Source organism: Specibacter sp. NPDC078709, from assembly GCF_040686795.1.
Taxonomy (GTDB): domain Bacteria; phylum Actinomycetota; class Actinomycetes; order Actinomycetales; family Micrococcaceae; genus Specibacter.
The window spans coordinates 56,743-100,432 of sequence record NZ_JBFBLU010000008.1 but is presented as its reverse complement, the minus strand read 5'-3'; the positions used below and the strand labels follow the sequence as shown (position 1 = coordinate 100,432).

At 60.9% G+C, this 43,690-nt stretch carries 39 protein-coding genes; 23 read left to right on the top strand and 16 right to left on the bottom strand.

The features are described from left to right. Positions 1–2,653 (top strand): HtaA domain-containing protein (locus AB0P14_RS14790; RefSeq protein WP_363843762.1); only part of this gene is annotated, 2,653 nt, incomplete at its 5' end. A 134-nt stretch (positions 2,654–2,787) separates the two neighbouring features. On the opposite strand, the gene AB0P14_RS14785 is transcribed toward AB0P14_RS14790, so the two are convergent. Continuing rightward, entirely contained in the window at positions 2,788–4,440 is a 1,653-nt protein-coding gene (locus AB0P14_RS14785) for a DUF222 domain-containing protein (RefSeq protein WP_363843983.1), read from the bottom strand. A 42-nt stretch (positions 4,441–4,482) separates the two neighbouring features. Then, positions 4,483–4,818, bottom strand: a complete 336-nt coding sequence (locus tag AB0P14_RS14780; protein ID WP_363843759.1) for a hypothetical protein — start codon at positions 4,816–4,818, stop codon at positions 4,483–4,485. 97 nt (positions 4,819–4,915) lie between these two features. Here AB0P14_RS14780 and AB0P14_RS14775 point away from each other — a divergent pair, with 97 nt between their 5' ends. After that, positions 4,916–5,416: a DUF456 domain-containing protein gene (locus AB0P14_RS14775; protein WP_363843757.1), complete on the top strand. Its 501-nt coding sequence runs from the start codon at positions 4,916–4,918 to the stop codon at positions 5,414–5,416. A 55-nt stretch (positions 5,417–5,471) separates the two neighbouring features. Here AB0P14_RS14775 and AB0P14_RS14770 read toward each other — a convergent pair whose 3' ends face one another. Continuing rightward, the gene (locus AB0P14_RS14770; RefSeq protein ID WP_363843754.1) at positions 5,472–5,930 is read right to left on the bottom strand and encodes a hypothetical protein; all 459 of its coding nucleotides are present in this window, start codon (positions 5,928–5,930) and stop codon (positions 5,472–5,474) included. A 117-nt stretch (positions 5,931–6,047) separates the two neighbouring features. Here AB0P14_RS14770 and AB0P14_RS14765 point away from each other — a divergent pair, with 117 nt between their 5' ends. The 3 genes from AB0P14_RS14765 to AB0P14_RS14755 all read left to right on the top strand — a co-directional run bounded on the left by AB0P14_RS14765 (position 6,048) and on the right by AB0P14_RS14755 (position 10,191). Then, positions 6,048–6,569 carry an acyl-CoA thioesterase gene (locus AB0P14_RS14765; RefSeq protein ID WP_363843751.1) on the top strand — a complete coding sequence of 174 codons (522 nt, stop codon included), beginning with the start codon at positions 6,048–6,050 and terminating at the stop codon, positions 6,567–6,569. A gap of 261 nt (positions 6,570–6,830) precedes the next feature. Continuing rightward, the gene (locus tag AB0P14_RS14760; RefSeq protein ID WP_363843980.1) at positions 6,831–9,653 is read left to right on the top strand and encodes an FAD-binding and (Fe-S)-binding domain-containing protein; all 2,823 of its coding nucleotides are present in this window, start codon (positions 6,831–6,833) and stop codon (positions 9,651–9,653) included. A 112-nt stretch (positions 9,654–9,765) separates the two neighbouring features. After that, complete coding sequence (locus AB0P14_RS14755) at positions 9,766–10,191, top strand: universal stress protein (RefSeq protein WP_363843748.1); 426 nt, start codon at positions 9,766–9,768, stop codon at positions 10,189–10,191. 101 nt (positions 10,192–10,292) lie between these two features. Here AB0P14_RS14755 and AB0P14_RS14750 read toward each other — a convergent pair whose 3' ends face one another. The 5 genes from AB0P14_RS14750 to AB0P14_RS14730 all read right to left on the bottom strand — a co-directional run bounded on the left by AB0P14_RS14750 (position 10,293) and on the right by AB0P14_RS14730 (position 16,103). Next, positions 10,293–10,661 carry a Fic family protein gene (locus AB0P14_RS14750; RefSeq protein ID WP_363843745.1) on the bottom strand — a complete coding sequence of 123 codons (369 nt, stop codon included), beginning with the start codon at positions 10,659–10,661 and terminating at the stop codon, positions 10,293–10,295. Beyond that, complete coding sequence (locus tag AB0P14_RS14745; protein WP_363843742.1) at positions 10,658–10,864, bottom strand: ribbon-helix-helix protein, CopG family; 207 nt, start codon at positions 10,862–10,864, stop codon at positions 10,658–10,660. The genes AB0P14_RS14750 and AB0P14_RS14745 overlap by 4 nt, the downstream gene beginning before the upstream one ends. A gap of 129 nt (positions 10,865–10,993) precedes the next feature. Next, the gene (locus tag AB0P14_RS14740; RefSeq protein WP_363843739.1) at positions 10,994–11,455 is read right to left on the bottom strand and encodes a DUF5956 family protein; all 462 of its coding nucleotides are present in this window, start codon (positions 11,453–11,455) and stop codon (positions 10,994–10,996) included. Between the two features lie 50 nt (positions 11,456–11,505). Then, complete coding sequence (locus AB0P14_RS14735; protein ID WP_363843736.1) at positions 11,506–12,789, bottom strand: glycosyl hydrolase; 1,284 nt, start codon at positions 12,787–12,789, stop codon at positions 11,506–11,508. After that, positions 12,789–16,103 (bottom strand): glycoside hydrolase family 38 C-terminal domain-containing protein, encoded by a 3,315-nt coding sequence (locus AB0P14_RS14730; protein ID WP_363843733.1) that lies wholly within the window; start codon positions 16,101–16,103, stop codon positions 12,789–12,791. The genes AB0P14_RS14735 and AB0P14_RS14730 overlap by 1 nt, the downstream gene beginning before the upstream one ends. Positions 16,104–16,292: 189 nt before the next feature. Here AB0P14_RS14730 and AB0P14_RS14725 point away from each other — a divergent pair, with 189 nt between their 5' ends. Beyond that, on the top strand, positions 16,293–17,411 hold the full coding sequence (locus tag AB0P14_RS14725) for a serine hydrolase domain-containing protein (protein WP_363843730.1): 1,119 nt from the start codon (positions 16,293–16,295) through the stop codon (positions 17,409–17,411). Positions 17,412–17,421: 10 nt separating this feature from the next. Here the strand turns inward: AB0P14_RS14725 and AB0P14_RS14720 are convergent, their stop codons facing one another. The 5 genes from AB0P14_RS14720 to AB0P14_RS14700 form a co-directional block, all read right to left on the bottom strand. After that, positions 17,422–18,939: an NAD(P)/FAD-dependent oxidoreductase gene (locus tag AB0P14_RS14720; protein ID WP_363843727.1), complete on the bottom strand. Its 1,518-nt coding sequence runs from the start codon at positions 18,937–18,939 to the stop codon at positions 17,422–17,424. Positions 18,940–18,949: 10 nt separating this feature from the next. Then, positions 18,950–19,900 (bottom strand): ABC transporter substrate-binding protein, encoded by a 951-nt coding sequence (locus AB0P14_RS14715; RefSeq protein WP_363843724.1) that lies wholly within the window; start codon positions 19,898–19,900, stop codon positions 18,950–18,952. Between the two features lie 44 nt (positions 19,901–19,944). Then, positions 19,945–20,592, bottom strand: a complete 648-nt coding sequence (locus AB0P14_RS14710; protein ID WP_363843977.1) for an ABC transporter permease — start codon at positions 20,590–20,592, stop codon at positions 19,945–19,947. A gap of 146 nt (positions 20,593–20,738) precedes the next feature. Continuing rightward, positions 20,739–21,455: an ABC transporter permease gene (locus tag AB0P14_RS14705; RefSeq protein WP_363843721.1), complete on the bottom strand. Its 717-nt coding sequence runs from the start codon at positions 21,453–21,455 to the stop codon at positions 20,739–20,741. Then, entirely contained in the window at positions 21,455–22,678 is a 1,224-nt protein-coding gene (locus AB0P14_RS14700; RefSeq protein ID WP_363843974.1) for an ABC transporter ATP-binding protein, read from the bottom strand. The genes AB0P14_RS14705 and AB0P14_RS14700 overlap by 1 nt, the downstream gene beginning before the upstream one ends. Positions 22,679–22,869: 191 nt before the next feature. Between AB0P14_RS14700 and AB0P14_RS14695 the strand changes: the two genes are divergently transcribed. Continuing rightward, entirely contained in the window at positions 22,870–23,874 is a 1,005-nt protein-coding gene (locus AB0P14_RS14695; protein WP_363843718.1) for a glutathione S-transferase family protein, read from the top strand. Between the two features lie 162 nt (positions 23,875–24,036). On the opposite strand, the gene AB0P14_RS14690 is transcribed toward AB0P14_RS14695, so the two are convergent. Continuing rightward, complete coding sequence (locus AB0P14_RS14690; protein WP_363843715.1) at positions 24,037–24,672, bottom strand: NAD(P)-binding domain-containing protein; 636 nt, start codon at positions 24,670–24,672, stop codon at positions 24,037–24,039. A 138-nt stretch (positions 24,673–24,810) separates the two neighbouring features. Here AB0P14_RS14690 and AB0P14_RS14685 point away from each other — a divergent pair, with 138 nt between their 5' ends. From AB0P14_RS14685 to AB0P14_RS14655, 7 genes are all read left to right on the top strand, one after another. After that, positions 24,811–25,305 carry a MarR family transcriptional regulator gene (locus tag AB0P14_RS14685; protein WP_363843712.1) on the top strand — a complete coding sequence of 165 codons (495 nt, stop codon included), beginning with the start codon at positions 24,811–24,813 and terminating at the stop codon, positions 25,303–25,305. A gap of 209 nt (positions 25,306–25,514) precedes the next feature. Further along, on the top strand, positions 25,515–26,570 hold the full coding sequence (locus tag AB0P14_RS14680; RefSeq protein ID WP_363843709.1) for an iron-siderophore ABC transporter substrate-binding protein: 1,056 nt from the start codon (positions 25,515–25,517) through the stop codon (positions 26,568–26,570). 119 nt (positions 26,571–26,689) lie between these two features. Next, positions 26,690–27,724: an iron chelate uptake ABC transporter family permease subunit gene (locus AB0P14_RS14675; protein WP_363843971.1), complete on the top strand. Its 1,035-nt coding sequence runs from the start codon at positions 26,690–26,692 to the stop codon at positions 27,722–27,724. A 119-nt stretch (positions 27,725–27,843) separates the two neighbouring features. Next, a complete protein-coding gene (locus tag AB0P14_RS14670; protein WP_363843968.1) occupies positions 27,844–28,803 on the top strand; it encodes an iron chelate uptake ABC transporter family permease subunit in 960 nt (319 codons plus the stop codon). Between the two features lies 1 nt (position 28,804). Further along, positions 28,805–29,779, top strand: coding sequence for an ABC transporter ATP-binding protein (locus tag AB0P14_RS14665; protein ID WP_363843706.1), 975 nt, complete (start codon positions 28,805–28,807; stop codon positions 29,777–29,779). Beyond that, on the top strand, positions 29,776–30,759 hold the full coding sequence (locus AB0P14_RS14660) for a siderophore-interacting protein (protein ID WP_363843703.1): 984 nt from the start codon (positions 29,776–29,778) through the stop codon (positions 30,757–30,759). The genes AB0P14_RS14665 and AB0P14_RS14660 overlap by 4 nt, the downstream gene beginning before the upstream one ends. A 145-nt stretch (positions 30,760–30,904) precedes the next feature. Further along, positions 30,905–31,318 (top strand): VOC family protein, encoded by a 414-nt coding sequence (locus tag AB0P14_RS14655; RefSeq protein ID WP_363843701.1) that lies wholly within the window; start codon positions 30,905–30,907, stop codon positions 31,316–31,318. A 101-nt stretch (positions 31,319–31,419) separates the two neighbouring features. On the opposite strand, the gene AB0P14_RS14650 is transcribed toward AB0P14_RS14655, so the two are convergent. Then, on the bottom strand, positions 31,420–31,989 hold the full coding sequence (locus AB0P14_RS14650; RefSeq protein WP_363843698.1) for a helix-turn-helix domain-containing protein: 570 nt from the start codon (positions 31,987–31,989) through the stop codon (positions 31,420–31,422). A 132-nt stretch (positions 31,990–32,121) separates the two neighbouring features. Here AB0P14_RS14650 and AB0P14_RS14645 point away from each other — a divergent pair, with 132 nt between their 5' ends. Next, the gene (locus tag AB0P14_RS14645) at positions 32,122–33,153 is read left to right on the top strand and encodes an NADP-dependent oxidoreductase (protein WP_363843695.1); all 1,032 of its coding nucleotides are present in this window, start codon (positions 32,122–32,124) and stop codon (positions 33,151–33,153) included. Between the two features lie 49 nt (positions 33,154–33,202). Here the strand turns inward: AB0P14_RS14645 and AB0P14_RS14640 are convergent, their stop codons facing one another. Continuing rightward, positions 33,203–33,715 (bottom strand): MarR family transcriptional regulator, encoded by a 513-nt coding sequence (locus AB0P14_RS14640; RefSeq protein WP_363843692.1) that lies wholly within the window; start codon positions 33,713–33,715, stop codon positions 33,203–33,205. Positions 33,716–33,817: 102 nt separating this feature from the next. Between AB0P14_RS14640 and AB0P14_RS14635 the strand changes: the two genes are divergently transcribed. The 8 genes from AB0P14_RS14635 to AB0P14_RS14600 all read left to right on the top strand — a co-directional run bounded on the left by AB0P14_RS14635 (position 33,818) and on the right by AB0P14_RS14600 (position 43,608). Further along, entirely contained in the window at positions 33,818–35,698 is a 1,881-nt protein-coding gene (locus AB0P14_RS14635) for an ABC transporter ATP-binding protein (RefSeq protein WP_363843689.1), read from the top strand. A 156-nt stretch (positions 35,699–35,854) separates the two neighbouring features. Beyond that, on the top strand, positions 35,855–36,628 hold the full coding sequence (locus AB0P14_RS14630) for an SGNH/GDSL hydrolase family protein (RefSeq protein WP_363843686.1): 774 nt from the start codon (positions 35,855–35,857) through the stop codon (positions 36,626–36,628). 949 nt (positions 36,629–37,577) lie between these two features. Beyond that, the gene (gene rpmB, locus AB0P14_RS14625) at positions 37,578–37,814 is read left to right on the top strand and encodes a 50S ribosomal protein L28 (RefSeq protein WP_038465685.1); all 237 of its coding nucleotides are present in this window, start codon (positions 37,578–37,580) and stop codon (positions 37,812–37,814) included. Next, positions 37,814–37,981, top strand: a complete 168-nt coding sequence (gene rpmG / locus AB0P14_RS14620) for a 50S ribosomal protein L33 (RefSeq protein ID WP_044574616.1) — start codon at positions 37,814–37,816, stop codon at positions 37,979–37,981. Before rpmB ends, rpmG begins: the two co-directional genes overlap by 1 nt. A 4-nt stretch (positions 37,982–37,985) precedes the next feature. Beyond that, entirely contained in the window at positions 37,986–38,291 is a 306-nt protein-coding gene (gene rpsN / locus AB0P14_RS14615) for a 30S ribosomal protein S14 (protein ID WP_062285947.1), read from the top strand. Positions 38,292–38,767: 476 nt separating this feature from the next. Next, entirely contained in the window at positions 38,768–39,049 is a 282-nt protein-coding gene (locus AB0P14_RS14610) for an HU family DNA-binding protein (protein ID WP_363843681.1), read from the top strand. Between the two features lie 393 nt (positions 39,050–39,442). Then, a complete protein-coding gene (locus tag AB0P14_RS14605) occupies positions 39,443–41,653 on the top strand; it encodes a cytochrome c oxidase assembly protein (protein ID WP_363843965.1) in 2,211 nt (736 codons plus the stop codon). Further along, positions 41,653–43,608 carry an NHL domain-containing thioredoxin family protein gene (locus AB0P14_RS14600; RefSeq protein ID WP_363843678.1) on the top strand — a complete coding sequence of 652 codons (1,956 nt, stop codon included), beginning with the start codon at positions 41,653–41,655 and terminating at the stop codon, positions 43,606–43,608. Before AB0P14_RS14605 ends, AB0P14_RS14600 begins: the two co-directional genes overlap by 1 nt. Positions 43,609–43,690 lie beyond the last annotated feature (82 nt).

Here is a 43,690-nt window from a genome sequence, read left to right as displayed (position 1 = left end):
TGAGGCCGGTAACTTTGGTGTTTACACTTACCCTGCTGCTGGCACGGTGAATGCTGAGCAGGAACTGTACGCTCCTGTCACCGTTGGTGAGCCTGTTGTGTTTACGCCTGCGTTGGAGGTGTTTGCTGCTGATGGGGTCACTGTTTTGAGTGGTCCTGTTGCTGAGGGTACGAAGATTGTTGTTCGTGGATCTGGTTTTGATCCGGCTGCGAATGTTGTTCCTGAGGGTGCGCGTCCGCCGATTTCTGCGGGTAGCCCGGCTGGTGTGTATGTGGTGTTTGGTAAGTTCGCTGATCAGTGGCGTCCTTCCGAGGGTGCTTCGTCTTCTGCTCGTGTGGTGGGGGATCAGGCGTGGGCTATGAGTCAGGCTGCGTTGGATGCTGTTCCTGCTGCTTACCAGGGTGCGATTCGTGGTCAGTGGGTTGAGGTTTCGCCTGAGGGTGATTTCACTGCTGAGTTGACGGTGCAGAAGAAGGTTGTGAAGGAAGCTGAGGTTGAGTGGCCTGAGGCCGGTAACTTTGGTGTTTACACTTACCCTGCTGCTGGCACGGTGAATGCTGAGCAGGAACTGTACGCTCCTGTCACCGTTGGTGAGCCTGTAGCCAAGCCTGTTCTGACCGTCGAGCCGGCTACCGGCCTGAAGCACAACAGTAAGGTCATGGTCTCCGGTTCCGGTTATGCGGCCAACCGCTGGATCTATGTTGCAGAGGTGGCACAAGGGCCAGGCGGTGAAACACGCCCTGCTGACTACGAGAATGCCGTGCGCGTGCAAACTGACGCCAACGGAACATTTGGTCCCCTGGAATTCTCCGTAACCACCATTTTCAAAAATGGCGGATTCACCGCCGTTGACAACACCCTCTATGTGTCCACGTTCAACTCACCTCTGGACATCGACAACGTTGAGGTTGACCGCGCGAATGATCGATCGCAGGACGCTTTTGTGGAACTTGCGTGGGCTGACGCGTCCGCACCGGTTGTCACCGATCCGGAGCCTGAAGTTCCCGCCGTCAAACCGGAACTGACTCTCGGAGCAGCCAAGGTTGAGGCAGGCAAGACCGTCACCCTCAACGGCAGTGGCTTTGCTCCGGACAGCAAACTGAGCTTTGACCTCGCTGGCGAAGCCATCGAGGTTGGAACTGCCACCTCGGCGACGGGAAGCCTGGACTGGGGAGTCAAGGAATCGTTCCGAAACTACCTAGGCAGTTCCATTGCGAAGGGCACGATCACCACAGATGGTGGTGCCACGGTTAACGATGACGGTAGTTACCACTTCCCTGCCGTCAGCTTCGACGCCACGAACAAGGTTGCAAGCTATTCCGGTTCGGTGTCCATGGTGGGTCATGAGGGGGCTCTTCAGGTGACCCTGAGCAACCTCCGCCTTGATGTCAAGGGTGGGAGGTTGTTGGCCGATGTCATCAGCAAATCACTTGATGGAAAAGCTGAGCTGGAAAGCTATCCCGGCGTTGCTTTGGTAGCAGTAGACACGAAGACAGTTAGCAGCGGTGCTGATGGCATCTCCGGCAAGAACCTAACGACAGCGTTGACGGCAGCAGGAGCTCCTGCTTTCGCCAGTTTCTACAATGAGGGCGATGCGTTTGACGCTCTCAGCTTTGAGGTGGTTGCAGCCTCGGTAGACGCTGTTGTTGATGAGGGCGGTGCCTTCTCCTTGGCATGGGCTGTTCCTGCCACTCAGAAGCCCGGCAGCTACACGGTCACCGCCACGGCAACTGCCCCGGCTGTTGCAGCAACTGCCGCGGCACAGGCGTTGGCAGCGGATGATTCAACGGCTGGTGTCTCTGCTGTGCAGAGCGCCTCAGCACAGCTGACAATCACTGCCCCTGCAGTTGTTGTGGAAACGCCGAAGCCAACCGCTCCGGTCTCCAATGCTCCAGACAACGACTTGGATGCTGGCGCCAAGTGCACCAATGGTACCGTCTTGGCGGGCAACTTGACCTGGGGCGTCAAGGAATCATTCCGCAAGTACATGACCGGCAACATTTCCCACGGCTCCATCACCTTCAACGGAATCCCCGCAAAGTGGGAGACACTCTTTACCTTCACGAAGGGCACCGGCACCATCGATGCTCAGAAGCGAACCGGTGAAGTGACGTTTGATGGTGTTGTTACCTTCCAAGGGCACGATTACGGCTCGGGTTCAGTTCTGTCCGTGACCATGCAGAATCTCACTTTGGTGATGGACGGCAACAGCGGCACGTTGAAGGCAGATGTGCAGAGCCGTGCGCTGGAGTCGGCAACTGTTGGCTCCAAGCCGGGTGCAGACACCACCTACAAGGCGGTTATCTTGGCAAACTTGGATCTTTCTAAGGGTGCCTTCAATGATGCACAAACCCTGTACTCCGGTACGGCAGTCCCGGTCACACTCGCTGCAAGTGGGGTTGCCCCCTTCGCGGACTTCTATGCAGCAGGAGAAAACATGGATCCGTTGAGCTTCAGCTTGGGCTGCGCAGAAGGTACCGTGACGAACAACGTGGACACAGGCGCAGGAAACACGGTGGTTGCGGCTTCAAGTGCCTTGGCCAAGACCGGAGCAATGGGATTGGATGCCTCTGTCATTGGAGCGCTGATGATCCTGATGCTGGGTTCCGGCGTTATTGTCAGCAACCGCTTGGTACGCCGTCGTCGGTACTAGCCGGTACTAAAAGGAGGCGGTGAGCAGCCGCAATCCTGAACGACGGCAACATTGAATAGTAGTAACTAAATATCGGGGCGGCTTCTGCATCTGCAGAAGCCGCCCCGATATTTAACATTGCAGTGTAGCTCTTCTCAGCAGTTGTGCTTCTTGATGTAGCTGACGAGCAGTTGTTCAAACGGGCTGTTTGAGGTGTCCGGGACCGCTGCATGCTTCGCGCGCTTCGCCGGATCTGATGGCTTCGCCGGCATCGAGGTGGATGTCGATTCGGTGGCGTGCGTAAACGTGGGCGGTGCTGGACTGGTGGCGGCGTCAACGCGCTTTTGGAGCCATGGGGGATAAGTCGGCGGACGGCTGTCCTTCCTAGGAGCGCGGTGTTTGGCTCCAGAGGGTGCGGTCCAACTAACCGTTCCATCGAGTTCCAGAACGGGAGTCCAGCCGCGTAGGCGAAGGCTGTGCCGGAGCGGATCTTGGCTGCTGCGATAGATTCCCTGCCGGTCCTTATCGTCCTTGAAATGCCTGAGTGCATGGTGGCGCTTGCAGGCCGGACGCAGGTTCTCCATAATGGTCTGCCCACCGGTGCCGTAGGCCTTGAGGTGGTCCGTTTCGGTATCCATGACCGGATTGGGGCAGCCCGGGAAATAACAACCACCGGTCAGAGCCCGCAGCACGGCCTTGTCTGAATCCCGTAATTGATATCGCTCAGGATGCAATCCCAGAGGTTCTCCGGTGATGGGGTCGGTGAGGACGCGTAGGAAGCTCCCCGCCGAGGCCATGAGCCTGCGGGCAATCTCCAGTGGGACCGGCCCCGAGCAAGTGGTGGAACCTGCCATTTCTGCGGGTTCGTCGGTGATCCCCAAGGCCCCCAGCAAAGGCACGGTGACCAAGATAGTTGCCTCGGGTAGTGGTGGATCAGCTACCGATTGGTTGGACTGGAGTGCTTCAAGCTGATCCATATATTCCTGACCCGGGTGCTCGGCGATTCCATCCACCAAACCCCTGGCGTATCCAGAGCCGTCCCCTTTCCACGCCGTGGATGGGCCACTGGCGCCTGACGAGATCCCTGCGCCTGAGCGGATTTCGGTTTCGGCTGGGGTCCTCGTGTCTGCTGGATCGGCGACACCGCCGACCGGGCCGCTGCTGCCAGTAGCGCTTTTGTCGCTGGAGGCGGAGCTGCTGCTGGCTGTCATATTGCCCCCGGGGTTCTCCGCAGTGAAGCCGGGCAGCGTTTGTTGTCCTAGTAAGAGGGCTGCTGCGACGTCCACCCGCAACTGGGTCAGGGTTCGGTTCTCGTTCTGTCCGTTCTGACCGCGGTGACCGTCAGGGTTGTCGCCGACGCGGGGTTGGTTCTTGATGGCGCGGGCCGTTCTAGTGCACTTGACCCAGATTCCTTCTGCCGCCACAGACGGCAGATGGAGGCTCAGCCAGGACATGCCATCCTTGCCCGGCCCCAAAGTCATGGCGCGCTGGGCATGGGCCGCCTTGGTACGGGTACTGATAGTTTCTGGATGCGTGGCTTCCCTGGCGCGCCTAGCTTTGGGGGCAAAACTGGTGGCACTAGTTCCTGGGGCGAGACGCAATAGACGTTGTTCAAAGGCTGCGATCTGAGCGGAGGTGACGCCCGGTGTTTCCAATAGGGTTTCTACCTCATCCACGATGGTCCACGCATGCCTCGCGGAAATGACGCCCGATTGCAGCTGCTGGAACGCCAGCGGGTGGCTGTTGACCAGTTCTGTAGAGTGATGCGCCAAGGCGGCGGCAGTGCGTTCGGGAATGCACAGGGTCAGCGCCAGTTCGCTGTGAGCACCGGATTCGTAGATGCCAGCCTGCTACGAGTCCAGGAACGAGGCCTGCGCCTCAACGGAGGCCGCTCCCATGAGCTGGGCAACCAAGGCTGCCTTGCACGCTGCGACGCCAGCTTCTAGTCGTTTTAGGACATTCAAGGCTGCTATCGCCGAATCATAATGTGCCCGGGCCACGCCCAGTTTTGATGGCGGTTCAGGGGAAGACAATGATGCTGGAACGGAACTCGGTAGCCCTTCAAGACGATGACTGTCAGTGCCAAAGGGTTCAATGGAAGGAAGAGTAATAGCGCTGAGGAGAGTAGCCACATCCTGTGTGGCTTCATCGCCCCGGTCTCCGGGGACAATCTCCGGATTACTCATACCTTCATATTACTACCATCGTTATATATATGATATAGATACTCAAAAATATATACGAACAAAATCTTGCGGTACTCAGAGATGGCAGAATTGCGGCATGGATACACAGATCGTATGGAGCATTATTTGCGGACTGGCCATTGCCGTGGGCGCAGTGGGTATTATCGTGCCGGTGCTGCCCGGCAGCATGCTCATCGCAGCGAGTCTGCTGACGTGGGCGATCGTGGTGGGCGGGCCCCTAGGTTGGATCGTATTCGGTGTGGGTCTGGTCTTCGTGGCGGCGGGAATGGCCTCGAGTGCAGTACTGACGGGGAAGGCCATGAAGGAACGCTCCATCCCCGGACGTTCTGTGGTCATTGGACTGATTCTGGGTGTGGTTGGTTTCTTCGTGGTTCCGGTGGTGGGGCTCCTGCTGGGTTTCGCCGTCGGACTTTTCCTTTCGGAATTTGCCCGCCAAAAAGAATTCAAACCGGCCGTGTCGTCCTCCGTCGCAGCCCTGAAGGCAACGGGCTTAGGAATCTTGGCAGAGTTTGGTTTCGCTTCACTCGCCGCCGGAACGTGGGTTGCGGGCGTTCTAATTTACTTTCTGAACAGGTAGCGCCGCGTCTGAATAGATAGCGCCGCGCCCAAGAAAGAGCACCCATGAAAAGGCTTTAGGGGACGTCAAGCACTACGTTGATGGGCGACATGCGTCCGCCGCATCGCTCATTGCCGGATACGCGGGTCCAGTTCAAGGCCGTTGACTGCGCGGCCACAATGTTCCAGTTCCGGTCGTACACCCGGAAGCTGACGGACTTGGGAGGGTTCGCGGCCACGTTGAAGAGCCACGAGCCATCCTCTTGGTGGGTCAGCAGCCCCGAGCTTTCCGTGGAATTCTTGGCAAAAGTGGGGGGTGCCGGAACGCAATCCGCCCCGGCGCATGCGGTCACGGCCGTGGCCTCGACCTTGCCCGTCAGGGACAGCGTGAGCTGGTTGTTCCAGTTGGGTGCGGGGCAGGGTCCGGCGTCGCGGTCCAGCACAATGGCACTAATGATGAAGGCCATGCAAAAGGCGGCCACGATGGGAACCAGAACAATTTCCACGCGGCGACGGCTGAAAGGGGCGACAGGCATGGCCACATGTTACCCAACCACTCTGACTGTTTGCCGCGAATGCCCTCGTGGTGGCTTCCCACTATTATCTGATCATGCGTGCGGACACGAGCGGACGCCCATCTAGGGACCAGGCGCATGGCCAAAATTTGGAAGGTGGCACCATCTGTGAAGGAGTCTGAGGGGAAGCACGACGCCGGACGGCGGCTTACGCTGCATGTTCCCATGCGCTGGGGAGACATGGATGCGTACGGGCACATCAACAATGTGGAAGTGCTGAGAATTCTGGAGGAGGCTCGGGTACACGCCTTTGGCCCGCCGGCTGGCACCGGGCTCCCTGGGGTTGAAGTAGCTCAGCCCATATTTTCCGATCTTCCAGAGAACACCCAGGCGCTCGTGGTGGAGCATCGAGTTAAATACTTGTCGCCCTTGAACTACCGCAACATTGCCGCGGTGGTGGAGGTGTGGGTGAGCGCCATAAAGGGGGCCAGTTTTACAGTTGCGTATGCCATTTTTGATCCTGTCACGGAGAAAAAGTGTGTCATTGCCGAGACCGTTTTGGCGTTCTTCCATGAGCCCAGTGGCACCTTGGTGCGTTTAGATGACGCTAAGAAGACCCAATTGGAGACACTGCAGGGCCCCAAGAACTTCAAGCCGTAGACCGTTCCCGAACCAAGCGATGCTGGCAAGCGTATGGTGGGATACTCATGGGCGTGAACGCGTGCGCCGTTACGGCCGGTGGAAATGCGGCGCGGAGACTTCAGACGCGGCCGGTTCAAGCGCAGCATGCAAGACGGCAAAACGGAATGCAAAACGGAATATAAAGGGGCAAAGATGGCGGCGCAGACAGGCGAAGTTGTCGGGGATACATCCGGTTTGGGCGGTTTGGGAGGAGCGCTGCTGCAGGAAGTGGGCGCAGCCATGGCCAGCCCACAGCAGACCAAGACCGGAGCGCTGGACCGCCACGCCAACGCGCACGACGCTTCCCACTTCCTGCTGATCCCGCAAGCAGTCGCGGTTCCGACCAATGCTGGCGAAGTGGCGAATCTGATGCGCATCAGTGCGGCCCGTGGACTGCCGCTCACGTTGCGATCCGGCGGTACCAGCCTCAGTGGCCAAGCCGTCAGCGATGGCCTACTAGTGGATGTGCGCAAGAATTTCCGTGGCATTGACGTGCTCGACGGCGGTGCCCGGGTCCGCGTGCAGCCGGGAGTTACGGTGCGGGACCTAAATGCGAGGCTGCTTCGCTTCGGCCGTAAGTTCGGCCCGGATCCAGCCAGCGAGGCTGCGTGCACGATTGGTGGCGTGGTGGCCAATAACTCCTCGGGCATGGCCTGTGGAACCACGGATAACGCCTACCGCACGCTTGAATCGCTGACCCTCGTGCTGCCCAGCGGCACGGTCATCGATACTGGTGCGCCGGATGCTTCGGCCCGCCTGCGCGAGCTCGAGCCAGTGCTCTTCAAGGGGCTAGGTGAGCTTGCCCAGAGGGTCCGCAGCAACCCGGCCTCGCGCGCCACCATTGAACGCCAATTCGCCATGAAAAACACCATGGGTTATGGGCTCAATTCACTCCTGGACTTCGATGATCCCGTAGACATCCTGGCGCACCTGGTGATCGGCAGCGAAGGCACGCTGGGGTTCGTAGCCGAAGCCGTTTTCCGCACCGTTCCGCGCCTTGCCCATGCCACTTCAGGGTTGCTGGTGTTCAAAAATCTTGAAGCGGCCAACACCGCCCTACCTGCACTAGTGGATAGTGGTGCCGCAACAGTAGAGCTAATGGACGCGCTATCGTTGAAGGTTGGCCAGGGTCTGACACAGGTTCCCGCCGTGGTGCGCGATCTGGCCGTAGATCAGCACGCCGCGCTGCTGGTGGAATACCAAAGCGGCAGCATTGCTGAACTCGCGGATCTCAATGCCAACGCCATGACCCTCGCCGGATCGCTGGGGCTGGATGAACCGGCCGAGTTCAGCCAGAACGCCAAAGTTCGGGCCGAACTGTGGCACCTGCGCAAGGGTCTATACACCTCGGTGGCTGGCGCGCGTCCACAAGGGACCACTGCACTCTTGGAAGACGTGGTGGTTCCAGTCCCCGCGCTGGCCCGCACTTGCCTCGAGCTGAACACTCTTTTTAATAAGTACAGTTATGCTAATTCCGTTATCTTTGGGCACGCCAAGGATGGCAATATTCACTTCATGTTGACGGATAAATTCGCCAGCAAGGATGAGCTTGACCGCTACTCCGCGTTCACTGAAGACATGGTGGACGTGGTGCTCGGCGAGGGTGGCTCACTCAAGGCCGAACACGGCACAGGCCGCGTGATGGCACCCTTTGTGCGCCGTCAATACGGCGATGAACTCTATGCGGTGATGCGCCGAATCAAGGAATTATTCGACCCGCCCGGCATGCTGAACCCTGGCGTCATTCTCGATCAAGACCCAAAAGCACACCTGCGCCATATAAAAGCTGCGCCACCCGAGGTGGATCCCGAAGTGGACCGCTGTGTCTCGTGTGGCTACTGCGAGCCAGTGTGCCCCAGCAAGAACCTGACGCTGACCCCGCGCCAACGCATTGTCACGCTGCGAGACATGGAAACGGCCCGCCGCGCAGGTAATACGGAGCTGGCCGACGCCCTCGCCAAGGACTATGAGTACTCGGGCGTGGACACCTGCGCCGTTGATGGCATGTGCCAAACCGCGTGCCCCGTGGACATCAACACCGGCACGCTGGTCAAACACCTGCGCACCAAGAACGCAGGAAAGGTGGAAAGTGCCGTGTGGGGTACGGCCGCCAAGCACTGGGGCGCCGTCACTCAAGGGGCCGGGCTGGCGCTGGGCGTCGCCGCGAAGGTGCCAGCCGTCGCAGTGCTGCCCGTCAATAGGCTGGGACGTAAGATCCTCGGCGAGGACACGCTGCCCCTCTACTCCTCCGATCTTCCCGCCGGAGGTAAGGCACGACGCCGACCCGCACCCGCCGGCGTTCCGACGGCTGTGTATTTTCCCGCCTGTGTTAACGTCATGTTCGGGCCGGCAGGGGAGGGCTCGGACGGTGTGCAGCTGAGTTTTGAGCAGTTGTGCGCTGCCGCCGGAGTTCACTTGCTGGTTCCGGAGGGCATTTCGGAGGCTTGTTGCGGGACACCGTGGTCTTCAAAGGGCATGGCCGCTGGATTGGCGGAGATGCACGCCAAGACGCTGACATTGCTGCGGGAGGCCACGCTTGAGGGTGACTTGGATGTCATCTGTGATGCTTCCAGTTGCACGGAGGGACTGTTGCACGCCATTGAAAGTGAAGTGCTGACGCCGGGACAGAAGCCGTTGCGCGTGGTGGATGCCGTGGCGTTTACAGCCGAGAAGCTGCTGCCATTGTTGCAGGAAAGCAGCCAGGGCGGGGAGTGGGAGCGTGTGGAATCCCTGGCGCTGCACCCCACCTGTTCATCGGCGCGCATGGGCCTAAATCCCGCGCTAGTTCAGGTGGCAGAAGCTGTGGCGGAATCGGTGCAGGTGCCCGATAACTGGGGTTGCTGCGGATTCGCCGGCGACCGCGGCATGCTGCACCCGGAACTCACGGAATCGGCCACGGCGGCGCAGGCTGCGGATGTAGTGGCGATGGACGCCGTCGCACATGCATCGTGTAACAGGACGTGTGAGTTGGGGATGACCCGGGCTACGGGGGAGGACTATCGGCATGTTTTGGAGCTGCTGGCCGATGCCGTTTTGGGCAAAGTTCCCGTAACAGGGGCGTAAGTTCGCCCACTTTTAGGCCTATTTATGCAGTTTTATGGCTAAAGTAGGGTTCAAGATTGGCGCCAGCGCGCAAGGTGCTGGTGTTTGGGTAACAACCATAAGGATGAAACAAATGGCTGGAATCATCATTGTCGGCGTCGACGGCAACGCAACGTCTATGAAGGCTGCACGCGTTGCTGCCGAGTTGGCCAAGGCTACGGGTCGCACCCTGCGCGTCGTCACCGCCTTCGGTGAAGACAAGACCGAAAAGGTTGCCATCGGAAACGACGAATGGTTCCTCTCCACGGCAGATGAGGCTGAGCGCGTTGCCCAGCGCGTTGCCGAAGAGCTGAAGATCTCCGGTGTGAAGACCGAATACTCCTCTGCTCTGGGCAAGCCGGCCGACGTTCTGCTGGAAGAAGCTGCCAAGCTCGAAGCTGAACTGATCGTTGTCGGTAACGTCCGCATGCAGGGCCTGGCCCGCGTCCTGGGCTCGGTTGCCAACGCCGTTTCACACAACGCTCCTTGCGATGTGTACATCGTCAAGACCGACAGCTAATTATTTTCTGTTCACAAAACCCCCGCAGCGCTTGATGCTGCGGGGTTTTGTGGTTAAAGCTGGGTGTTGTGGGTGGCGAGGCAGGACGGAGTGGGGCCGGGTTACCTGGCAACCATGTGAACGGAAACCAGCGCCGCGCTCTGTTTCAGAATAATTTCGCCTGAGGCGACGCCCAGGACCAAATCAAAGCCCTGATCCGCGGTGAAGTCGTGCTTATATCCGTTGATCCACAGCATCAACACCATCAGCGTCCAAGCGGTCCGTTTGTTGCCATCAATCAAGGGATGGAACCGTGCCACTGATTCCAGCACAGCTGCTGCCTTCATGGGCAACAACGGATAAACGTCTGCGCCCAAGACCGTGGTGGCCGGTCGGGCCAAGGCTGACGCCAACAATCCGATGTCTCGGACATGGAATCCCAAACGGTCAACTACTCGTAGTGCATCCTCGATCTCCAGGTAGGAAGTCAAGCATCCTCAAGACGCTTGAGCAGCTCTGCATCGTGGTTCATAACGAAGTCCAGGCCCGCCTCGATGTCCCGCTGGCGGCCATGGCGCTGCAGTATCAACTCGGCACCTTGGAGGAGCAGGGCGGACTTTGAGGTGTGCTGATCGGCTGCCAACTGTTCCAAGCGGCGGTCAAGGTCTTCAGGAACGCGCAGATTCATAGCCATATCCATATGGTACCAAATTAGTACCATTTGGTAGTCAGAGAGCACCAAATGGTGTCCATAGGATCCAAGAGGAAACTCCAGCGAGAACTCCGGTGACAAGCTACTTTGCTAGCGCTGTCGGTCTCAGTGCTATGCAGCGGCATAGAAACCGGTGACGATCCGCTCTACGTGAGGGCGGAGCTGGGCCGGTGATTGCTGGTCTTGTTGGGCCCCGAGCACGAGCGTTCCTATCGCGTGAACTACCGAAGAGCCCCGTTGGTCTTGAGTCTGGCTTTTACGTTGTCGCCAGCCAGACGGGACGCGCAGGTACCAGTCAAAGCCGCTTGGACGGGAGGGAATCCCAGCCGCTTGGAGGTATTCATTGATGTCATCCTCAACGTAGCGGCGATCAGCCGGTGTGAACGGGACCAAGGAAGTAGTCTCCACGCCGTCACTGATGTGCGTCACCCGGACGGTCCTGCCAACGTCCGACTGCTCGGTTTTGCGGACATTGTCCGGCCCGGCAGCCCAGGCCATCATGGCAAACCAACCATTGTCACCGAGCAGCTCCCAATCACCGTCGGCTGCCTTGAATACAACCTCATTCCACATGGCTATCCCATTCTCATTGGCTGTGTCTTCTAACCGACCACTAATCGACCCTAATTGACCACATCGGTGATGCCGCGGGCGGCGAGGTAATCGGCGTCGGACGTCTTGGACGCACGCACCAGGGCAGGCTTGGTGCCCGAGGCGGCCCGCGCCAACCACGATGTGAACAGCTCACCGGAGGGGTCTGCCACCGAGCGGCCCATGCCCGTGGCCTCATCTCCCGGGTCAAAGGACAGTGCCGTGCTGCGTTGGAGCGGGGCCGTGGGGCTGGCCTTCTCGGCGGCAATCATCTCCGCCAAACGCAGGCCAGCGGGCTTGGGGCGGCGCTCGGAATCCAGCAGTCCTAGGGTGTATTCCAGCTCGGGGAAGTCCGCCAATTTGCGGCTGACATCGTGCGAGCACCACCACGTGACGCCCCACAAATTTGGGGTGTCCAATACGGGGCGCAGGCTTTGCTCCAGGAAGTCAGCCGCGCCGTCGAACGGAACGGCCGGGTGCGGAGCGCCAATCTCCTGCAACCAAATGGGCCGGGCGGGATCATCCGAGTAGGCGTCGGCCAGCTGGACCAAATAGTCGGCAAAGAAGGTGCGGGCCGGGTGGCCTTCGGGGAACAAGTGCGCCACGGCAACAAATACCCACGAGTGCACCGTTGTGGCATCGCCCAGACTCGTGGCGTGTCCTGGCGTGACGGGGCAACTGTCCACAAACCAGGCGTTGTCATCAAAGCTGTGCTGGTGCATCCCTGTGGGCCAGGCCTTCCGGGCGGCGGCCAAAAGGGTGTTGAACCATTCGCCCATTTCCGCCGGGGTGGTCAGCTGCTGATCTGGATGCCGCTCCACCGCAAACTGGTTCGTCTCGTTGCCCAGCGTCATGCCCAGCACGTTGGGACGGGACGTGACCTCAGTGGCCAACGCCCTGATGAGTTGAACCTCCGCCTCCACCACCTGCGGGTCCGTATAAATATTCCGCCGGTGCCAGCTGGTCACCCACGAGGGTAAGAAGTCATAGCTGGAAAAGTGCCCCTGCAACCCGTCCACGGAAACATCCAAAGCAAACTCGGCAGCAGCATCCACCACCTTGCCCACATCGGCAATGCCCGCCGGGCGGATGAGTGAGCGGTTGGGCTGCAGTAAGGGCCACAGTGGAAAAATCCGCACATGGTCCAAACCTAGCGCCGCGATTGACTCAAAATCAGCCCGCACGGCGTCAACATCAAGGTCCTGCCACGAGTGGAACCATCCCTCACTCGGTGTGTAGTTCACGCCCCAGCGCAGCGGATTCCGTCGTGGCGGGGTGGTGGTGCCCGACGCGGAAGGAACTGGGTCAGGGAACATCACTTGCTGCCTTTCGCCAGGCGCAAGGTCAGGATTTGGAAGGGGCGCAGTTTCAGCGACATGGTCGGATTGCCGGTCGCATCCGAGGCACCCACGGTGAGGGATCCGGCGTCGTACGGCTGCTCGAGAAGGTTGTTTTCCACCACGCTTGCCACAGGGAACGACGCCGAGAGCGTCACCTTTGCCCGCGCCCCCAACGGTTCGTACAGGCGCACGATCACGTCGCCGCTGCGGTCATCGGCCAGCTTCACGGCCTCAATGATGGCGCCCTGCGAATCGGTGCTGACGAGGGGGGCGAGAATGGCTCCATCGGCCGGCACACCGCGCCACGGCAGGTTCAGCGCATACCCGGCGGCGACGGCATCCGCCACCTCCGCGCCCACCACCAGGCCATATGTGAAGGAATGGTGGCCCTGATCCGTGGTGGGATCGGGGAAACGCGGCCCGCGCAGCAGTGACAGCCGCACGGTAGTGAAGCTGGAACCGTTGGCCCCGGGGTGGCGGGAAACGTCGTGTCCGTACGTGGAATCGTTGATGACGGCGGCACCAAAACCGGGCTCGCCCACATGGACCCAACGATGTGCGCACACTTCAAAGCGGGCGTTGTCCCACGAGGTGTTTTCATGCGTGGCGCGCTGGATATGCCCATATTGCGTCTCAAAACGTGCATGATCCGCATGCACATCGAGCGGGAAGGCAGCCTTCAGTAGTGTTTCCTGCTCGCGCCAGTCGACGTCGGTGTAGACGGTGATGACCTTGGAATCCGGGGCAATGCGCACGCGCTGGGTGATGTGCGACTTTCGGAAACTGCGTTTGATGGTGATCTCGGGCTGGGTGCCCAGCATCGTGACGTCCATCGAGTCCAGCTCTCGGAGGTCGGTGACGGTGTTCTTGTAGAACTCGTCGATGTCCCACGCGTCCCACATGTTGGGGAAGTCCGCGTGCAGCTGCAGCAGGTTGGCGCCTTGACCTTCAGGGACGAGTTCGCGGTTGGCGGCCACGTCCACGATGGAGCTGATGACGCCGTCCGCTCCAAACCGCACGGTGATGAGCCCGTTATGGACGACTATTTCTCCGCTGTCGCTGTCTCGCTCCACCGTCACTTCCGTTGCGGCTGCCTCAGGAACACCTGCGCTGAGCGGGGCAATGCCGCGGCGAGGGTAAGGGGAGGCGTTAAAGTGCGTAGTGTTCGCGAAGTCCCCCTCCGACCCAGGATCAAACGGGTCGACCCATGGCGTCAGTGCGAGCAACGCCGGGCTGATGATCTCCTCGAGATCGCTGGCAATCCGGGCGTAGCTTTCTGCCGCTTCGCGGTGTACCCAGGCGATGGAGGAGCCGGGCAGGATGTCGTGGAACTGGTTCAGGAGGACCAGCTTCCAGATCCTGTCCAGTTCGTCGTAGGGGTAGTCGATGAGACCTCTCGCGGCGGCCGTGGCACTCCACAGTTCAGCCTCGCGGAGGAGGTGTTCGCTGCGTCGGTTGCCCTTCTTGGTCAACGCCTGTGAGGTGTAGGTGCCGCGGTGCAGCTCTAGGTAGAGCTCGCCCTTCCAGACAGGGGCGTTGGGATATTCGGCCTCTGCGGCTGTGAAGAACTCGGAAGGCGCGGCGATCGTGACCTGCGGCGAGCCTTCCAAATCACGGGTGCGCTTGGCCCGGGCCAGCATTTCGCGCGTGGGTCCGCCGCCGCCGTCGCCCCATCCAAAGGGGATCAGTGAATTCTTGGCCGCACCCTTGTCGCGGAAATTGCTGACCGTGTGGGCCAGCTCGGCACCGGAGAGCTGGGAGTTGTAGGTGTCGGCGGGCGGGAAGTGTGTGAAGACGCGGGTGCCGTCGATCCCCTCCCAGTTAAAGGTGTGGTGCGGGAACTTGTTGACGGTATTCCAGGAGATTTTCTGCGTCAGGAACCACTTGGCACCGGCCTGCTTGACGATCTGCGGCAGTGCGGCGGAGTAGCCGAAGGAATCCGGCAGCCAGACTTCCTTGCATTCGATTCCGAAGTTTTCGCGGAAGAAGCGCTGGCCGTACGTGAACTGGCGGGCCATGGCTTCCGAGCCCACCATATTGGTGTCGGACTCCACCCACATGCCGCCCACGGGGATGAAGCGTCCCTCGGCCACGGCCGCCTTGACCTTGGCGAAAACCTCGGGACGGTGCTCCTTGAGCCATTCGTACTGCTGGGCAGAGGACATGGCGAACTGGAACTCGGGGAATTCGTCCAGCAAATTCACCACATTGGAGGTAGTGCGGGCCACCTTGCGCACCGTTTCACGCACGGGCCAGAGCCATGCGGAATCAATGTGCGCGTGCCCAATCGCCGTGATTTGGTGGGCGCTGGCGTTGGCAGGCTGGGCCAAAACCTCAGCCAGGAGGGCGCGGGCTGCCCCGGCTGTGCCCACAATGTCTGAAAGCACGACGGCGTCCAGCGCACGTTCCAGCGCGTACAAGATGTCCCAGCGGCGCGGATTCCCTAGGTCCAGCTCGGCCTGTAGCTGGTCCAGCACCTCAAAGTCCTGGACGAGTTCCCACACCTCGGTATTGAAAATATTGATGTCGGCCCGGGCCATGGTGTAGCGCGGAGCATCCCCTGCCGTGAACTTTTCGCCCAGCTGCGTGGGAATGAAGGGGTTGTCGGTGAAGACAAACGGGTTAGCGGCGGCCTCAACATACAAGTCAATGGTCTCCCCGCCCTGCGCGGTGCTGATCTCCGCGGTACTGCCCTGCGCCGCGTCACCCGGCACGTCTGCTGATACGGGAATCCAGGTATTGAGCGGGTTCAAGGCCTTCACGGTCTGCCCGTCGGGCCGGTACACCAAGCCCTCGGCCTGGAAGCCAGGCCAGGATTGGCTGAAGCCCAGATCTACTACCAGCTCAACTTTGTGCCCACGAGTCTCCGGCGGAACAGTGCCGGTGATGTGAATCCAGCTGGTTCCCCAGGCCGGTCCCCACTGCTGACCCACGATGAAAGGCTGGTAGTCCGGGGCGGCGCTAGCCGAGAGCGGGTCCCCATCACTGGCGAGAGCTGGGATCAGCCCAACGTCGGTGAGAGGGGCACCTGCCGGTGTGCCGGCGTCGTCCGCGGTTGTGACAGGAGAGGCCGAGACAGGAGAGGTAGTCGCAGGAGCCGCTGCTACAGGAGAGCTTGCCCCATGAGCCAGACCAAGCGCCACGGCGGGGTCAACCGGCTCGCCCTGCCCGCCTTCCACATGCCACGCTGTCAGCTCCAGAGGCGCAACGGGGGTGTGAACGGCGGGGATGATCCGTTCCACCAAAACTCGTTTGAGACGGTTCTGAATCAGGCCGTGTTTGTCATGCATGTGCGTGGACCTTCCAATGGCGGACGGCGGGGGAGCTGAATTGTCAGTCTAGTAGGGCTGCCTAGATCCATGGGGCATAAGGAGCAGTGTCCCAGTTGACGGCTGGATAACAGGGGATCAGGTAGCAATTTTTGAGCCGTGGGCGAGCAAATACACGAGACCGCACCGGGCACTCCTTAGAGTGGAACCATGAATTCACCCGCCCAAGGCTTCGCCACGCCCCAGTTCGCCCCCGTCCGGGAGCTCTTCAACACCATGCTCGACGCCGATCCTCGCTATAGCGCGCAGCTCGCCGTCTACGTGGGCGGTGAGCGGGTGCTGGACTTATCGGGCGGGCCCGACTCCGCACCCGACTCGCTGACCGGCGTGTTTTCTTGCTCCAAGGGTGTTGCTGCCTTGGCGTTTAGCTTGTTGGTTCAGGATGGGCTGGTGGATTTGGACGCCACCGTGGCCAGCTATTGGCCTGAGTTTGCGCAGCTGGGCAAGGAAGCCGTGAGTGTTCGTCAGTTGCTTTCGCACCAAGCCGGATTGGTTGGGGTGCCGGCCGGTTTCGCCATGGAGGAATACAACGATCTGCCGACGGTGGCGGACCGACTGGCCGCGATGGCGCCGATGTGGCGCCCTGGCAGCGGTGTTTTCGGCTATCACGCGTTGACTATGGGCGTGTTTCTGGAAGAGCTGTGCCGCCGGATCACTGGTGAACGCCTGCAGGATGTGTACAACCGCCGCATCCGTGAGCCGTTTGCGGCTGATATGTATCTAGGGTTGCCCGAGTCTGAGGAGTCGCGCTTCCGCCCCGTGCTGTTTGACGAGCAGCCGGCGCCGGCGTTTTTTGATCCGTTCTCTATTGCTGGCATCTCCGGGAATGTCCAGGCCGGAAATCTACTGAGCATGCCCAACCTCCGCAGTGTGCGAGCCGGGGGCAGTACCAGTGGTGCCGGAGTGGGATCCGCCGACGGATTGGCCCGCGTTTACGCCGGTGCCATCACCGGGATCGGTGAGATGCCGGCCTACCTGACACCCGAGACCATTGCGTTGATGAGCGAAGAACAGGTGTGGGGGCTCGATCGAGTATTTTGCAACACGAGTGCTTTCGCCGTGACGTTCATGAAATCCCATCCGCGCATGGATTTTGGCAGCGCAGCGGCCTTTGGCCATGAGGGTGCGAACGCATCGCTGGGTTACGCTGACCCTCTGTACGGGATCGGATTCGGCTACGTACCAGCCCGCCAAGAAGAAGGAACCACCACGGGCCGCGCCATGGCGCTCAGCGCCGCCGTGCGAAATGTGATTCTGGCTGGGGGATAGTTGCTGGCGACTATTTGAGCGCTCGCAGGGCTTGCGGGATGGCCCGGTGGAACGTTGGGTACGCGTAAATCATGCTCTGCAGCGTGGCGACAGGGATGCGTGCATGCACGGCTAGAGCCAGCATGGACAGCACCTCCCCGCCCATGGGCCCCATGGATGTGGCGCCCACCAGAACACCGGAATCGGCGTCCTCCACGACCTTGATGAAGCCCTGATTGCCTGATTTATGGATCCAACCGCGGGTGGAATCGCCCAATGCAGTGAACCCGGTCCGCACCGAGAGCCCAGCGTCTCGAGCCTGCTTTTCCGTCATGCCGACCACACCGATTTCCGGGTCGGTAAACGTCACCCGAGGCACCGCGTGATTGTCCACAACGCCCCGCTCCGGGGCTCCGGAGTGCCGGGCAAGAATGTGCCCGGTCACAATATTTCCCTGATGCATGGACATGTGGGTGAAGGCGCCGGCCCCCACCGCGTCGCCGATCAAGTAGAGGCCATCGGCCAGCTGCAGGTGCTCGTCAACGGTGGGGGCGCCCTTTTTCTTGACCTTGATGCCTGCTTTAGGCAGCCCCAGTTCGGCCAGCGCCGGGGCGCGTCCTGTTGCCACCAAGAATTGTTCGGCGGACAGCCTGGGCCCGGCCGCTGCAGCTGCGGTGGATGTGGATGTGGATGCGGATGTGGTGGCGGAAGCGGCTGCGCTGGCAGAGTCCGGGCCAGAATCTGTCCCGGCACCTGGCTCACTCTCGGAATTTTCCAAGTGGACTCGGAAACGGCCGCGTGAATGCGAAACGGACGTGACCTCCTTGTTCCACAGAATCTTGATGCCCTCACTACGGAACACCGCAGCGAGCAGTTCGGCAGACTCCGGCTCCTCCTTGGAAATGAGTTGCGAGCCGCGCAGCACCATGGTCACCTTGGTCCCAAAACGCGTGAACGCCTGCGCCAGTTCCACCGCAATGGGCCCGCCGCCCCACACGATCAATGACTTTGGTGCGGTCTGCGCTTGCACGGCTTCCCGGTTGGTCCAGAACGGTGTCCCAGCCAGTCCCGGAACATCCGGCACAACAGGGTTGGAGCCTGGATTGAGCACCACGGCGAGGCGTGCACGGAAGGTGAGGGGGCCGCCGTCGGGCATGGAAACGGTGACCTCGCGGGGACCGGTGAGCCGGCCGGTGCCGCGCACCAGCCTCCCGCCCTTGTCGGTGAAGCGTTTGGCGGCGACGGTGTCATCCCAGTTGTCGGTCGCTTCGGAACGGATGCGCCCTGCCACGGTGGTGAAGTCCGGGGTGACCTCCACGGTGCCGGCGAGGCCCGGAATGCGCAGCGCCTCGGCCACCACATTGCCGCCTCGGATCATCATTTTGGAGGGAATGCAGCCGTAGTACGGGCACTCCCCGCCCACCAGTCTGGCCTCCACACCCACCACGGACAGGCCGGCGGCGGCCAGCTCGCCAGCTACCGATTCCCCACCCGGTCCCATGCCGAGCACCACAACATCAACAGTCTCCGGCTTGTTCGCGGCGGCCATAAAAAGCTCCTTACTTGGTGATGCCCTTGTCCTTGAGCCACGCGGCTGCAGCGGCCTTGGGGTCCATCTTTTGATCGCCTTCAACCTGTGTGCGCAAGGCGATCAGATCGTCCGTGGTGAGCTGCTTGGAGACGTTGTTCAAGGCAGTAGTGCCGGCCTCGTTGAGTTTGTCGGTCTTGATGATGGGCAGTACCTGCTGTGCGCCGATCAGACCCTTGGGATCCTCCAAAACCACCAACTTGTTGGCGGTGATTTCAGGGGAGGTGGTGAAAATATCGGCAATCTGGACTTCATTGTTGAGCAGGGCCTTGACGTTCAGAGCCTCCGTGCTGGCACTGAACGCCTTGAAATCCTTGGGGACACAGTCGTAGACCGATTTCAGGCCCGGCAAACCGTAAGGTCGGGTCTGGAATTCCGACGGCGCCGCGAGCGTCAGCTCACCGCACACCGGCGCCAGATCCGCGATGGAGGTCAGGTTGTACTTGGCAGCGATTTCAGGCGTCACCACAATGGCGTCCTTATCCTCTGCGGCGGCCGCATCCAAAATGCTCAGGCCAGCGGGCATTTTGCCCGGAAGCGCTGCCAGAATGCCGGGACCGTCAATAATAGTGTTGCTCGTGTCCAGGTATCCCAGCAGGTTTCCGGTGTATTCGGGGACCACATCGATGGAACCGTCTTCGAGTGCCTTCATGTAGACGTCGCGGGCGCCAATGTTCAACTTGGTGCTGGCCGTGACGCCGGCCGCGTTCAACGCGCCAGCATAAATTTCGGCCAGGATGGCGTTCTCGGGGAAGTTCGCCGAGCCCACCACCACGGATCCGGACCCGTCACCAGAGCCGGCTGCGGAGCTGTTTGTGCCCAGCGGATCGCCGCCGCCACACGCCGTGACAGCGAGGGCTACGGTGAGTCCTGCGGCTGCCCCAAGCAGTGAGCGGCGGGTCGGCATGGAATTCTTCTTCATGATGTTTCTCCTGTACCTCGGGGAATCTTAAAACTATGTGAAATTCAGGGCAGAGCAGCGGTGTTGTGCTCTGGGGCCGCCTTGACCGTCTGTAAACCTGGTGAGACCACGGTGCGCTGCAGCAGGGCTAGCACGCCGTCAATCGCAATGGCGAGGACCGCAATCACTACGGCGCCACCTAATACTTGACCGTAATCCTGCACTGCAAGGCCGTCAATGATGTAACGCCCCAGTCCGCCCAGGCTGATAAAGGCCACCACGGCCACCGTAGAGATGACCTGCAGCACGGCCGATCGGAGCCCGCCCAACATGACCGCGAGCCCATTGGGGACCTCCACGCTAAAAAGGATCTGCCGCTCGGTCATGCCCATGCTGCGTGCGGCATCAACTATTTGACGGTCGACGGCGGCGATCCCGGCATAGGTGCCTGTCAAAATTGGCGGCACCGCCAACAGTACTAGGGACCAAATAGCTGGCATGAGGGACAGTGCTGAGCTGGCCAGCAGCGCAAACAGCGTCATGATGCCCAGTGTTGGCAGCGCACGCAGCATGCCTGCCAGGGAAACAACCACACCGCGCCCCCGGCCCGTGTGCCCAACGTACAGTCCAATGGGCACGGCAATGGCCAGGGAAATCAGCAGGGTCAGCCCTGAGTAGCCGAGGTGTTCCATGACCCGGACGGGAACGCCCATCGGTCCCTGCCAATTTGTCGGGTCAGTGAGCCACTGCCAACCTTGGCTGAACGGGTCCTTGGTGGTGTAGGTGGTGAGGGGCTGCGCCGTGAGTGGCTGCGCAGCGAGGGGCAGGCTGGTGAGTGGAAGAGAAGCCGTGGAGAGGCTCATGCTGACACCTCCGACGTCGTGCTTGAGGTTTTTGAATCACTTGCAGTATGTGAGGAACCCCTAGAACGGGTGGCGGATTTACTGCTGCGGAGCCAGGGCGTCAACAGTCTTTGCAGCAGCACCAAGACCACGTCCATGAGTAGCGCCAGGGCGAGGGTGCCCACAATGCCCACCACAATCTCGGTGGGGAAGTTTCGCTGCAGGCCGTCGGTGAAGAGGAAGCCCAAGCTGGGGATGCCGAGCAGCGAACCCACGCTGACCAGCGAGATATTGCTGACCGAGATGACGCGTAATCCGGCAAAAAGAACGGGGATGGACAGGGGTAGATCCACGCTGAGGAAGCGCTGCACAGGGCGGTATCCCATGGCCGTGGCAGCCTGCCGGAGGTTGTCATCGACCGAGTTCAGGGCGTCGAGGGTGGAGCGAACCAGCAGCGCCACGGCGTAGATGGTCAGCGCCACAATGATGTTCGTGAAGTCGAGAATTCTGGTGCCCAGGATGCTCGGAAGAATGACGAACAGGGCCAGCGACGGCACCGTGTACAGCAGCGAGCCCACTGACAAAATGATGCCGCTAGCGACCTTGTTGACCCGTGCCAGCTGCGCCAACGGGACAGCGATGAGGACGCCGAGCACCAGCGGCACGATCGCCTGAATCAAGTGGTAACCGGCAAGGTTGAATACCTGCGGCCGATTGTCCAGAAACCACTCCATCAGCTTCGGCTTTCACGCGTGGACTCGATGGCTGCCAGGACCTCTTGGGCATGCACGACGCCGGTCACTCGCCCCTCGCTGTCCACGGCAACTCCCAGCCCGGACGGCGAGGATAACGCCGCGTCCAAGGCGTTGCGGAGAGGATCGCCGGCGTGGAAGAGGGACCCTCCGGGGATCAACTGCGGCTGGTCCGGAGCTTGGTCCGCAGCTTGGCTAGAGGTGGTGGCGGGGCTCGGCGCTGGGTTGGGGCCTAGGCCTTGGGCTGGGCTGGGGCCGGAGCTCAGTGGGGCGCCGGGGGCGAGCCAGCCCAGCGGCCGGCCGTCACTGTCCACAACCAGCGCCCAAGCCGTCGATGCGCTGCCAAAGTGGGTGTCGGCGTCGTGCTTCCCAGCGCCCGACTTCTCCGTGCAGGCCTTCTCCGTGCGGGCCAGAGGGGCCGGATGGATGGGCACGGACTCGCCGCCGCTGAAGGATAGGCGCCGGAAACCGCGGTCGCGGCCCACAAAGTTGGCCACGAAATCATCGACGGGGGCACGGAGGATTTCCTCCGGGGGAGCGTACTGGGCCACGCGCCCGCCCGTGGCGAAAACGGCGACCCGGTCTCCGAGGATGGTGGCCTCGTCGATGTCGTGGGTGACAAAAATGATGGTCTTGGCCAGCTCGCGCTGCAACCGCAACAACTCCTGCTGGAGCTCGGCACGGACCACCGGATCCACGGCGGAGAAGGGCTCATCCATGAGCAAAACGGGCGGATCGGCGGCCAGTGCGCGAGCAACTCCCACGCGCTGTTGCTGACCGCCGGAAAGCTGATTGGGGTAGCGATCTGCCATGGCGGCAGGCAGGCCCACGGTGGCGAGTAGCTCGAGGGAACGCTTCTTGGCCTGCGCGCGCGGCACCTTGTTCAGGCGCAGCACGGTGGCAATGTTCTCGATCACGGTGCGGTGCGGGAGCAGTCCAGCCTGTTGCATGACGTAGCCCATGGAACGGCGGAGTTCGTGAGCGGGGATGGTGCTGACGTCACGTCCGTCCACGGTGATGGTGCCGGCGGTGGGCTCCACCATGCGGTTGATCATGCGCAGAGATGTGGTTTTGCCGCAGCCCGAGGGGCCAACAAAGACGGTGATCTTGCCACGTTCAATGCTGAGATTGAGGTTTTCAACAGCTGCTTGGCCCGTTTGAAAAACCTTGCTGACACCTTGGAACTGGACCATGGCGTTGCCAATCTGGCCAGTCGATTCCTGGTCAGAACGGCTACTGTCCTGGCGTGTGACGGTAAGTCTTTGGTCCGTCATGTGTGGATCCTCACTGTTGGTGGCGTTCTTGTGAATCGTTCACCTGGTGCCTGTTGATCATAGTCAGGGTCTATTTGTCACGTAAAGCGGATAGCCGGCGGGCAGTGTCTTAGGCTAACCCTATGGACACTTCGAATTCGGAATTCAGCACCAAGGGCGCCTACGTTACCGGGGCCGAGTACACGCGGGACACCAACTACATTGAAACCCGTATTACGCGCGGCGGCGAGGATGGCTACCCCGTGGAGGCAGGGCGATACCGTTTGGTAGTTTCCCGGGCGTGCCCGTGGGCGCACCGCTCCACCATTGTTCGGCGTCTGCTGGGCCTTGAAGACGCAATCTCGATTGGCGTTTGTGGACCCACGCACGATGTCCGCTCCTGGACCTTTGACCTCGATGACGGCGGTGTTGACCCCGTTCTGGGGATTGAGCGTTTGCAGGACGCGTACTTCAAGCGCACCCCCAACTACCCGCGCGGCATCACGGTTCCGGCCATCGTTGATGTGCCCAGCGGCGCCGTCGTGACCAATAACTTCCCGCAGATCACGCTCGATTTCTCTACCGAGTGGACCGAATTCCATCGCGACGGCGCCCCGGACCTCTACCCGGAAGCCCTTCGCGAAGAAATGGCCGTGGTCAACAAGCGCATTTTCACCGAGGTCAACAACGGCGTGTATCGCTGTGGCTTTGCCGGCAGCCAGGAATCCTATGACGCCGCATATGAGCGCCTGTTCGTTGCCCTTGACTGGCTCGAGGAACGCCTGGCCACGCAGCGGTACCTCATGGGGGATTCCATCACCGAGGCCGATGTCCGCCTTTTCACCACCCTGGTCCGCTTCGATGCCGTCTACCATGGGCACTTCAAATGCAACCGGAACAAGCTCAGCGAGATGCCCGTACTGTGGGCCTACGCTCGCGATCTGTTCCAGACGCCCGGCTTCGGCGACACCGTGAACTTTGAGCAGATCAAGGCGCATTACTACATCGTCCACACCGATCTGAATCCCACTCAGATTGTCCCGCTTGGCCCGGACACTTCAGGATGGACGACGGCGCACGGCCGGCAGTCACTCGGTGGCTCACCTTTCGGAAACGGAAGCGCCCCCACACGTCCGGTGGACGCATAGGGGCTGCCGGCGGAACCGGAATTTTCTCGGCGACTATCCGCACCTCGGCGACTATCCGCACTGCGGCCGCGGGCGGCCTTTAGTTCTCCTTTACCTCGCCTACTACCTCGCCTACGGAAACTCCGGCTCCGCCACCCGGTTTTTACGCGGGATGGGTCGGTATTAGCCGACGATCTTCAGGCCGGTGTTCCAGTTGAAGGTTTCGAAGGCGGGGTTGGCCTGGAGGGTCATGACGACGAACTGGAAACCTTCCAATTCGCGTGAGCGCTTGAGTGCACCAACCACGATGGGGCGCATGCCGCCGTCGGTCATGAGTGAGGCTACGGCTGCAGTTGCATCGGCATTGTCTCCTGCGATGAAACCGTCCAGGATCTGGCCTTCGGTTTCGCCGGCAACCAAGGCACCAGCGAACGTGGTGTTGAAGGCCTTGACCACATTGCCGGGGGTCAGTGCGGCGATTTCTTCAGCGGCGGAGGTGCCGGGAGCAACAACCAGTGAATCGAAGGTCTCGAAGTTCACCGGGTTGGTGATGTCAACAACGGTCTTGCCGGCCAGTGTGGCGCCGTAGGAGGTAACAACTTCCTTGGCGGCGTCGAACGGCAGCGCCAAGACCACGATGTCCCCGGCGGGAGCCTGGCCAACGGTGCCCGAGGTGACGTTCGTACCCAGCTCTGCGGCCACTGCGGCTGCCTTGTCGGCGTCGCGGTTCAAAAGTTCAACGATACGTCCAGCCGCAAGGGCTCGGGTTGCAATGCCGCGTGCCATGTTTCCGGTACCGATGATGGTGATGGCGTTCATGATGGTCCTGCTTTCTAATGAATGGCTGGAAGTCGTTTACTTGAAGCTACAACTAAAGCGTAAGCGCATTTGGTTGAAGTGTCAAGTAAAAATATCCAAGTCCCTTAGTTCCGCTCGGATTCGTGAAAAGATGGCGCAATGACTGAGTTGGAACCGCGCTGGCTAAATGACGAAGAACGCTCCGCATGGTTGGCGGTGCTTGCCATCACCACCTTGCTGCCCGGAGCCTTGGAGGCCCCGCTCCAGCAAGCTGCCAAGTTGTCACTTTTTGAGTACAACGTGCTGGCCATGCTCTCCGAGGCGGAGGATGGCATCTTGCCGATGAGTGAGCTGGCCGCCCGAACCAGCGCCTCACTCTCGAGGCTTTCTCATGTTGCGAAGAAGCTGCACGCCCGCGGGCTGGTGGAACGCTCGGTCCATACTGGCGATGCGCGCGTTACGCAGACTGCCATTACTGGGGTCGGCCTGAAGTTGATCCGGGATCTGGCTCCTGCGCACGTGGAGTCGGTAAGGGAACTTATTTTTGATCAACTGGATCACAAGGACGTAGCTGACCTTGCGCGCGTGGGACGAAAGCTGGTTCGAGGCTTGGATGAGCAGCACTGGACGCTCCGCCCGCCAGTTCAGCCCTAAGTCGCCCCGGACGCTCCTTTGTAAAAAGTGATACTAGCCACATTCCACCTGTGGATTTCCTGATTCTTTCGGTGCCACTGCCTATGAATGTTGCTCCCAGCGTCAAATAGGGTAGTAAAATGTTCCCTAATGAGCCTCTAGTGCCGTAATGTAGCTAAGGCTTGCCTAACTAGGGTGAGTGTTCGCTGGGGTCACCGTTAGGAACTACATTGGAATTTTCACGTCGTCAGGGTCTGAAGTTGGGCCTGTTTGCTTCCGTTGCAGCGCTGGGAGTTGGCCTCGCGGGCTGCGCCACGGGCGCCACCGGGGGAACTGAAGCACAGAAGACGCAGGCCTCGACTGACACCTTCCCTGTCACCATCAAGCACATTTACGGCGAAACGGTCATCGACAAGGCCCCGCAGCGCGTCGCCACGGTGTCCTGGGTCAACGACGACGTTGCCATTGCCCTGGGTGTCATCCCCGTGGGAATGCCTCTGAATGACTGGGGCGGAAATGCTCAGGGCTCCACCCCGTGGAAGGACGCCGCTTTGGAAAAGGCTGGCGCAGGCCTTGGTACTGACAAGGCCCCGGTCCAGTACTCGGAGGTGGACGGCGTGAACTTCACCGAGATTGCCAAGACCACTCCTGACGTCATTCTGGCTGCCTACTCGGGTCTGACGCAGGAAGATTACGACAAGCTCAGCAAGATTGCCCCGGTCATCGCGTTCCCGGAGGCCGCTTATGGCACAGGGTGGCAGGATTCCACCACCATGATTGGCGCCGCGCTGGGCAAGTCTGCCGCCGCCAAGGAACTCATCACGGCCACCGAAAAGACCATTGCTGAGCAGGCCGCCAAGTACCCCTCCATCAAGGGCAAGACCTTCATTTACGGAAATCTGGAGCCGGCCAAGAGCGACGGCGTGAACGTCTACCTCTCCGGAGACAACCGCCCCAAGTTCCTCAGCAGCATCGGCATGGAGCTTGCCCCAGTTGTGGTTGAAGCGGAGAAGAAAGCCGAGGGGTTCTTCATGCCTTGGTCCGCCGAAAAGGCGAATGAGCTGGACTCGCAGGTGTTTGTCAGCTGGGTGCCCGATCAGAAGACCAAGGGAGCCATTGTGGCCGACCCGTTGCTGGGTCAGATCCCCGCCGTCAAGTCCGGGGCCTTCGTTGCAGACTCGGACAACACCCTCACGCTGTCCATCTCTGCCGCCTCACCGCTGAGCCTGCCCTGGGCTCTGGATAAGTTCCTGCCTCTGCTCGGCGCCGCAGCAGACAAGGTCTAGGTCCCGTTTCTGTGTTTAACGCACCAGCCGCTGCGAGGGAAGGTTCGACGCCGGTCACGGCCAAAGTGCCTTCTCTCGCTGCCGCCGGGGTAACTGCAGGCGGGGTAACGGCAGATGAGATGACTGCTGGCGGGGCAGTTGGAGGCAGGACAGCAGGTGGTGCCGTCCGCCGTCTTGCGTGGCTCGCGTTGCTCGTCGCTGCCCTTTGTGTAGCCGTGTTACTTTCTCTCGCGGTTGGTGCGCGAAGTATCCCGCTGCCTGCGGTGGTGGATGCACTTGTGAATTTTGACCCAGCCAATGGAGACCACGCAGTGGTTTCTGCACGCATCGTGCGGACCGTGGCGGGGCTTATTGTTGGCCTGTCTTTGGGTCTGGCGGGCACCTCCATGCAGGGCGTGGCCCGTAACCCGCTGGCAGATCCTGGCATTCTGGGTGTCAACGCTGGAGCGGCCCTGGCTGTGGTGGCTGGGATCTTCTTTTTTGGTGCCGCCGGAGTCTCCAGCTACCTGTGGTTCGCCTTCGCGGGCAGCGCCGTTGCCGCCGTTGTTGTGTATGCGGTGGCCAGTTTGGGCCGCAGCGGGGCAACTCCCGTGAAGCTGGCACTCGCCGGCGCCGCCGTGGCCGCTGGCATGGGATCGCTCATGAGCGCCATGCTGGTCACGAGCCAGGATTCCCTGGAGCTGTTCCGCAGCTGGCAGGTGGGTGCGCTGGCTGGGAAATCGTGGGAATCCATTATTTCCGTGCTGCCTTTTGTGGCCGTGGGTGCCGTCATTTTGCTCGGTACTGGCAAGCTCTTGAACACTTTGGCGCTCGGTAATGACATGGCCCGTGGGCTCGGTCAACGTCCGGGTTTGGGCCGTGCCATTTCAGCAATTGGCATTGTCCTGCTGTGCGGATCCGCCACAGCTCTGGCTGGACCCATCGGCTTTATCGGGCTGGTGGTTCCGCACCTACTGCGTGCTTTGGTGGGACCTGACTACCGCTGGCTGCTGCCGCTGTCTTTGCTGGCAGCACCCACCGTGCTGTTGCTGGCCGATGTGGTGGGCCGTGTGGTCCTGCTCCCCGGTGAGGTGCCGGCTGGCATTCTTGCCGCGCTGATTGGGGCTCCCGTCTTCATTGCCGTGGTGCGCCGTGGAAAGCAGGCAGAGCTATGAGCGCCATGGGAGACACTGCGCGTGAGACATGGCGCGGCACAGCCACCAATGCCTCGGCGGTGACCGGAGACTGGGTGCGCGATGCGCGCAAGGCGCCTCGCCGCCGTCGAACATTACTCATGGGGGCCATGAGCCTCCTGGTCGTCGTTTTGCTGGCCATCAACGTTCTGCTGGGCAGCTATACGGTCACTATCCCCGATTTCTTCGCCATGCTGGGTGGGAAAACCATTCCCGGGGCCAGCTTCATCGTGATGGAAAATAAGTTGCCGCAAGCGCTGCTTGGGCTGCTGGCTGGGGCGTCGTTCGGTGCGGCTGGCGCCATTTTCCAGACCATGCTGCGCAACCCGCTGGCCAGCCCCGACATCATTGGAATTAGTTACGGTGCCAGTGCCACGGCCGTTGCCGCGTTTGTCATTTTTGGACTGCGTGGAGCGGGACTCTCGGTAGCTGCCATCATTGGCGCGCTGCTCGTGGCCCTGCTGATCTCCGTTTTGGCTCGCGGGCGCGGCGGCACGGGGCTGATTCTGATTGGCATTGGTGCCGCCGCGTTCATGCAGGCCACCATCACGTTCCTGTTGTCCCGGGCGGATTTTACTAACGCTACGGAAATCATGGTGTGGCTGACGGGCTCACTGAATTCCGCGAACTGGGAGCGGGTGGGCCTCTTGACCGTGGTGCTGCTGGTACTGACACCATTGGTGGCCTTTGGATCCCGCGAACTGGGTGGCCTGGCTCTTGGCGACGATACCGCGGCCGGGCTCGGTTTTAACGTCCCGCGGGCTCGGCTTCTGCTCCTGATTCTCGGCGTCCTGCTGTCCGCCTTTCCCACTGCTGCTGCCGGCCCCATCGCCTTTGTGGCCTTCTTGTCCGGACCCATCGCCAAGCGGCTGAACGGGGGAGTGGCCAGCCTGCCGCTCGCCTCCCTGGTGGGTGCCGCCATTGTGCTGGCCGCTCACTTTATTGCCGTCAATGCCATCCCCGGAACGTCATTGCCCGCGGGGGTGGTGACCGGAGCGCTCGGTGCACCGTTCCTGCTGTGGCTGCTCATTTCCACCAACCGTGCCAACCAAGGAGGCTGAGATGCACCCCGCGAACAGTCACGAACGCGCTGCTTCACCGTCTGCCACTGAGCTATGCGCCAGTGAATTATCTGCCCGGGAGCTTTCTCTGGGATATGGCGACCGTTCCATTGTTGAGAACCTCAGCGTTGAATTGCCCGCCGGAAAGGTGACCATCATTGTGGGAGCCAACGCCTGCGGAAAATCCACCTTGCTGCGCGGCTTGGCCCGGCTGCTTAAGCCAAGTGCCGGCGTCGTCCATCTCAACGGTACAGATATACACAAAGTGCCCACCCGTGATCTGGCCCGCAAACTCGGCATTCTGCCGCAGACTCCCACGGCGCCGGACGGCATCAGCGTGGCCGATCTTGTGGGGCGCGGCCGCAGCCCGCATCAGGGCTGGTTCCGCCAGTGGACACCGGCCGACGACGACGCCGTGGCCGCCGCGCTGAACGTCACCGGCACGGCCGAGCTGGCCAATCGCAGCATCGATGAACTCTCTGGCGGGCAACGTCAACGGGTCTGGATTGCTGTGGCTTTAGCTCAGGAAACTGATGTGTTGCTGCTGGATGAGCCCACCACCTACCTGGATCTGGCACATCAGGTGGAGGTGCTCGATGTGGTCTCCGAGCTCAACGCCCGGCGCGGCATCACGGTGGCCATTGTGCTGCACGACCTGAATCTGGCCGCACGCTACGCCGACCATTTGATCGCCATGAAGAGCGGCGACATTGTGGCGCAAGGTGCCCCGGCAGAGGTACTGACCGCCGAAATGGTCCAAGAAGTGTTTGGACTCGAGTCCGTGGTGGTACCCGATCCCGTGGTGGGCACGCCCATGGTGGTTCCGGTGGGTCGGCGGGCGGCAGTGTTGGCTGACGCCGCGGCGCAACGCTTATCTGCCTCAGAACCTGCGGTGACAGCGCCGGCAGTTTCAGATCCGGCCGTCTCGGAGTTGTCCGCACAAGAATTTTCCGCAGTAGAAGGAGTAAAGGCATGAGCTCGGCAATCTTGGAGAACAACGCAGTTTCTGCGGAAGTGGATCCGATCAAGCCCATGCGGGTCTTTGATCTGCAGGTCAGTGCCGTGCAGCGGTTGAGTGAGCATTTCCGGCGCATCACCCTCACTGGCCCGGACCTTGATTTGTTTGGTTCCAACGCCGACGGTGAAACCCTGGATCTGCGCGTTAAGATCATGATTCCGTCGCCGGGCCATGCGCTTCCGGAGTTCAGCAATATTCGCGGCTCGCTGCAGGATGACTGGTACCAAACGTGGCGTGGACTGGATGAATCGGTGCGTGGGGTGATGCGAACCTACACGGTCCGCAGCCTGCGCCGCGCTATTTCTGCCTCGGAGCATTCCCCTGCTGTCCCGGCGGAGATGGACATTGACTTTGTGCTGCACTTAGATGGTGGATCGGGGCCCGCCGCCGAGTGGGCCGCCTCCGCTGTAGTGGGGGATGCTCTGCTGCTAGTTGGTCCTTGCGCGCGCTGGGGCGACTGCTTGGGCATCGAGTTTGCACCCGGCGAGGCAGAACGCGTACTGCTCGTGGGAGATGAGACGGCAGTCCCTGCAATTGCCGCCATTTTGGAAACCCTGCCACCGCATATCAGCGGTCAGGCCGTGCTGGAAGTTCCCACGGCCGCAGATTTTCTGGACATCTCCACGCCAGCCAACGTTGAAATCCTGTGGCTTGCTCGGGGCGGCATGGTCCACGGTGAGGCCTTGTCCGAAGCGGTGCGATCGCTCATTGCCCCGGCGGCATGCGATGTGGGCGAGGAGCCTGAAGAGGTAGATATTGACGCCTCTATCCTGTGGGAGACCCCGGTTGGCACTGCCGGCCACGGTTTGTATGCCTGGATCGCCGGAGAGGCTGCCACCATTCGCGATCTACGCCGCTACCTGGTGCGCGATGTGGGCATGGACAGGAACGCTGTGGCGTTCATGGGCTACTGGCGCAAGGGGCAGGCGCTGGACTAGAAGAAATTGCTGCGCGGCGGCGGAAGCTTTTTTGCCCATGCTTTTCGCGCAATCGCCCTCGGGAAACTGCTGACATGTGGGGTGGATCGGTGGATACTGTCACTTATCCCATCCGTGCTCAGTGCCTGACGCTAGGAGAAATGCCATGACAGTCCGTCTTACCCCGTATCTGAACTTTCGCGACACTGCTAAGGCTGCGTTGGAGTTCTACCAGTCCGTCTTTGGCGGCACGCTAGCGATGAGGACTTACGCAGAATTTAGTCTGTTTGAAGACCCCGCCGAGTCCGGAAAAATCATGCATGGCATGGTGTCCGGAGACCACGATGTGGTCATCATGGGAGCAGATGTGCCCAATTCGATGGAACTTGGAGCTAATTCCAGTGTTTGCCTCTCCGGTGACGACGAGGCTGTGCTGCGCGGCTGGTGGGACGGACTGGTCGACGGCGCAACAGTGGCCGAGCCCCTGACGAAAGCGCCGTGGGGTGACACCTTTGGCCTGTTGACGGACAAGTTTGGCGTGCCGTGGATGGTCAATATCGACGGATCGTCCAAGGCTTAGTAGCAGCGCACAATATGCCTTAGTGCAGCCCTGGCTACGGGAGCCGCAGCATTTGCTGTGCTAGCGTTCGCTAAAAACGTGCCAAAGCTGGGATAGCGTTTTTAGTCCTGCAGTAGTGCTAGCGCTGTGTCCAAGGTGGCCAGCGCCTGAGCGCTATCGATGCGGGACAAGGTCATGGCTGCGATCACCAGAGAGCTGAGCACCGTGGCCAACTGGAGGCGGGCGCCGTCGTCCATTTCTGGGTGAAGGGCAGCGGCACCGCGGCCTAACGCGCTCTTTAACTCTTCCCGATATCCAGCGATGGCTTGGCTGACGGCGGTCTCGTTCGAAATCGGCGCGCCGGCCGCATTCAGGAGCAGGCAGCCGCTGTGGGACTGCAGCGAATCGGGTTGACTCAGCGCTTCGCTCAGGCCGGTGAAATAGTTAGTGAGCGCGTCCGGGGCCACCTTGGCGGCCTCCAAAGGCTGAAGCCGTGGGTGGATGATCTCGCGGAGATAACTGGCCACGGCGGCATCAAAAAGCCCGCGCTTGTTGCCAAAGGCATGATAGATGCTGGACCGGCTCAGTCCGGTAGCACGCTCAAGCTCTGGGAGAGAAGCTTCCTCGTAACCGCGCTCCCAAAAAACTGCCCGCGCAGAGCGAACTGCATCATCCGTATCAAACGTTTGCATGCGTCCCAAGTGAGCCCCTCATTTTGTGAACCGATCAGTCCACTATATAGTGGATTACTCATTCCATAATAGTTCACGCGCGGTGTGAACATGCCGCGCAGACACTTTTGCACCACCCAGGGAGTTCACGCCATGTCCACCACAGTCAGCACCCAAATCCAACTCGCCGCCCGTCCCATTGGCTGGCCCACTGCCACCGATTTCACCACTGCGCGGGTAGAACTAGGCGAGCTGGGGCCAGATCAGCTTCGCGTGGTCAATGAGTACATCTCCGTTGACCCGTACATGCGCGGTCGCATGAGTGATGCAAAGAGCTACGCAGCACCCTACGCTCTGGGGGAAACGATGACTGGTGGTGCCATTGGGCGAGTTGTCGAGTCGACGAGCGAGAGTATTCCGGTAGGTTCGGTGGTGCTGCACCAGTTCGGCTGGCGGGATGTTGTCCAAGAAGATGCTGCCGGGTTCAGGATTGTTCCGGAAATTCCCGGCGTGCCGCTGTCGGTGTACCTAGGCGTTCTGGGGATGACGGGCTTGACCGCCTACGTTGGTCTGAGTGCGATCGCGGGCCTGAAGGCCGGTGATACGGTCTTTATTTCCGGTGCAGCCGGAGCCGTTGGTAGTGCCGCTGGCCAGATCGCGCGACTCATGGGCGCCAGCCGCGTCATTGGATCCGCTGGTAGTGACGAGAAGGTGGCCCTACTGAAGGAAAAGTACGGCTACGACGAAGCATTCAACTACAAGTCCGGGCCCGTGCGTGAGCTGCTCGCAGCCGCTGCGCCGGAGGGTATTGACGTCTTCTTCGACAACGTTGGCGGCGATCACCTTGAGGCTGCGCTCGATGTCTTCAACCCCGGCGGCAGGGCTGCCCTGTGTGGTGCCATTGCTGGCTACAACGTCACTGATCGCAAAGTGGGTCCGGACAATATGGCCAATATGATCACCCGCGGCCTCGCGCTCAAGGGCTTCACCCTGGGCAGCTACCTCGACCTCGCTCCTGAGTTCAACGCGAACATGAGCACATGGTTCGCAGCCGGGGAGATCGCCTTCGATGAAACAGTGGTCGACGGGATCGATCATGCAGTGGACGCGTTCCTAGGCATGATGCGCGGCGCCAACACGGGCAAGATGGTGGTCCGTACAGCTGCCATGGCTGACCTGATCTGAGCTGATCGCCGGCCCGGCCCGGCGGCTCGGCTCGGCGGGTGCGCTCTGGCTAGTCGCGGAGCTGGGAGAGGATCCGCGCCAGTTCGCTTTGGTCTTCTGCGTTGAGGCGGCCAAAGTATTCCTTGGATTTATCCCGGCGTTCGGCCTGCACCTCGGTAAACAGTTGGCGCCCGGCATCCGTGGGGACAATGAGCGTTGCTCGTCGGTCCGAGGGATCAGCGTCGCGGCGCACCAATCCTTTGGCCTCGAGCTGGTCGACCACTTCGGTGGCCGAGCGCGGTGCAATGCGCAGGCGCTCGGCTAGATCCTTGAGTCGAACATCGCCGGTGTTGCAGTCGGGGCCGCAGTCGCTGGGGCTGGTGCTGGGGTTGTGGCTGTGACTGTGCCGATTGAGTGTCATCAGCGCACGCCACTGATGCGGTGTCAGCTCCCACGGGGCGAGTTGTTCGGCCCAGGTGCGCCGCAATCCGCGAAAAGCCGCGTGAAAAAGTTCGCCGAGCTCGGGCGCATCGTCGTGGGAAGTCGTACTGTCCGGGGAAGCCGTGCCATCAAGGGAAGCCATGCACTAAGCATACTCACTATTGACACGTAACCACATAGTGAGGTAACCTCTGTATTAGTTGGTGCGAGTCCCGCACCCCGCACACCATTGGAGGTGGCGCCCATGACGGAGAGCATCCGCATACAAAAACAAAAACCCGGCCGTGACAGTTCCGGCTCATCAGACTCTCGCGGCTCCCAAGAGCACAAGGGTCGCGGCCCCACCCGCGTAAACCCGGCCGACAAGCAGCAGATCAAGCGCCACCCGGTCAGCTTCAAACGCATCGTTGCACTGTTCGCACCGCACAAGGTGAGAATAGCCGTCGTCGTACTTCTTATTACCGCATCCAGCGTCATCAGCCTGGCGCAACCATTCCTGGTCCGCAGCATCATCGATACCGCGCTGCCCACCAAGGACGTCCCGCTGCTGGCGTGGCTGGCGATCGCCATGATCGCCGTTGCCGCCACCACCGCCCTGATCGGCGTGGTGCAGACGTGGATGACCACCAAAATGGGCCAACGGATCATGCACACCCTGCGCACCAGGCTCTTCACGCACCTGCAAAAACAATCGCTCGCCTTCTTCACCCGCACTCGCAGCGGTGAGGTGCAATCGCGCCTGAACAACGATATTTCCGGCATGCAATCGGTCATCACCTCAACCGCAACGGGCGTGGCATCTAACGTCACCACCGCCGTTGGCACAGCCGTGGCCATGGTGGTCCTGTCCCCGAAACTTGCGCTGCTTTCGCTGATCGTCATCCCGCCGGCCGTCTGGTTTTCCCGCCGCGTGGCCCTGCTGCGCCGCGACATCACCTCAACCATGCAGGCCGAACTCGCCACCATGAACACCTATGTGGAGGAGGGGCTGAGTATCTCCGGGGTCCGGCTCGCCAAAACCCTCGGCACCACCGACCGCGACGCCACCCGCTACACCGAAAGTTCCGAACGCCTCATTGGGCTGGAACTGCGCTCGCAGCTGGCCGGCCGCTGGCGGATGGCCACCATGGGCATCATCTTCTCTGCCATCCCGGCGCTGATTTATTTTGCCGGCGGACTGCCCGGAAACACCATGAGCATCGGTACCATCGTGGCGTTCACCGCGCTGCAGGCCACCATTTTCCGCCCCATCATGGGGCTGCTGAACCTCGGCGTCCAGTGGGTCACGGCCATGGCCCTGTTCAGCCGCATCTTTGAATACCTCGACCTGGTCCCGGACATCACTGCCCCGGAGAACCCCGTCCCCTTGGACCCGTCCACGGTGCGTGGTGAGGTCCGCTTTGAAAACATCCATTTCGCGTACGACGGCGGGGCCGACGTTCTGCGCGGAATCGACCTCACGCTTCCCGCCGGCACCACCACCGCCGTGGTCGGTTCCACCGGTTCCGGCAAGTCGACGCTGGGTGCATTGCTGCCGCGACTTCACGATGTCACCGCTGGCCGCGTCACGATTGACGGGGTGGATGTGCGCGAGATTGCCCCGGAGGTACTGGCTCGCATTGTGGGGGTGGTGTCCCAGGAAAGTTATTTGGTCCACGCCTCAATCCGCGAAAACCTACTGCTGGCGGCCCCGGATGCCGACGATGCAACGCTCTGGAAGGCCCTGGCTTCTGCACAAATCGCAGACCTTGTGGCCGGATTGCCGGATGGGTTGGACACTCTGGTGGGAGCTCGCGGTCACCGCTTCTCCGGAGGAGAGCAGCAGCGGCTGGCCATTGCCCGGACCATTCTGCGAAACCCGAGAGTACTGGTACTCGATGAGGCCACCTCGGCTCTGGATAACACCACCGAAGCCGCCGTTCAGCTAGCACTGGACCACCTGTCAACAGGGCGCACCACGCTGACCATCGCCCACCGGCTCTCCACCGTGGAGGACGCCGATCAGCTGGCCGTACTGGAAGGCGGGATACTCGCTGAGGTGGGAACACCACAGAACTTGGCAGCTGCGGGAGGCGCCTATGCGGCCCTCATCGCAGCCGGCGAAGAGCTGGAACTGGCTTCCTAAAGCGGTCCCCGATGCTTCACATGGCTCCGGATCAGTCCGGTCTTGATCCGGACATAGACTTGGCGTACATAAATCCGGCCACTTTTGGGCAGCGGCACGCATCAACGGCGTGCGCCACCTGGAGGCGGTCGGGACTGCTGGCGGCAAGGAGTAGGCGTGGAATTTTCAGCACGGTACGTGGCATTAGGCGATTCGTTTACCGAAGGTCTGGGCGACACCGACCATACACGACCCAACCAAGTTCGCGGTTGGGCGGACAGGGTGGCCGAACAACTGGCACTGGCGCACCCGGAGCAATCCTGGGGCTACGCAAATTTGGCCATCCGCGGCAAGAAAATGAAGCAGATCCTGAGCGAGCAAATCGATGCCGCCGTGACCCTGAATCCCACGCTCGTCACCATCTACTCCGGCGTCAACGATATTCTGCGGCCCAAGGTGGATATCGACGCCATGGTTGCTTCGTATTCCGAGGGCATCGCCAAGCTGGCAGCCACCGGCGCCCGCGTCCTGATCTTCACCGGCTATGACGCCAGCTCGTCAAAGGTCTTCGCCAGCATTCGCGGCCGCACCGCCGTCTACAACGAACTGGTCCGTGAAGTTGCCGAGACCCACGGCGCCGAGCTCGTGGACTACTGGCGGTTCCGCGAGTACAACGACTGGCGCCTGTGGGGGATCGACCGCATGCACATGTCCACACCGGGCCACATCAACATGGCCAACCGTGTGCTGGAACAACTCGGTGAAACCGCGCGCCTCCCCATGCCGGATCTCCCGCCCATCCCCGTACGCACCACCAGCGAGACCCTCAAAGACAACGCCGCCTGGACCAAAGAATATGTGGGCCCGTGGGTCAGTAGACGACTGCGTGGGGTCTCTTCGGGCGATAACTTGAGCGCACGCTGGCCAAGCCTGCGATCCCCGCTGGTCTAGAAGCCGCTGGCCCAGAATCCGCTGGTCTAGAAGCCGCCCGGATCCCCAAAAGCTCGGCGAACCTCGACCCCCAAGAGCTCGGCGGACCTCGACCCCCAAGAGCTCGGTCCCTAAAGATACGTAGTAACTACCGATGTATTGCTACCGACCCATCCGTAACCTCGAAGCACTGGCATTGCGAAAAACCCCATGGGGAAACAGTGGGGGAGCGTTGGGGGAGGAACAGGAAATGGTCTTATTTGGTGGAGCCTTATTTGGTGGAGCTGCGATGGAGTCTGGACAAGGGATAAATCTCGAGTCTGGATACTCGGCGCCGCAGCAAAAGCAAACGCAGCAGCACGGTTTGGTTGCTGTGGGAAACGGCTCGGAGGCGCAGCTACCGGGGGCGGCTCACCACGATATTCGTGGAATCTGGCCCATCGAGCTCAGTTTTTCTTCCTAAGCTCCGCAACTTAGCTTCCCAAACTAACGGCCAGACCTGAGCGGCGGGAAGCTGCCAAGGGGCTGGGACTGGCGGGACGGCGTCGTGCATTCAGTTGTGCATTCGTGGGGTTCCACGCAGTGACGGCGCAGTGAGAATACAGAAAAGAATCAGTGCGGAGCCATTGGGGGACGCACAGGCGGGGCGCGAAAACATCTTTCACGCCCTGCGTGTGTGTTTAATGCAGGGCATGATATGGGCCAATTAGGGTTAATCGCTCCCTTGCATCTAGACTGGTTAGGCGCTAGGTAGCGCGGAGCGTGTGCAATTGCTCCGGTTTGCGGTGATTATCCTCCCGCGGGCCGGTAGTTAGGGGCTCAAGTTGCGTGCATTCGGGTATTCGCCGGACGGTCACCTCCTCATCATCATGTAAATGACGACGGGGAATCATGCTGTCCAAGGGCGGACGCTGCCTACTCGCACGGTTTACACCAGTGAACCGTATTCATACATTTATTAGGAGTGATCATGGCAGCTCATTGCCAGGTGACTGGAGCCGAGCCGGGCTTCGGACATAGCATTTCGCACTCGCACCGCCGCAACAAGCGTCGGTTCGATCCGAATATCCAGAAGAAGCGCTACTGGGTTCCGTCCTTGCGCCGCAACGTTACGTTGCAGCTTTCCGTCAAGGGCATCAAGACCATCGACGTTCGCGGCATTGACGCTGTCGTCGCAGAAATTCTCGCTCGTGGGGTGAAGCTCTAGTGGCAAAAGACAAGGACGTACGTCCGATCATCAAGCTCAAGAGCACCGCGGGCACTGGTTTCACGTACGTAACTCGTAAGAACCGTCGTAACACTCCGGACCGTTTGGTTCTGAAGAAGTACGATCCCAAGATCCGTCAGCACGTCGAATTCCGAGAGGAGCGCTAAGACTATGGCTAAGAAGTCCATGATCGCGAAGAACGAGCAGCGCAAGGTTATCGTCGAGCGTTACGCCGAAAAGCGTCTCGCCCTGAAGAAGGCCCTCGTTAGCCCTACCTCCACCGACGAAGAGCGCGAAGCGGCCCGCCTGGGCCTGCAGAAGCTCCCCCGCAACGCATCGCCGGTACGTGTTCGTAACCGCGACGCCATTGACGGCCGTCCCCGTGGAACGCTCCAGAAGTTCGGCATCTCCCGTGTACGCTTCCGCAAGATGGCACACGCTGGCGAACTGCCCGGTATCAAGAAGTCCAGCTGGTAATCACTGATTTCCGGTTGTAAATAGGGCGGTGACCTTCGGGTCGCCGCCCTTTTTACTGCCCTTTTGCCGGGGCCAGCTGGTCGAGCTTGTCCAGGCCCAGTAATTTCTGTGGTGTCTCGCGCTGGATGAGCCGTTATTGCGAGAGTTGCTGTCGCGTCGGCGCCCATTTCCTGCAGCATTGCCTAAGATGCGCCATTCCCTAAGCTGCGACGCCGGAATCCTCACCCTTCGCTGTGCCCGACGGCGGTCTCAAGAGCCGCAGCCCGTGTCGACGGGACGGGGTGAACAGCCCGAAATGATCCCAAATTGGCCCCGAATGTGTCGGCTGAGAGCGAAATAACCCTAGAATCCGGGAAATTTGCGTCAAAAATAGGGCAAATTTGCCGGATTTCCGCGGAATTGCTGGTAAGTTCGCTAGCAGTGGTTGACACGCAACCGCGTGGAATTGGATTCACTTTACGTCCAGGAGGACAAACATGGCTAAGAACCGTAGCGAATTGGTTGCTGAAGTTGCTGCAAAGGCTGAGACCAGCCAGACCGCAGTAAACGCTGTTTTGGATGCGCTCTTCTCCGTTTTCGAGAGCTCCGTTGCAGCCGGCGAAAAGATCACCATCCCGGGCTGGCTCTCCATCGAGCGCACCGACCGTGCAGCACGCACCGGCCGTAACCCGCAGACCGGCGAGACCATCCAGATCGCAGCAGGCCACAGCGTGAAGCTCTCCGCTGGCTCCAAGCTGAAGGCTGCTGTCAAGAAGTAATTTCTTCACAGTTCCTTTGAAGGCGGTCGGCATCAGCTGGCCGCCTTCAAGCTTTTAAGTCAGCTTTTAGGCCAGCACCTTTTGGGCCATCACTGAGTCTGGAATTTTTCTCCGCATTGTCCCTGCTTTTATCTCAGCACTGTGCAGTAGCAGGCACGGCAGCCTCGGTGCTGGAGGTCCACTCCTGACTCTTCAAGGCTCTGCTGGGGTCTTCTTGCGCTTTCCTGTGAGATCCCTGATTCGCCCGATGTTCACTGGGTGCAGGAGAATAGAGGGGTGCCACCCGTAGACTCTGCCCCCGCCACCACCGTCCGTACCTCTGCGCCATCCCGCGGAGGTACTTTTGACAACGGAATTCCCAGCTATTGGTGGTGGCTCGGACTCGCGACAGCTATGGCCGCAGTGGTGCTGGCGCTCCTGTGGACAGGCGCCACAGCCGTCCAGCTACTGGCCGATCCGGGGGCATTCACACGATGGGGCCTGCCGTTGGCCACCACCATCCACAACTTGGCATTGTCCTCGGTCATTGGTGCCCTCGTGTTCGCCGTGGTCATCCTGCCCAAGGATCTCAAGCAACACCGACCGCACTCCGGTCGGCAACAAGAAGACGCTGCCAAGCGCAAAGCTGTCCCCGAGCATCCTGCCTTTACCCGGGCCATGACGCTCGCCATGGTGGCTGGCGGGGTCTGGACCATCTCCGCGATCGCCGTGCTGGTACTGACATATTCCAGTATTTCCGGACTCCCATTGACCGGTAACAGTGAATACACCAACATGCTGGTGTTCTTTATGACGGAGCTGCCCGTGGGGCAAGCCTGGCTGACCATCACCATTGTTGCCGCAGTGGTCACCACACTGGCATTTGGGCTGCGCAACATCAGCGCCTTGGCCGTGCCGCTGGTGCTGGCAATGCTCTCTTTTGTCCCACAAGCCCTGATCGGGCATTCGGCCTCTAGCGCCGATCATAAGGGTGCTGTGAACTCTCTGTTCCTGCACATCACCGGAGCCTCATTCTGGGTGGGTGGCATCATCGTTCTGGTGGTTGTTTCGGGTGTTTTGGGCAAGATCACGGCCCAAACTCTCAAACGTTTCTCCGCCTTGGCACTCTTCGCTTTCGTGGCAGTTGCAGGTTCCGGCATCATCAACGGTGCCATCCGCATCACCAACTGGCACGATCTCTTCTACTCCTCCTACGGACAACTGATTCTGGCGAAGTTTGCTGCCACTGTTGTCCTAGGCGTCATTGGCTACATGCACCGGGAATGGATCATTCCGCGCCTTGAGGGCGGCAAGAAGGAGAACGGGAAGACCCGCCGCCTGCTGTGGCAACTCATTTTTGTTGAACTGCTAGTCATGGGCATTGTCAGCGGCATTGCCGTTGGCCTGGGTCGATCCGCCCCACCACAGTCACGCGAGTTGTCCGCGACAGCCCTGACGCCTGCGCAGATCCTCACTGGCTACCCGCTGCCCCCGGAGCTTGAGTTTTCCCGTTGGTTCACGGAATGGCGGATGGACTGGCTGTGGGTGTTCTTTGCCGTCTTGGCTGGCGCCGCCTACCTCATGGGGATCATGAAGCTGCGCAAACGCGGTGACAAATGGTCGGTGCTACGCAGCGCTTCGTGGTTCGTTGGTCTGCTGGCGCTGGTCTACATCACCTCCGGTGGCCCGGCCGTGTACGGTGCCGTCACGTTCAGCGCCCACATGGTAGAGCACATGGCGTTGATGGCCATTGCGCCGCTGTTCCTCGCTCTGGGATCGCCCATTTCACTTGCCTTGCAGGCACTAACACCCCGCAGGGACGGTTCTCGTGGGATCCGAGAATGGATCCTGGTGCTCGTACACTCCCGGTATTCCAAGGTCATCACGCACCCGCTCTTCGCTGCCGCAAACTTCTCCGGCAGCCTGATCCTGTTCTACTACTCCCCAGCGTTCAACTTGGCCATGAAATACCATGTCGGTCACGAGCTGATGATCATCCACTTCTCGCTCACTGGCTACATCTTCGTGCAGAGCATGATTGGCGCCGACCCGCTCCCCACCCGAGCTCCCTACCCGCTGCGTCTGCTGCTACTGCTGGCCACTATGGCGTTCCACGCCTTCTTCGGTGTCTCGCTCATGATGGCCACGGGGCTGCTCTCCGGGGAGTACTTCGGCAACATGGGCCGGCCCTGGGGTGATGGGGCTCTGGTTGATCAGCAAACCGCCGGCGGCATCGCTTGGGGTGTGGGAGAGTTCCCCACCCTCATGATCGCCCTGGGAGTGGCCTATATGTGGGCAAAGTCCGATGCGCGCGAGACTAAACGCAAGGACCGGGCGGCCGACAGGAATAAGGACGCCGAATTGGGCGCTTACAATGACATGTTCGCCCAACTGGCGGCCCGTGATAATGCCATGGCACAATCGGGCCGTGGACCGGCATTGCCGCATCTGCATCACACGCAGGAACGCTCCGAACAAGGCGCAGCCGGCAACACCGCAGGTGTCGCCGAAGACGGTAAGAACAGCAAGAGCAGCAAGAACAGTAGCAGTAAGACTAGTAACACCGAAGACAGTAAAACTCGTGAGCCGGAGAACCCGGCCAGATCGCAAGGAGAAGCGAACTAGTGGATTCCGCAACGAAAACCACCCCTGCCGCAGCCAAGTCTGTCAGGGTCAGGGCCTCTGAGCTTGAAGGCCGCGGCTGGTTGAACACCGGTGGTGTGGAGCTGAACCTGGAGAAGCTGCGCGGCAAGATCGTGCTGCTGGATTTCTGGACCTTCTGCTGCATCAACTGCCTGCACGTTCTTGATGAGCTGCGCCCCTTGGAAGAGGAATACAAGGACGTCTTGGTGACGGTCGGTGTGCATTCGCCCAAGTTCGAGCACGAAGCTGACCCCGTTGCCCTGGCCGCGGCCGTTGAGCGTTACGAGATTCACCACCCAGTTCTGGATGACCCCGAGCTGGTCACCTGGCAGGCATACTCGGCCCGGGCCTGGCCCACGCTGGTGGTTGTGGACCCCGAAGGCTACATCGTGGCGCACATGTCAGGTGAGGGCCATGCTGCTGGCTTGGCCTCGTTCATTCCTGAGCTGATCGCCGAACACGAGGCCAAGGGCACCTTGCACCGCGGTGACGGCCCGTACGTTGCCCCGGAACCGGTGTCCCGTGACCTGCGTTTCCCCGGTAAGGTCCTGCCATTAGCCACGGGCAACTTCCTGGTCTCGGACACCGGCCATCACCGCCTCGTGGAAACGGGCCCTGATCTGGCTACCGTTGTTCGCACCATTGGCTCCGGCACCAAGGGCTACCTTGACGGCGCGGCCGAGGATGCACAGTTCAACGAACCTCACGGACTGGCCCTGCTCCCGGCTGAGCTGGCCGCCGCGGTGGGCTACGACGTCGTCGTGGCTGACTCGGTAAACCACCGCCTCCGCGGAGTCACCTTGGCCACCGGCGCCGTGCGCACCCTTGCCGGCAACGGCGTCCAGCGCCTCTTGGAGGCGGGCCCTGCCCGAGTGAACGACGACGGCGCAGCAGCCTCTGAGACGTTCCTCGGCACCGCGCCGCTAGAGGTCGCGCTTTCTTCGCCGTGGGATGTTGCCTATTCAACAGTGCTGAAGACGGTGGTTATCGCCATGGCTGGGACCCACCAGATCTTTGACTTTGATCCGTCTAGCGGTGCGGTCACCGTGGTGGCTGGCAATGGTCTCGAGGGATTGTTGGACGGGCCGGCCGATCAGGCTTGGTTTGCCCAGCCTTCCGGACTCACCGAAGATGCCCAAGGCAATATCTGGGTAGCTGATTCGGAAACCTCCGCCTTGCGTGTTCTGAAGTTCGCGAGCGACGGGGAAGCAGGAGTCATAACGGCGAGTGTTGAGACGGCCATCGGCGAGGGGCTCTTTGACTTCGGTTTCCGTGATGGCGAGGCCGATCAGGCGCGTCTGCAGCACCCCTTGGGAGTTGCCGTGCTGCCTGATGGTTCGGTAGCTATTGCGGACACTTACAACGGTGCTGTGCGTCGCTACGATCCGGCCACCAAGACTGTCAGTACCTTGGCTCGCGGTCTGGCTGAACCTAGCGATGTCTTGCTGGATGAAACTGGCGAGGTGCCGTTGCTCATTGTGGTTGAGTCCAACCAGCACCAGCTGATTCGCCTTCCTCTGCCCAAGAACGCGTTGCAGGTTGATGAGGGTGCTGTTCAGACGCAGCGCCCCAAGACCGATGTGGCTCCGGGCGAATTGCAGCTGACCATCAACTTCTCCGCGCCGACAGGACAAAAGCTTGATGACCGCTGGGGTGACCCCACCCAGTTGAAGGTTTCCTCCACGCCGCCGGAACTGTTGATCAGCGGTGGCGGAACCTCCGTGGGCCTGCAGCGGACGCTGGTACTTGCAGCCGACGTTCCTGAGGGAGTTCTGCACTTGACCGCCCGTGCCGCAGCCTGCGACGGCCCAGAAGACGCCAATGGTGAGATCCCGGACCATGCCGCGTGCCACCTGTACCAGCAGGACTGGGGCATTCCGGTACTGCTGAACGCAGAAGGAGTCTCGGAACTGGCGCTGGACCTGCGCGGACTCTAGCGCTGACGCAGGGCCACAAATGAGTAGCTCCGGGAAGATCATTGATCTCCCGGAGCTACTCATTTAAGCGCTACAGTGTGAG

Coding starts and splice junctions, on each gene's coding strand:
- AB0P14_RS14780 (WP_363843759.1), bottom strand. CDS start 4,818: ATGAGTAATCCGGAGATTGTCCCCGGAGACCGGGGCGATGAAGCCACA.
- AB0P14_RS14775 (WP_363843757.1), top strand. CDS start 4,916: ATGGATACACAGATCGTATGGAGCATTATTTGCGGACTGGCCATTGCC.
- AB0P14_RS14770 (WP_363843754.1), bottom strand. CDS start 5,930: ATGCCTGTCGCCCCTTTCAGCCGTCGCCGCGTGGAAATTGTTCTGGTT.
- AB0P14_RS14765 (WP_363843751.1), top strand. CDS start 6,048: ATGGCCAAAATTTGGAAGGTGGCACCATCTGTGAAGGAGTCTGAGGGG.
- AB0P14_RS14760 (WP_363843980.1), top strand. CDS start 6,831: ATGGCCAGCCCACAGCAGACCAAGACCGGAGCGCTGGACCGCCACGCC.
- AB0P14_RS14755 (WP_363843748.1), top strand. CDS start 9,766: ATGGCTGGAATCATCATTGTCGGCGTCGACGGCAACGCAACGTCTATG.
- AB0P14_RS14745 (WP_363843742.1), bottom strand. CDS start 10,864: ATGGCTATGAATCTGCGCGTTCCTGAAGACCTTGACCGCCGCTTGGAA.
- AB0P14_RS14740 (WP_363843739.1), bottom strand. CDS start 11,455: ATGTGGAATGAGGTTGTATTCAAGGCAGCCGACGGTGATTGGGAGCTG.
- AB0P14_RS14735 (WP_363843736.1), bottom strand. CDS start 12,789: ATGTTCCCTGACCCAGTTCCTTCCGCGTCGGGCACCACCACCCCGCCA.
- AB0P14_RS14730 (WP_363843733.1), bottom strand. CDS start 16,103: ATGCATGACAAACACGGCCTGATTCAGAACCGTCTCAAACGAGTTTTG.
- AB0P14_RS14725 (WP_363843730.1), top strand. CDS start 16,293: ATGAATTCACCCGCCCAAGGCTTCGCCACGCCCCAGTTCGCCCCCGTC.
- AB0P14_RS14720 (WP_363843727.1), bottom strand. CDS start 18,939: ATGGCCGCCGCGAACAAGCCGGAGACTGTTGATGTTGTGGTGCTCGGC.
- AB0P14_RS14715 (WP_363843724.1), bottom strand. CDS start 19,900: ATGAAGAAGAATTCCATGCCGACCCGCCGCTCACTGCTTGGGGCAGCC.
- AB0P14_RS14710 (WP_363843977.1), bottom strand. CDS start 20,592: ATGGGCGTTCCCGTCCGGGTCATGGAACACCTCGGCTACTCAGGGCTG.
- AB0P14_RS14705 (WP_363843721.1), bottom strand. CDS start 21,455: ATGGAGTGGTTTCTGGACAATCGGCCGCAGGTATTCAACCTTGCCGGT.
- AB0P14_RS14695 (WP_363843718.1), top strand. CDS start 22,870: ATGGACACTTCGAATTCGGAATTCAGCACCAAGGGCGCCTACGTTACC.
- AB0P14_RS14690 (WP_363843715.1), bottom strand. CDS start 24,672: ATGAACGCCATCACCATCATCGGTACCGGAAACATGGCACGCGGCATT.
- AB0P14_RS14685 (WP_363843712.1), top strand. CDS start 24,811: ATGACTGAGTTGGAACCGCGCTGGCTAAATGACGAAGAACGCTCCGCA.
- AB0P14_RS14675 (WP_363843971.1), top strand. CDS start 26,690: ATGACTGCTGGCGGGGCAGTTGGAGGCAGGACAGCAGGTGGTGCCGTC.
- AB0P14_RS14670 (WP_363843968.1), top strand. CDS start 27,844: ATGGGGGCCATGAGCCTCCTGGTCGTCGTTTTGCTGGCCATCAACGTT.
- AB0P14_RS14665 (WP_363843706.1), top strand. CDS start 28,805: ATGCACCCCGCGAACAGTCACGAACGCGCTGCTTCACCGTCTGCCACT.
- AB0P14_RS14660 (WP_363843703.1), top strand. CDS start 29,776: ATGAGCTCGGCAATCTTGGAGAACAACGCAGTTTCTGCGGAAGTGGAT.
- AB0P14_RS14655 (WP_363843701.1), top strand. CDS start 30,905: ATGACAGTCCGTCTTACCCCGTATCTGAACTTTCGCGACACTGCTAAG.
- AB0P14_RS14650 (WP_363843698.1), bottom strand. CDS start 31,989: ATGCAAACGTTTGATACGGATGATGCAGTTCGCTCTGCGCGGGCAGTT.
- AB0P14_RS14645 (WP_363843695.1), top strand. CDS start 32,122: ATGTCCACCACAGTCAGCACCCAAATCCAACTCGCCGCCCGTCCCATT.
- AB0P14_RS14640 (WP_363843692.1), bottom strand. CDS start 33,715: ATGGCTTCCCTTGATGGCACGGCTTCCCCGGACAGTACGACTTCCCAC.
- AB0P14_RS14635 (WP_363843689.1), top strand. CDS start 33,818: ATGACGGAGAGCATCCGCATACAAAAACAAAAACCCGGCCGTGACAGT.
- rpmB (WP_038465685.1), top strand. CDS start 37,578: ATGGCAGCTCATTGCCAGGTGACTGGAGCCGAGCCGGGCTTCGGACAT.
- rpsN (WP_062285947.1), top strand. CDS start 37,986: ATGGCTAAGAAGTCCATGATCGCGAAGAACGAGCAGCGCAAGGTTATC.
- AB0P14_RS14610 (WP_363843681.1), top strand. CDS start 38,768: ATGGCTAAGAACCGTAGCGAATTGGTTGCTGAAGTTGCTGCAAAGGCT.
- AB0P14_RS14605 (WP_363843965.1), top strand. CDS start 39,443: ATGGCCGCAGTGGTGCTGGCGCTCCTGTGGACAGGCGCCACAGCCGTC.